Origin of the sequence: Herbaspirillum sp. NPDC101396 (genome assembly GCF_044767365.1) — a bacterium.
GTDB lineage: Bacteria > Pseudomonadota > Gammaproteobacteria > Burkholderiales > Burkholderiaceae_D > Herbaspirillum.
The window spans coordinates 508436-565675 of the sequence record NZ_JBIWNT010000002.1; the positions used below are offsets into that span (position 1 = coordinate 508436).

General features: G+C 62.8%; 51 protein-coding genes (2 of these 51 only partly in view). 21 read left to right on the forward strand and 30 right to left on the reverse strand.

Translation table 11 applies throughout. The features are described 5' to 3' along the window. The 4 genes from ACIROY_RS07380 to ACIROY_RS07395 form a co-directional block, all read left to right on the forward strand. Nucleotides 1-1249, forward strand: the 3' portion of a protein-coding gene (locus ACIROY_RS07380) for a homoserine O-acetyltransferase (RefSeq protein WP_402340903.1). 29 nt of this gene lie to the left of the window's left edge; only the last 1249 of its 1278 coding nucleotides appear in the window; the start codon falls outside the window, past its left edge; it ends in the stop codon at nt 1247-1249. Nucleotides 1250-1380: 131 nt separating this feature from the next. After that, the gene (locus ACIROY_RS07385; RefSeq protein ID WP_402273970.1) at nt 1381-1593 is read left to right on the forward strand and encodes a protamine P1 domain containing protein; all 213 of its coding nucleotides are present in this window, start codon (nt 1381-1383) and stop codon (nt 1591-1593) included. A gap of 120 nt (nt 1594-1713) precedes the next feature. Beyond that, nucleotides 1714-3276: a M20/M25/M40 family metallo-hydrolase gene (locus ACIROY_RS07390; protein WP_402340905.1), complete on the forward strand. Its 1563-nt coding sequence runs from the start codon at nt 1714-1716 to the stop codon at nt 3274-3276. A 104-nt stretch (nt 3277-3380) separates the two neighbouring features. Next, nucleotides 3381-4259, forward strand: a complete 879-nt coding sequence (locus ACIROY_RS07395; protein WP_402273976.1) for a PhzF family phenazine biosynthesis protein — start codon at nt 3381-3383, stop codon at nt 4257-4259. Between the two features lie 8 nt (nt 4260-4267). On the opposite strand, the gene ACIROY_RS07400 is transcribed toward ACIROY_RS07395, so the two are convergent. Continuing rightward, nucleotides 4268-4861: an aldehyde dehydrogenase gene (locus ACIROY_RS07400; protein WP_402273979.1), complete on the reverse strand. Its 594-nt coding sequence runs from the start codon at nt 4859-4861 to the stop codon at nt 4268-4270. Between the two features lie 294 nt (nt 4862-5155). On the opposite strand from ACIROY_RS07400, the gene ACIROY_RS07405 reads away from it, so the two are divergent. After that, a complete protein-coding gene (locus ACIROY_RS07405) occupies nt 5156-6835 on the forward strand; it encodes a methyl-accepting chemotaxis protein (RefSeq protein ID WP_402340908.1) in 1680 nt (559 codons plus the stop codon). 216 nt (nt 6836-7051) lie between these two features. Continuing rightward, on the forward strand, nt 7052-8914 hold the full coding sequence (gene ilvD, locus ACIROY_RS07410; protein ID WP_402340910.1) for a dihydroxy-acid dehydratase: 1863 nt from the start codon (nt 7052-7054) through the stop codon (nt 8912-8914). Between the two features lie 111 nt (nt 8915-9025). Here the strand turns inward: ilvD and ACIROY_RS07415 are convergent, their stop codons facing one another. From ACIROY_RS07415 to ACIROY_RS07455, 9 genes are all read right to left on the reverse strand, one after another. Next, nucleotides 9026-10585 carry a diguanylate cyclase gene (locus ACIROY_RS07415; RefSeq protein WP_402340913.1) on the reverse strand — a complete coding sequence of 520 codons (1560 nt, stop codon included), beginning with the start codon at nt 10583-10585 and terminating at the stop codon, nt 9026-9028. A gap of 76 nt (nt 10586-10661) precedes the next feature. Next, nucleotides 10662-11657 carry a sensor domain-containing diguanylate cyclase gene (locus ACIROY_RS07420; RefSeq protein WP_402273988.1) on the reverse strand — a complete coding sequence of 332 codons (996 nt, stop codon included), beginning with the start codon at nt 11655-11657 and terminating at the stop codon, nt 10662-10664. 214 nt (nt 11658-11871) lie between these two features. After that, nucleotides 11872-12348, reverse strand: a complete 477-nt coding sequence (locus ACIROY_RS07425; protein WP_402340915.1) for a nucleoside deaminase — start codon at nt 12346-12348, stop codon at nt 11872-11874. A 10-nt stretch (nt 12349-12358) separates the two neighbouring features. After that, complete coding sequence (locus ACIROY_RS07430) at nt 12359-12988, reverse strand: flavin reductase family protein (RefSeq protein ID WP_402273992.1); 630 nt, start codon at nt 12986-12988, stop codon at nt 12359-12361. Next, nucleotides 12985-14076: a BMP family ABC transporter substrate-binding protein gene (locus ACIROY_RS07435; RefSeq protein ID WP_402273995.1), complete on the reverse strand. Its 1092-nt coding sequence runs from the start codon at nt 14074-14076 to the stop codon at nt 12985-12987. Before ACIROY_RS07435 ends, ACIROY_RS07430 begins: the two co-directional genes overlap by 4 nt. A gap of 248 nt (nt 14077-14324) precedes the next feature. Next, complete coding sequence (locus ACIROY_RS07440; RefSeq protein WP_402273998.1) at nt 14325-14978, reverse strand: GntR family transcriptional regulator; 654 nt, start codon at nt 14976-14978, stop codon at nt 14325-14327. Between the two features lie 78 nt (nt 14979-15056). Further along, nucleotides 15057-16088, reverse strand: coding sequence for a tetratricopeptide repeat protein (locus tag ACIROY_RS07445; RefSeq protein ID WP_402340918.1), 1032 nt, complete (start codon nt 16086-16088; stop codon nt 15057-15059). Nucleotides 16089-16165: 77 nt separating this feature from the next. Next, complete coding sequence (locus tag ACIROY_RS07450) at nt 16166-16525, reverse strand: nucleotide pyrophosphohydrolase (protein WP_402340921.1); 360 nt, start codon at nt 16523-16525, stop codon at nt 16166-16168. 87 nt (nt 16526-16612) lie between these two features. Beyond that, complete coding sequence (locus ACIROY_RS07455; protein ID WP_402340923.1) at nt 16613-17431, reverse strand: MipA/OmpV family protein; 819 nt, start codon at nt 17429-17431, stop codon at nt 16613-16615. Between the two features lie 179 nt (nt 17432-17610). On the opposite strand from ACIROY_RS07455, the gene ACIROY_RS07460 reads away from it, so the two are divergent. The 6 genes from ACIROY_RS07460 (at nt 17611) to ACIROY_RS07485 (ending at nt 25648) form a co-directional block, all read left to right on the forward strand. Continuing rightward, nucleotides 17611-18309 carry a response regulator gene (locus tag ACIROY_RS07460; RefSeq protein ID WP_402274009.1) on the forward strand — a complete coding sequence of 233 codons (699 nt, stop codon included), beginning with the start codon at nt 17611-17613 and terminating at the stop codon, nt 18307-18309. Then, nucleotides 18310-19608, forward strand: a complete 1299-nt coding sequence (locus tag ACIROY_RS07465; protein WP_402340925.1) for an ATP-binding protein — start codon at nt 18310-18312, stop codon at nt 19606-19608. Nucleotides 19609-19996: 388 nt separating this feature from the next. Then, complete coding sequence (locus tag ACIROY_RS07470) at nt 19997-21322, forward strand: MFS transporter (RefSeq protein WP_402340927.1); 1326 nt, start codon at nt 19997-19999, stop codon at nt 21320-21322. A 71-nt stretch (nt 21323-21393) separates the two neighbouring features. After that, on the forward strand, nt 21394-22236 hold the full coding sequence (locus ACIROY_RS07475; protein WP_402274015.1) for an oxaloacetate decarboxylase: 843 nt from the start codon (nt 21394-21396) through the stop codon (nt 22234-22236). 51 nt (nt 22237-22287) lie between these two features. Further along, nucleotides 22288-23835 (forward strand): class I SAM-dependent methyltransferase, encoded by a 1548-nt coding sequence (locus ACIROY_RS07480; protein WP_402274017.1) that lies wholly within the window; start codon nt 22288-22290, stop codon nt 23833-23835. Nucleotides 23836-23974: 139 nt separating this feature from the next. Beyond that, entirely contained in the window at nt 23975-25648 is a 1674-nt protein-coding gene (locus ACIROY_RS07485; protein WP_402340930.1) for a diguanylate cyclase, read from the forward strand. 13 nt (nt 25649-25661) lie between these two features. On the opposite strand, the gene ACIROY_RS07490 is transcribed toward ACIROY_RS07485, so the two are convergent. After that, nucleotides 25662-26588 (reverse strand): LysR family transcriptional regulator, encoded by a 927-nt coding sequence (locus tag ACIROY_RS07490; protein WP_402340933.1) that lies wholly within the window; start codon nt 26586-26588, stop codon nt 25662-25664. Between the two features lie 857 nt (nt 26589-27445). Here ACIROY_RS07490 and ACIROY_RS07495 point away from each other — a divergent pair. Beyond that, entirely contained in the window at nt 27446-28687 is a 1242-nt protein-coding gene (locus tag ACIROY_RS07495) for a cation:dicarboxylate symporter family transporter (protein ID WP_402340935.1), read from the forward strand. Between the two features lie 96 nt (nt 28688-28783). Here ACIROY_RS07495 and ACIROY_RS07500 read toward each other — a convergent pair whose 3' ends face one another. The 5 genes from ACIROY_RS07500 to ACIROY_RS07520 all read right to left on the reverse strand — a co-directional run bounded on the left by ACIROY_RS07500 (nt 28784) and on the right by ACIROY_RS07520 (nt 39517). After that, nucleotides 28784-30301, reverse strand: a complete 1518-nt coding sequence (locus tag ACIROY_RS07500) for an argininosuccinate lyase (RefSeq protein ID WP_402340938.1) — start codon at nt 30299-30301, stop codon at nt 28784-28786. Beyond that, complete coding sequence (locus tag ACIROY_RS07505) at nt 30291-34082, reverse strand: beta strand repeat-containing protein (protein WP_402340941.1); 3792 nt, start codon at nt 34080-34082, stop codon at nt 30291-30293. The genes ACIROY_RS07500 and ACIROY_RS07505 overlap by 11 nt, the downstream gene beginning before the upstream one ends. Nucleotides 34083-34090: 8 nt before the next feature. Beyond that, complete coding sequence (locus tag ACIROY_RS07510; RefSeq protein WP_402274034.1) at nt 34091-37150, reverse strand: ShlB/FhaC/HecB family hemolysin secretion/activation protein; 3060 nt, start codon at nt 37148-37150, stop codon at nt 34091-34093. A 106-nt stretch (nt 37151-37256) separates the two neighbouring features. Beyond that, nucleotides 37257-38303, reverse strand: coding sequence for a hypothetical protein (locus ACIROY_RS07515; RefSeq protein WP_402340944.1), 1047 nt, complete (start codon nt 38301-38303; stop codon nt 37257-37259). Between the two features lie 275 nt (nt 38304-38578). Continuing rightward, a complete protein-coding gene (locus ACIROY_RS07520) occupies nt 38579-39517 on the reverse strand; it encodes an AraC family transcriptional regulator (RefSeq protein WP_402274038.1) in 939 nt (312 codons plus the stop codon). 205 nt (nt 39518-39722) lie between these two features. Here ACIROY_RS07520 and ACIROY_RS07525 point away from each other — a divergent pair, with 205 nt between their 5' ends. Further along, nucleotides 39723-40259 carry a carboxymuconolactone decarboxylase family protein gene (locus ACIROY_RS07525; RefSeq protein ID WP_402274040.1) on the forward strand — a complete coding sequence of 179 codons (537 nt, stop codon included), beginning with the start codon at nt 39723-39725 and terminating at the stop codon, nt 40257-40259. A gap of 80 nt (nt 40260-40339) precedes the next feature. Here ACIROY_RS07525 and ACIROY_RS07530 read toward each other — a convergent pair whose 3' ends face one another. The 5 genes from ACIROY_RS07530 to ACIROY_RS07550 all read right to left on the reverse strand — a co-directional run bounded on the left by ACIROY_RS07530 (nt 40340) and on the right by ACIROY_RS07550 (nt 43795). Continuing rightward, nucleotides 40340-40834, reverse strand: coding sequence for a hypothetical protein (locus ACIROY_RS07530; RefSeq protein ID WP_402274042.1), 495 nt, complete (start codon nt 40832-40834; stop codon nt 40340-40342). Nucleotides 40835-40972: 138 nt separating this feature from the next. Further along, on the reverse strand, nt 40973-41425 hold the full coding sequence (locus tag ACIROY_RS07535) for a DUF2325 domain-containing protein (protein WP_402274043.1): 453 nt from the start codon (nt 41423-41425) through the stop codon (nt 40973-40975). Nucleotides 41426-41503: 78 nt separating this feature from the next. Continuing rightward, the gene (locus tag ACIROY_RS07540; RefSeq protein WP_402340947.1) at nt 41504-42202 is read right to left on the reverse strand and encodes a helix-turn-helix transcriptional regulator; all 699 of its coding nucleotides are present in this window, start codon (nt 42200-42202) and stop codon (nt 41504-41506) included. Between the two features lie 110 nt (nt 42203-42312). After that, entirely contained in the window at nt 42313-42684 is a 372-nt protein-coding gene (locus ACIROY_RS07545; RefSeq protein WP_402274047.1) for a VOC family protein, read from the reverse strand. A gap of 115 nt (nt 42685-42799) precedes the next feature. Continuing rightward, nucleotides 42800-43795, reverse strand: a complete 996-nt coding sequence (locus ACIROY_RS07550; RefSeq protein WP_402340950.1) for a bile acid:sodium symporter family protein — start codon at nt 43793-43795, stop codon at nt 42800-42802. A 152-nt stretch (nt 43796-43947) separates the two neighbouring features. Here ACIROY_RS07550 and ACIROY_RS07555 point away from each other — a divergent pair, with 152 nt between their 5' ends. Together ACIROY_RS07555 and ACIROY_RS07560 are read left to right on the forward strand one after the other, a co-directional pair. Continuing rightward, nucleotides 43948-44799 carry a LysR family transcriptional regulator gene (locus ACIROY_RS07555; RefSeq protein WP_402340952.1) on the forward strand — a complete coding sequence of 284 codons (852 nt, stop codon included), beginning with the start codon at nt 43948-43950 and terminating at the stop codon, nt 44797-44799. Nucleotides 44800-44844: 45 nt separating this feature from the next. After that, on the forward strand, nt 44845-45288 hold the full coding sequence (locus ACIROY_RS07560; RefSeq protein ID WP_402274055.1) for a PaaI family thioesterase: 444 nt from the start codon (nt 44845-44847) through the stop codon (nt 45286-45288). Nucleotides 45289-45291: 3 nt separating this feature from the next. On the opposite strand, the gene ACIROY_RS07565 is transcribed toward ACIROY_RS07560, so the two are convergent. Together ACIROY_RS07565 and ACIROY_RS07570 are read right to left on the reverse strand one after the other, a co-directional pair. Then, nucleotides 45292-45687, reverse strand: coding sequence for a hypothetical protein (locus tag ACIROY_RS07565; RefSeq protein WP_402274057.1), 396 nt, complete (start codon nt 45685-45687; stop codon nt 45292-45294). A gap of 11 nt (nt 45688-45698) precedes the next feature. Beyond that, nucleotides 45699-47324, reverse strand: a complete 1626-nt coding sequence (locus ACIROY_RS07570) for a DUF342 domain-containing protein (RefSeq protein ID WP_402274060.1) — start codon at nt 47322-47324, stop codon at nt 45699-45701. A 140-nt stretch (nt 47325-47464) separates the two neighbouring features. Here ACIROY_RS07570 and ACIROY_RS07575 point away from each other — a divergent pair, with 140 nt between their 5' ends. From ACIROY_RS07575 to ACIROY_RS07585, 3 genes are read left to right on the forward strand one after another with little or no spacing between them, the layout of a single operon-like run. Further along, nucleotides 47465-48394 (forward strand): cation diffusion facilitator family transporter, encoded by a 930-nt coding sequence (locus ACIROY_RS07575; RefSeq protein ID WP_402340955.1) that lies wholly within the window; start codon nt 47465-47467, stop codon nt 48392-48394. 9 nt (nt 48395-48403) lie between these two features. Continuing rightward, a complete protein-coding gene (locus ACIROY_RS07580) occupies nt 48404-49654 on the forward strand; it encodes a helix-turn-helix domain-containing protein (RefSeq protein WP_402340958.1) in 1251 nt (416 codons plus the stop codon). Nucleotides 49655-49698: 44 nt separating this feature from the next. Next, the gene (locus ACIROY_RS07585) at nt 49699-50379 is read left to right on the forward strand and encodes a hypothetical protein (RefSeq protein WP_402274067.1); all 681 of its coding nucleotides are present in this window, start codon (nt 49699-49701) and stop codon (nt 50377-50379) included. A 32-nt stretch (nt 50380-50411) separates the two neighbouring features. On the opposite strand, the gene ACIROY_RS07590 is transcribed toward ACIROY_RS07585, so the two are convergent. Beyond that, nucleotides 50412-50708, reverse strand: a complete 297-nt coding sequence (locus ACIROY_RS07590) for an ArsR/SmtB family transcription factor (protein ID WP_402274070.1) — start codon at nt 50706-50708, stop codon at nt 50412-50414. A gap of 105 nt (nt 50709-50813) precedes the next feature. Here ACIROY_RS07590 and ACIROY_RS07595 point away from each other — a divergent pair, with 105 nt between their 5' ends. After that, on the forward strand, nt 50814-51902 hold the full coding sequence (locus ACIROY_RS07595) for an NADH:flavin oxidoreductase/NADH oxidase (RefSeq protein ID WP_402340960.1): 1089 nt from the start codon (nt 50814-50816) through the stop codon (nt 51900-51902). A gap of 50 nt (nt 51903-51952) precedes the next feature. On the opposite strand, the gene ACIROY_RS07600 is transcribed toward ACIROY_RS07595, so the two are convergent. The 6 genes from ACIROY_RS07600 to ACIROY_RS07625 all read right to left on the reverse strand — a co-directional run bounded on the left by ACIROY_RS07600 (nt 51953) and on the right by ACIROY_RS07625 (nt 56458). Beyond that, the gene (locus ACIROY_RS07600) at nt 51953-52681 is read right to left on the reverse strand and encodes an SDR family oxidoreductase (RefSeq protein ID WP_402274075.1); all 729 of its coding nucleotides are present in this window, start codon (nt 52679-52681) and stop codon (nt 51953-51955) included. Between the two features lie 69 nt (nt 52682-52750). After that, nucleotides 52751-53329 carry a TetR/AcrR family transcriptional regulator gene (locus ACIROY_RS07605; RefSeq protein ID WP_402340963.1) on the reverse strand — a complete coding sequence of 193 codons (579 nt, stop codon included), beginning with the start codon at nt 53327-53329 and terminating at the stop codon, nt 52751-52753. A 94-nt stretch (nt 53330-53423) separates the two neighbouring features. Then, nucleotides 53424-54134, reverse strand: coding sequence for a GGDEF domain-containing protein (locus ACIROY_RS07610; protein WP_402340966.1), 711 nt, complete (start codon nt 54132-54134; stop codon nt 53424-53426). Further along, nucleotides 54134-54523, reverse strand: coding sequence for a DUF1987 domain-containing protein (locus ACIROY_RS07615; protein WP_402274081.1), 390 nt, complete (start codon nt 54521-54523; stop codon nt 54134-54136). Before ACIROY_RS07615 ends, ACIROY_RS07610 begins: the two co-directional genes overlap by 1 nt. 73 nt (nt 54524-54596) lie before the next feature. Continuing rightward, a complete protein-coding gene (locus tag ACIROY_RS07620; RefSeq protein WP_402274084.1) occupies nt 54597-55169 on the reverse strand; it encodes a SiaB family protein kinase in 573 nt (190 codons plus the stop codon). A 5-nt stretch (nt 55170-55174) separates the two neighbouring features. Beyond that, nucleotides 55175-56458, reverse strand: a complete 1284-nt coding sequence (locus ACIROY_RS07625; RefSeq protein ID WP_402340968.1) for a SpoIIE family protein phosphatase — start codon at nt 56456-56458, stop codon at nt 55175-55177. Between the two features lie 303 nt (nt 56459-56761). Here ACIROY_RS07625 and ACIROY_RS07630 point away from each other — a divergent pair, with 303 nt between their 5' ends. Next, nucleotides 56762-57240: the 5' portion of an ABC transporter substrate-binding protein gene (locus ACIROY_RS07630; RefSeq protein ID WP_402340971.1), read on the forward strand. It continues 538 nt past the right edge of the window; the window shows 479 of its 1017 coding nt (coding positions 1-479); the start codon lies at nt 56762-56764; the stop codon falls past the right edge of the window.

Consider the following 57240-nt stretch of genomic DNA (forward strand, 5'->3'; position numbering starts at 1 on the left):
ATTGACGTTCTTCATTGCACTGTCGGCGTTGTCCGGCGCCGCGTTTTCGACGCAGCAATTGCAGGCACGGCAGCCGCAGCCGCCGCTGTCACAACCATCGCCGTCGCCGCAGCAGGCACAGCCGGCGCAACACAGCGCGGCGCCGTTGCCGCTGGTGACCAAACAGGTCTTCACGCTGGCGTCCTACACCACCGTCGGCGGCCAGGAAATCCGCAACGTGCGCGTCGGCTATGAAACCTACGGCAAGCTCAACGATACCGGCGACAACGCCATCTTTGTCGCGCACTTCTATTCGGGCACCTCGCACGCCGCCGGCAAATACAAGGACAGCGACGCCGCGCCCGGTTACTGGGACAGCCTGATCGGTCCCGGCAAGGCGATCGACACGGACAAGTATTTCGTCATCAGCGCCGACACGCTGGTCAACATCAACACCAAGGATCCGATGGTGACCACCACCGGTCCGGCGTCGATCAACCCCGCCACCGGCAAGCCGTATGGCATGAGCTTCCCGGTGGTGTCGATGCGCGATTCGGTGCGCGTGCACAAGCAACTGCTCGACAAGCTCGGCGTGCGCCAGCTGGTGGCGGCGATGGGCGCGTCGGGCGGCTCGATCCAGGCGATGGAATGGGCTGCGCTGTATCCCGATTTCGTCAAGCGCGTGGTGCACGTCATCGGTCCCGGTTTTGACATCAGTCCTTACGTGATCGGCCTGCTTGACGTATGGTCGTTGCCGGTGCGGCTCGATCCGAAATGGCGGCAGGGCGATTACTACGGCAGCGGCGATCCGGACGACGGCGTGGCCGCTGCACTCAAGGTGGTGACGGTGCAGACGCGCCACTGGGACTGGGCGCAAGCCGCGTTCGGCTACGCTCCGGCCGATGCCGCCAAGCCGCCCGGCGCCGCCATGGGCAACCAGTTCAAGATCGAAGCGACGCTGGAAGCCGGAGCCCGTGCCCGCGCAAAAGTCGCCGATGGCAACAGCATCATCTACATGTCGAAAGCGAATCAGCTGTACCACCTCAGCGACGAGGAGGTCAAAGGCATCAAGGCCAAGATCCTGTTCATCCCGAGTTCCACCGACCTGGTGTTCCCGCTCAAGCTGTCTTCGGAGGCGCTGCAGCGTTTCAAGAAGCTGGGCGGGCGCGGCACGCTGTATTTGCTGCAAGGGCCGGGCGGTCACCTGGAAGGCGTGCTCAACATCGACAAGGCGGCGGGCATGATCGAGCGTTTCATCAACACGCCTTGATCCCGATGGCGCTCAGGTTTACAAATCTTTAAACGGTTTTACCTGGAATGACGTCTGCATGGGTTCCGGTCCGCGCAGCGAATGGCTATGCTGAACGCAGAAGAATTATCAACAACCTGCAGGAGTCAGCCATGAGCATCTCGTCCGTCACCTCGTCCTACAGCAACGCCATTTACGACAACGTCGTTGCTCCCGTCAAGAACGCCGCCGTCAAAGTCGGCAATGAAATCAGCGATACCGTCGACACCGCGGTCGATGCCGTCAAATCCGCCGCACATACCGTGGCAGACGAAGTGTCGGACGGCTTCAAGGCGATTGGCAGCATCATCGATACCTCTGCCTGAACACGTCGGCATGAACCACGGATGCGCAGCGATAGTTGATGCGCATCCGTGAATTATTTTCAATGCGGCGAGAGCGGTGATTTCTGTATGATGTGGCATCCATTGCCAAGAGGAAATCCCGTGAAAAAACTGTCCCGCCGCTCACTGTCCCTTTCACTTTCTGCCGCCTGTATCGCCGCAGCGATGCTGTGCTCCGCGTCGCTGCAAGCCGCTGAAGTCGGCGTCGCACAAACTTCTGCCGCCGCCAAGGGCACGTTCAGGGAATGGGTCGAGGCCATCGCCATTCCCAACGATTCCATCGTCGCCGCCGACATCCAGCGCAACACCGCCTGGTTCGAGCAGGCCTTCAAACGCCGCGGTTTCCGCACGCAGCAATTGGCCAACGACGGCAAGCCGATGCTGTTCGCCGAGCTGCCGGGTAACAAGGCCGGCGCCACCACTGTGCTGTTCTATGCCCACCTCGACGGCCAGGCAGTGACGCCATCCGAGTGGCAACAGGAAAGCCCATGGAAGCCGACGCTCAAGCAACGCAACGCCGCCGGGCAGTGGGAAGCGCTGCCGATCGAGCAGCTCTACGGCGCCAATCCGAATCCGGAATGGCGCTTGTTCGGTCGCGCGGCGGCTGACGACAAGGCGCCGATCCTGATGATGCTGGCTGCCTTTGATGCGTTGAAGGCGAGCGGCGTGACGCCGTCGGTCAACGTCAAGATCATCCTCGATGCGGAAGAAGAAAAAGGCTCGCCGTCGCTGGGCAAGGTGATCGACCAGAACCAGGCATTGCTCAAGGCAGACCTGCTGGTGGTGCTGGACGGCCCGATGCACGCCAGCAATCTGCCGACGCTGGTGTTCGGCAATCGCGGCGTCGCCCAGGCCACGCTGAAGGTGTTCGGGCCGCGTCAGGACAGCCACAGCGGCCACTACGGCAACTACGCCGCCAATCCGGCGCAGACCATGGCGCGCCTGCTGGCGTCAATGAAGGATGACGACGGCCGCGTGACGATCGCCGGCTACTACGATGCCGTCAAGCTCGACGACGAATCGCGTCGCGTCATGCGCGCGGTGCCCGACGATGAAGTCGCGCTGCGCAAGCGCCTCGGCATCGCCCAGTCCGAGAAGGTCGGACAGAACTATCAGGAAGCGATGCAATACCCGACCTTGAACGTGCGCGGCATGCAGGCTGCCGACGTCGGCGCCAAGGCGCGCACCATCGTGCCGGGCGAAGCCATTGCCGAACTCGATCTGCGCACCGTGCCCGAAACCGATCCGCAAGTGTTGCTCGGCCTGGTGAAGGCGCATGTCGAGAAGCAGGGCTTCCACCTCGTGCATGGTCAGCCCACCGACGATGAGCGTGCGCGTTATCCGAAACTGGCCTCATTCGATTACGCCCGCGTGTCGGCGTCCAGCATGGCGGTGCGCACCGATCTCGCCTCGCCGATCGGCAAATGGCTGCGCAGCGCCTTCGTCAAGACCTACGGCAAGGAGCCGGTGCAGATCCGCATGATGGGCGGCACCGTGCCGACCGGCGCCATGGTCGGCGCGCTGAAGATTCCGTTCGTGATCGTGCCGCTGGTGAACGCCGACAACAACCAGCACAGCGCCAACGAAAACATGCGCCTGGGCAACTATATCGATGGCGTCCAAAGCCTGACCGGCATCCTCACCGAACCGTTCCCGGAGAAATAGCACGCGCAGGAACCCATATTTGGCGAAACAAAGCATCGTCGCCATGCAGTATTTTGTGGTTGCGCTAGAATCCCCTGAGGCTCAAATACTTCGGGGGATTCATTTTGCAGGTCGACGCACAGATCGTTAACGCCTTCATCGATGGCGCAGCCGGCGGCAATCCTGCCGGTGTTGTCCTCGACGCCGATGCATTCACTACCGAACAAAAACTCCACATCGCCCGCCAGCTCGGCTTGTCCGAGACCGCTTTCGTGTCGTCCTCGCAGAGCGCCACCGTCAAGCTCGAATTCTTCACACCGACGCGGCAGATCCCGCATTGTGGCCACGCCACCATCGCCACCTTCTCCTTGCTGCGCAAGCTGGGCATCATCGGCGAAGGCAATTTTTCCAAAGAGTCGATCGACGGCAACCTCGATATCCTGATTGCCGGCGAGATGGTGTTCATGGAGCAGCGCGCGCCCCAATACCGCACGTTGGATGCCGGCTCCGGACTGGTTGAGCGTATTGCAACCTCGCTCGGCCTCACGCCAGGACAGTTGCACGCCGATCTCGCGCCCACCGTGGTGAACACCGGCAACGCCTTCCTGATCGTGCCCCTGCCGGATGAACAGACGGTTTCGATTGTGCGTCCGGATTCGCTGCTGATTGAAGCGATCAGCAACGAGCTCGACGTCATCGGTTACTACGTGTACTCGGACATGACCACGGTGAGCGGACGCCATGCCGGCGTGCGCATGTTTTCACCGCGCTTTGGCATCCCGGAAGAGTCGGCCACCGGCACCGCAGCCGGACCACTGGCCTGTTACCTGCATGACCACGGCGGCGTGAAGGATTGCGAAATCATCATCGAGCAGGGCTACCTGATGCAGCCGCCCTCGCCGAGCGTGATCAAGGTCAAGCTGACCGTGGCCGACGGCCGCATCACGCAGCTGATGGCAGGCGGCACCGCCAAATCGACGCGCCTGATCAGGCTGGACGTATAAAAATCTTCTTATTGGCTCTGCTCGATCTCGAACATCAATCCCTGCTTGATGATCTCCGCCGACAATAGGCGCTGGCCGATGGCGATCGTCATGCGCTGACCGGGATTGTTGATGGCGTTGTTGACCAGGCGCTTGATCTGGTCGGGCAGCTTGGCCTTGTCGCCGTCGGTGAGGATGCGCGCCGCCGTTTCTGCACACAGGAAGAATTCATCGCGCGCGCCTTCGGTGCGGCTGGCCAGCAGGACGCCGATGGTCTTGAGGTCGCCATCCTTGGCCAGGCTGCCGATCAGCGAGGTTTGCGCCGGTCCGACCTGGGTCTGGAAAGTGTGCTTCTCGCCGCCCTTGTGCAATTGCGTGACGTCGATCGCATACAGTGGCGCCATGCGCGCGGCGTTGTCGTCCTTGCGGTCCTCCAGCACGTCGCGCACGCTGCGGTTGAATTTGGTGGCGAACAGCGTGGGCGAAATCCCCAGCGATTTTTCGGCGCTTGCCTGCGCGCTCAGCTTCTCGTCAACCGAGCGGTCGCAGGCGCCCAGCAAGGCCAGCGGCAGCAGTAAGGTCAGCAGTATTGTCGTGCTGCGGCGGATGATATTGTTCTTCATGATTTCCCCTCGTCGATTTTTCTTCATCTTTCCTGCCGTCATTATGTCTCCGCTTCGCCACGGCGTCGCTGCGATAAATCAAAGCACCAGCGTGCGCCTGTGATATCGTCATGCCCGCGTGTGCCGCGCCGGCAAAGACTTTTCGCCCGGTAACGTCTCACACGCAGGCTGGATTATTCCGGCTCCAACCCAAGCATACTCAAAAATTCTGGATTTTGTTGCCGGGAATAAACACGTATTCCTGCGCTTCATCCTTGGGACTTCAATTAATCAGATTGTTGATGGGGAATCAGCGTGCGCGCTTTGCATAAACAAAAAATAGGGGTACGCCTCGGCCTGGGATTCGGGCTGCTGGCTTTCATGTTGTCGGCCATGGCAATTTTTTCGCTGTTGCGCCTTGAGGCTATCCTCGACACCGTCCAGTACGGCGACCAGGTTCAGGCCGAGAAATTGCAGCCGCTGTACGTCGCGCGCGAAGCGTTGGCGCAGACCGGGCTGGCGGCGCGCAATGCGTTCATCTTCACCGACAACGGCGACGCGGCCAAGGAACTGGCGATCCTCGACGAGCAAAAAGCGATCTACCTGGCCGCGCTCAAGACAATGACGCCGGCCTTGAAGGGCGATGCCGGTTTCGACAAGGTCAGCAGCGGCCTGCTGAAGATGGCGGAAGAACTGAACCGCCCGCGCAAATACCGCGAGGCCGGCCAGATGCAGGAGTTCGGAGAATTCCTGGTCAAGGAATGCAGCCCCCTGCGTCGCCAGATCGTGCAGGACATGGGCGCCCTCATCAAGACCACCGAGCAAGCCGTGGCCGAGGCCAGCAAGAATTCGGACCGTCTGTTCGATCGTTCCATCGCATGGATTGCGGGCATGACCGTCGCCGCGTTGCTGATCGGCGTCGCGGTGGCGGTGCTGATCACGCGCGGTCTGCTGCGCCAGCTCGGCGGCGAACCTGACTACGCCGCCGAGATCGCCGACCATATCGCCAAGGGCGACCTCGCCATCGAGATCCGCACCAAGGACGGCGACCAGTCCAGCCTGCTGGCGTCGATGAAGGAAATGCGCGATAACCTGGCCCACATCGTAGGTGAAATCCGCGAAGGTGCGCACACCATCGCCGCGGCCTCCGGCCAGATCGCCTCGGGCAACGCCGACCTCTCGGCGCGCACCGAAGAGCAGGCCGGCTCGCTCGAAGAAACCGCTTCCGCCATGGAAGAACTGACCGCCACCGTGCAGCGCAACGCCGACAGCGCGCATCAGGCCAACGAGCTTGGCGCGACCGCCTCGACGGTGGCCGAAAAGGGCGGCAGCGTGGTCGGCCAGGTGGTCGAGACCATGGGTTCCATCAACGCCTCCTCGCGCAAGATTTTCGACATCATCAGCGTGATCGACGGCATCGCTTTCCAGACCAATATCCTGGCGTTGAACGCCGCGGTCGAGGCGGCGCGCGCCGGCGAACAAGGGCGCGGCTTCGCCGTGGTGGCGTCGGAAGTCCGCAGCCTGGCGCAACGCTCGGCCGCCGCCGCCAAGGAAATCAAAGTGCTGATCGACGACTCCGTGCACAAGGTCGAAAGCGGCACCGAACTGGTCGAGCTGGCCGGCAGCACCATGGATGAGGTGGTCGCCAGCGTCAAGCGCGTGACCGGCATCGTCGAGGAAATCAGCGTCGCCAGCCAGGAGCAACGTCACGGCATCGTGCAGGTCAGCGGCGCGATTACGCAGATGGATGAAGTCACGCAGCACAACGCCGCACTGGTCGAGCAGGCCGCCAACGCCGCGCGCTCGCTGCAGGAACAGGCCGAGGCGCTGACGCGTGCAGTCAGCCTGTTCAAGCTGGCGCATGGCGGCGTGGTGGTGGGCGAGATCGACGGCAAGATGCTCAACGCTGTCGATGTGCCGCGTCTGGAAGGTGGCCGCCTGGCCATCGCTCACGAGGGAGTTGTTTCCAGTAAGGTTCGGCGCCTGTCTCGCTGATTGCATCCGCTTCAGCAAAAGCCGCAACCGTCCTCGCGACCGTTGCGGCCTTTTTACGGCGGGCGGGTGCAACGGCGCTCTTTCTTTAATATGCAATACGAATTACAGATCACCAAATCATATATTGGACAACTTGTTGTGCACGCGGCACTCTTGCGCACTTGATTCGTCAATCCGCTTTCTATTTCCACTCTGCATTCTGAGGAGACACCCACCATGCCAGTCTATCGTTCCCGCACCACCACCCAAGGCCGCAACATGGCCGGCGCCCGCGCCTTGTGGCGCGCCACCGGCATGAAGGACGGCGACTTCGACAAGCCGATCGTCGCGGTGGTCAACTCGTTCACCCAGTTCGTGCCGGGCCACGTGCATCTGAAGGACCTGGGCCAACTGGTGGCGCGCGAGATCGAAGCATCCGGCGGCGTCGCCAAGGAATTCAACACCATCGCCGTCGATGACGGCATCGCCATGGGCCACGGCGGCATGCTGTACTCGCTGCCGTCGCGCGACCTGATCGCCGACTCCGTCGAATACATGGTCAATGCGCACTGCGCCGACGCCATGGTGTGCATCTCCAACTGCGACAAGATCACGCCCGGCATGCTGATGGCGGCGATGCGGCTGAACATTCCGGTGGTGTTCGTCTCCGGCGGTCCGATGGAAGCCGGCAAGGTGGTCAAGGTCGTCAACAACGACCGCAAGGTCATCAAGCTGGACCTGATCGACGCCATGATCAAGGCCGGCGACAGCACCGTGTCGGACGCTGACGTCGCCGAAATCGAACGCTCCGCCTGTCCTACCTGCGGATCGTGCTCGGGCATGTTCACCGCCAATTCGATGAACTGCCTGGCCGAAGCGCTGGGTCTGGCGCTGCCGGGCAACGGCACCATCGTCGCCACCCACGCCGACCGCAAGGAACTGTTCCTGGGCGCCGGACGCCTGATCGTCGAACTGGCCAAGCGCCATTACGAACAGGACGACTACTCGGTCCTGCCGCGCAGCATCGCCAACAAGGCGGCGTTTGAAAACGCCATGGCGCTGGACGTCTCGATGGGCGGCTCCACCAACACCGTGCTGCACTTGCTGGCCGCCGCGCATGAAGCGCAGGTCGAGTTCACCATGGCCGACATCGACCGCATCTCGCGCAAGGTGCCATGCCTGTGCAAGGTCGCGCCGATGACCGACAAGTTCCACATCGAAGACGTGCATCGCGCCGGCGGCATCATCGCGATCCTGGGCGAACTGGCGCGCGCCGGTCTGCTCGACACCTCGCTGCCGACCGTGCACAGCAAGACCATGGGCGAAGCAATCGAAAAATACGACATCCGCATCAGCAGCGATGCGGCCGTCCACAAGCTGTTCCGCGCAGCGCCGGGCGGCGTGCCGTCGCAGACCGCGTTCTCGCAGGCCGAGCGTTACGAGCACGGCGACCTCGACCGCAGCGCAGGTTGCATTCGTGATATCGAGCACGCCTATTCGAAGGACGGCGGCCTGGCGGTCCTGTACGGCAACATCGCCGAAAAGGGTTGCATCGTGAAGACCGCCGGCGTGGATGAAAGCATCCTCAAGTTCTCCGGCAAGGCGCGCGTGTTCGAGAGCCAGGACGCCGCAGTCGAAGCCATCCTCGGCGACACCGTGCATGCCGGCGACGTCGTCATCATTCGTTATGAAGGTCCCAAGGGCGGCCCGGGCATGCAGGAAATGCTGTACCCGACGTCGTACATCAAATCCAAGGGCCTCGGCAAGGCGTGCGCGCTGTTTACCGACGGTCGTTTCTCGGGTGGTTCGTCCGGCCTGGTGATCGGCCACGCTTCACCGGAAGCGGCCGAAGGCGGCGCCATCGGCCTGGTGGAAGAAGGCGACATGATCGACATCGATATCCCGGCGCGCACCATCAACCTGCGCGTGACTGCCGAAGACCTGGCGCAACGCCGCGCCAAGATGGAAGCGCTCGGTCGTGACGCATGGCAGCCGCTGGGCCGCGAACGCGTCGTGTCGCAGGCGCTGCAGGCTTACGCCGCGTTGACCACCTCCGCCGATCGCGGCGCAGTGCGCGACCTGTCGCAGCTCAAGCGCTAAGCCGTCCGGCAACGCGGTAGCAGTTGAACGGTACCGGGTAACTGACCCGCATCCAGCTGCGTTATTTCACGGCGCGGATGCGGGCAGTGCAGTCAATCCCGATTCTTATTTTCAGGCAGGCTCGGTCGCAACGCAGACGCGGTTGCGACCCAGGTTCTTGGCCTGGTACAAGGCCAGGTCGGCTTGCCGGATCAACGTCTCCGGCAGGTCGCCTGCGCGTGCCGGCGTGAGCGCATCGATGCCGGCGCTGACGGTGACGTTGCCGATCGGATTGCCTGCGTGCGTGATATTGAGCGCGGCGATCTTGCCGCGCAGCTCCTCGGCGATCTGCAATGCCGTGGCGACGTCGGCGCCGGGCAGCAGCACCGCCAGTTCTTCACCGCCGTAGCGCGCGGCCAGATCGCCGGTGCGGCGCGGCACCGCCTTCACCGCCCGGCCGATCTGGCGCAGGCATTCATCGCCGGCCGCATGGCCGTACAAATCGTTGTACTGCTTGAAGCGATCGACGTCGATCAGGATCAGCGCCAGCGAACTGGCGTTGCGCGTGGCGCGGCTTAATTCTTCCTGCAGCGCCAGGTCGAAATGGCGGCGATTGGCCAGGCCGGTCAGGCCGTCTTCGAGCGCCAGACGCTGCAAGGTGGCGTTGAGCTCGTTGAGTGAATCGCGCGCTTCGCGCAGCGAGATTTCAGTCTTCGCACGCAGCCTGATCTGGCGCACCAGCCGCCAGCCGAGAAAGGCCAGCGTCAGCACCAGGATGCCGATGCCGCAGGCGTGCATGATGGTGTCGCTGACCCAACCGGCCAGCACCTCATCGCGCGACAGCGCCGCGAAAATGAACAACGGATAATGTTGCAGATGTTCGTAGGCGGTCAGGCGCACTTCGCCGTCCACCGCCGATTTCATGGTCAGCAGGCCGGAAGCGTTCCGGGCGATATGGTCGCGGTAGATCGGCAGGTCGACCATGCTGCGGCCGACGTATTTTTCGTACAGCGGCCGTCGCACCAGCGTCGTGCCCGGGTTGGTGCCGAGGAAGATCACGCCCTTCTTGCCGATGTCAAAGGTGTCGTAGAACATGCGGAAATATTCCAGGTCCAGCGCCGCCATGATGACGCCCGCGAAGCTGCCGTCGGCGTGGTTGACGCGACGCGAGACAGTGATGATCCAGGTGTTGGTGGTGCTGCTCTTGATGAGCGCGCCGACATACGCATCGCGTGTGGGGTGGTCGCGATGATAACGAAAATAGTCGCGCTCGGAGACGTCCAGCTCTGCATACAGCGGGGTCGAATCGATCACCAGGCGGCCGCGTTCGTCGCAAGCGAAATAGGCATGGACCTGGCCCAGCGTGGTGGCGCTCTGGCCCATCAGCGAGGCCAGCTGTTCGCGGCCCGCGGGGGTATAGCCCTGATTCTCCACCAGCTTCACCATGCTGATCAGCGACACGTCCGCTGATTTGAAGGTGTCGTCGGCGTGGCGCCGTATGGCGCGCGCCACGTTGGTCAGCGCAACGCTGCTGTCGGCCAGCTGTTCGCGGCGTGCGACGCCGAGCTGGACCAGGTCGACGATGATGAACAAGGCGCACACCAGCAGAATGAAAGCGATCGCGAGGTTGGCGACGGCGGCGGGTTTGCGCGCGCCAGGTTCCGGCAGTGGCTCAGTGACGCCCAGATTCATGCAGCTCTCCCCGGTAGTGAAGATGGCACATGATACAAGAAGGCGAGCCCGTGTCGAAAAGCCGGGAAGGCGCCGCTCAGTGGCGGTATTTGCGCTGCAGCGGCAGCAGCATGTCGAGCAGCGCGGCGAAGGCGCCGCTGCCGCTGCGATGATGGCCATGCTGCTTCTTGTCTTCGTACATGCGCGCATCGGCGCGTTGCATCAATTCAGTGATCGAGGTGGTGGCGTCGCTGTCGATGTGGCCGACGCTGTAGCACAACTTGTAGGCGCGTTTGGCGCTGCGGTTGTGCAGCTTCACCGCTTTATCCAGGAAACGCAGCGCGACTTCGGCTTGCTGCTTGCCGGTGTTCGGCAGCAACACCGCGAATTCATCGCCGCCCAGCCGTCCGACGATGTCGGACTGGCGGAAGCTGCGCGACAGGATCGCGCTGAAATCCTGCAGCGCGCGATCACCTTCGGCGTGGCCGAAACGATCGTTGATCTGCTTGAACAGGTCGAGGTCGAAGTAGAACAGCGAGACCGGCTTGTCGAGTCGTTTGCACAGACTCAAGGCTTGCTCCGACATGGCTTCGAAGCCGCGCCGGTTGGGAATGCGGGTAAGTTCATCAATGGTCGCGAGTTCCATGGCGAACAATTCCTGCTCGGCCATCTTGGCGAGATCGCGCAGCAGCGCCTGGTCGTCGTCGTCGAAGGCGCGCGGCTGGTCGTCGATCAGGCACAGCGTGCCGAGCTGGTCGCCGTTGCCGACGCGGATCGGGCAGCCGGCGTAAAAGCGTACGCGGGACTCGCCCATGCGCAAAGGATTGCCCTGGAAGCGCTGGTCCAGCACGGTGTCCTGCACCACCAGCAGATCGGCGGCGGCGAAAGCATGCCGGCCGTCGTCGTGTTTCTGCAGCGGCCACGGACGATGCGCCTCCACCAGGCTGACGAACGCCACCGGCACGTTGAACAGCCGCTTGGCCAAACGCGTCAGGCGTTCGAAGCGGATCTCCGCCGACGAAGCGAGCAGGCCGAATGCATGCGATGCGTTCACTTGATAAAAATCATGCGGCGACATATCAGGCATCTTCATGGGCTGTACTCGATTCATGGCAACGGGCTAATCAAACTGGTCTTCTGCACAGCACGTTTGGCAACATTCTGAGCAGAAGGTATTCCCGGTAACGACAGGCTTGCCGTTTTCTGAAGCGAGGCGGATGAAATTTACACTTGTAGCGACGACATGTTTTACGGAAATATTTTTAAAAGGAAATTATTTGCCGCCGTGAAATGATGCGTTGATGCCATCAATCCGGCACAAAACGCTGCAGCACCGCAAACGCTTCATCACCCATCAACGGCCCGTCCACGATCATTGCCGGTGTGGCGTCCGCCAGCACCTCGGCGCTGCGCAGCGGCAGTAGCGGACCGCCCAGGGTTTCGGCGATCTGTGCCGTTGATGCTGCGTACACCACGCGCCGCACGCCGCCCCAGAACATCGCACCGCAACACATGGCGCAGGGTTCGCCGCTGGCGTAGACGGTGCTGCCGCGCAGGGCGCCGAGGCCGAGTTGCTTTTGTGCGGTGCGCACCAGCACCATCTCGGCGTGGCCGGTGCAATCGGCGGCGCTGTTCTGGTTGTTGGCGGAGATCAGCAGGATCTCGCCCTGGGCCGACACCAGCGTCGCGCCAAACGGCATGTCGCCGTCGGCCAGTGCTTCCCTTGATGCTTCGATGGCCAGTCGCATGGCCTTGTTGTCGCTCTCGTTGAATGTCATGTTCATTTTATTGTTCTCACATTTCGTCGATGGGAGTCGAGCTGGCCTGCGCCTTCTCCAGCGAAAACCGCTCGCCGGTCTTGACGTAAAAACTGGCGCCGAAACGGCCGACCGGGTGGTAGTCCTGCAAACGCACGCGCCACAGTTCGGTGTCCACCAGGCCGTCGCGCGCCGCCAGCCATTTTACCCGGCCGATGAAAATGTAGCGGCTGGCGGTCTCCAGCTTCTCGTGCAGCACGCATTCGAAGGCCACCGGCGCTTCGGCGATGCGCGGCGGCGCCACGCTTTGTGACGGCACCGCATGCAGTCCCGCATGCGCCAGTTCGCTCACGCTCGACGGCAGCGCGTCGCCGCAGGCATGCATCTGTTCGCACATCGCTTCATCGGTCAGGTGCACCACGAATTCGCCGCTGCGCAGGATGTTGGCGGCGGTGTCCTTGAGGCCGCCGTCGTGCAGGCGGTTGATGCTCACCATCACGATCGGAGGATCTTCGCCGAGCATGTTGAACATGCTGAACGGCGCGGCGTTGATGGTGCCGTCTTCGCCCAGCGTGGTGATCAGCGCGATCGGCCGCGGCACGATCAGGCTGGCCATCAGTTTGTAGCGCTGGTAGACCCCCAGCGCCGAGAAATCGATTTCCGTCATGGTTGTTTTCCCTGTATGCCTTCCACGTACCACTTCATGGTCCACAGCTCGGACTCGGGCACGGCTTTGCCGGCCGCTACCTGCACCTGGCCGGCCTGGTTGTTGATCGGTCCGGCGAACGGCTGCAGCGCGCCGGCGATGATGGCCTTGCGGCGCTGTTCGACCAGCGCGACGACGTCCTTGGGCAGGGCCGGATTGAGCGGCGCCAGCTGCACGATTCCTTCCTTCATGCCCCATTTCGTGTCCTCTGATTTCCACTTGCCTTCCAGCACCTGGCGCACCTTGTGGACGTAGTACACGCCCCAGTTCAGCACGTTGCCGGTGAGGTGTGCATCGGGGCCGAAGCGCGTCATGTCCGAGTCCTGGCCGAAGGCGTACAGCTTGCGGCTTTGCGCCACCTGCACCGGCGCCGGCGAGTCGGTGTTCTGGTACAGCGTGTCGACGCCCTGCGCTACCAGCGTCTGCGCGGCGTCGCGTTCCAGGCCGGGGTCGTACCAGGAATTGATCCACACCACCTTGGCCGTGACTTTAGGATTGACGCTGCGCGCACCCAGTACGAAGGCGTCGAGGTTGCGAATCACTTCCGGAATCGGGATCGGCGCGACGTAGCCGAGCGTATTGGTTTTGGTCATGCGCCCGGCGATGGTGCCGAGCAGGTAGGCGCCTTCGTAGAAGCGCGTCTGGTAAATGCCGACATTGCGCGCGCTCTTGTAGCCGGAACAGTGTTCGAAGATGACGTCGGGATATTCCGCCGCCACTTTGATCACCGGATTCATGAAGCCGAACGAGGTGGCGAAGATCATCTTGCAGCCGTCGTCGATCAGCTGGCGCATCACGCGTTCGGCTTCGGGGCTTTCCGGCACGCGTTCGACAAACACGGTTTCAATACGCGCACCGAATTCGCGCTCGAGCATGCGGCGACCGAGATCGTGCTGGAACGACCAGCCGATGTCGGCTACCGGACCAGGATAGATAAAGCCGATCTTGAGGCGCGGTGCGCTGGTGGCGGCGATGACCGGTGCGGACAGCGTTGATAGTGCAGACAGCGCGGTTGCGCCCGAGGCGAGCAGAAATTGACGGCGTTTCATGGCGGAAAGCTCCTTGCATGGATGGACAATGGTCGGGGCGGGGTTGCCCTTGAATTGTATACATGCAAATTAAGTGCCAGCCATTATAGTTACTTAACTATTTGATTTATATATAATTATCTGTATATATTAAATTGTATACATTTGTTGATTTTGGTGCGAAAGACGTGTTTGCACCAAGCGCGGGCGCACAAAAAGGGGCAAAGGGAGCGAGTGGGAAGCGAGGGAATGACGGAGGACGAAAAGAATCAGGCCGGCAATCGCAGCCGCGCTTCCAGCGCCAGCAGATGGCGCTCCATTTCATCAGCGGCGGCGTTGCCGTCGCGCAGCGACAGCAGTTCCACCAGGCGCGCATGCTCGTCGTGTTCGCAACTGGCTTCTCCGGGCGCTTCGTACAGGGCGACGATCAGCGAGCAGCGCGTCATCAGTTCGGTCAGCATGCGCTGCAGCACCGCGTTGCCCGACAGTTCCGCCAGCGCCAGATGAAAGCCGCCGGCCAACGCCACCCAGCGCGGATGGTCCTGATCGTGCAGGGCATCGTGTTCGGCGCGCAGGCGCTGCTTGAGGCGCTCGATGTCGCCGTGTTCGATACGGCGCGCTGCTTCGCGCACGATGGCGCCTTCGATGGCGCGGCGCGCGGCGAAGACGTCGCGGGTTTCCTTGGGGCTGGGTGTAGCGACGGCAGCGCCCTTGTTGGCGACGATGTCGACGATCTGCACTTCCGACAAGCGGCGCAGCGCCTGGCGCACTACCGTGCGGCTGACGCCGAACTGCTCGCACAGGGTGGCTTCCTGCAGGCGCGTGCCGGGCTTCAGACGGCCGTGCATGACGCCGTTGAAGATGGCTTCGTAGACGCCCTGGTCGAGCGTTTCAGACGGTTCGGCGGGGCGCGATGCTTTCATGGAAGCCGAGTAAGGTGCAGGTGCGTGGTTGAGTGGTCGCCATCATAGCCTGAATCATCGTGCAAGATTGGCTCCGGCTCAGGACTTGGCCTCGTAAAACGCGCCACCCATGCCGTCGACGTTGAACTGCATGCGCAAGACGCGTTCGGCGCCGCAGAAGTACACGTGCCAGTTTTCAGTCCAGCTACCCTGGACCGGATAGGTGCCGGCTACCAGCGGTTGCTTCAGGGGCAGCCAGATGGCGTCGCCCACGGCGCTCACGTCCTTGATCGACATCAGGCGGAAATCCTTGCACTGCGTCGAGTTGGGCGTACCGCTGCGTTCCGCCGCCAGCCCGGCTGCGGTCATGACGGTGGGGATGGCGTCGGCGATCAGCTTGGGCGCCGCGCGCGATGGTCCGAGGGTGTCCACCTGCTGGGCCAGCGCCAGGTATTTCTGGTAGTTGGGCGAGAGGTCCGGAATGCCGTCGAGCAGCGTGCGAATCTGTTTGGTGGTGCCGGCGCCGCTTTGCTCCAGCAGCACGTTCGCCAGCATCAGTCGCGCCGGCAGGTAGCCGGCGGCAGCGGCGCCGGCCAGGCCGTCGATGGCTTCGATCTGATCGCCGCGTTCAGCGATGGTGCGGCGGGCGATGGCGTTGTACTTGCGGTCGTCGCCCTTGCCGTTGACCATGAACTGGTTGGCCGGATCGAGCGTATAGGCCTGCCACAGGCCGAAGCCGGCGCGCTGGTCGCCGCCGGCGATGGCCTTGCGCGTCCATGCGCGCGCTTCGGGGAAGTTGACCGGCAAGCCCTTGCCCGGCAGGTTGAGGTCGCCGTAGATCGCGGCGCAGGTCGGCTCGCCGCCTTCGGCGCACTCGCGCGCCAGCTTCGCGCCTTGCTTGACGTCGCGCGCGGTACCGAGGCCGCGCAAGGTCATCAGCGCAAGGAAGGACTTGGCGCGGTTGTCGCCCTGTGTGGCCAGTTGCGAAAACTCGCGGTAGGCGGCGTCATACTTTTGTTCGCCGTAGGCGTTGATGGCGCTGTTGATGTCGGCATGCGCCGGCAACGCGGCGACGGACAGCAAGCCGCCCAACAAGCAAGGCAAGGCGGCGCGGAGGAGGGACTGCTTCATGATGATTTCCGGAGGTGCGAAGCCGTCTATTCTAATCCGGCTCAACGCTTGTGCTCAGGGTGCGCTGCGGTTGGGTTTCAATACTGATCATACTTGCGCGATTGTCCCCTGACCTTGTCGGCCGGATATTTCTCGCGGTTGAGCTGCATTTTCTCGATTACGGCGTCGTAGAGATCGACGTCGAGACGGTCGGCGAGGCGGATCAGGTAGACCAGCGAATCGGCCAGCTCGTGGCGCACGCCGGTGCGACGCGCCTCGTCGAGCTCCTCCTGTTCACCGGTCTTGAGCCACTGGAAATGCTCAACCAGCTCGGCCACTTCGACCGACAAGGCCATGGCCAGATTCTTTGGGGTGTGGAATTGCTGCCAGTCGCGTTCTTCGGCGAACTGGCGGACGATGCCGCGCAGGGCGACAAGGTCGGAGGAGGGCGTGGTCATGGTCGGTCCGGGTGAAAGGTTAACAGGACCAGACTATAGCGCCGATTGCATGCCCGGTGCTGCCGGCAGCGGACATGCAATTATTGCTTAAAACGTGTAGTTCACGGCGGCCATCGTGCCGTAGCTGGTGCGCGCCTTCACAATCGGGCTGTCGCCGGCCTTTGTCATGTAGCGAGTCGCTTCAGTAGCGGCCAGCAGCGACCAGTTGTCGTCGAAACGATGGGTCCAGGTGATGGCTGCCTTGACCGCGTACAGCCCGGAGCCCGGCGTATATTTCCTGAAGCCGCTGGTTGCGCTCTGGTTGGCGGTGACCCCAAAATAACTCTGGTTGTAATCGTCGCTGCCGAAGTGCGCGCTGCCGGCCACGGCGAGTTTGTCCCTGGGCATGGTCATCACCGTGGCGTCGACTTTTGCGTAGTAATTACGGCCGCGATCGCGGTTGCTGAGCGGCTGCGAGGCACCGGCGCTGAGCGTCAGGTTCTGCGTGAGGCGATAGCCGAGGCTGAGGTTGAGCAGCGCCGCACCCTTGACTTCGCCCATGCCCTTCAATTTGTCGGAACCGGGTTTGAGGCTCTGGTTGGAATCCTTGCGGCCGGCGTCGTAGCCGAGCGCCGCCGAGGCGATGAACTTGTCGCCGAAAGTGTGGCGATAGCCGATGCCTTCGCCGGCGTCGATGAAGCCGCCCCAGGGTGTGACTACGCTGATGACGGGCAGCGCGGCGGCCTTGTATTCGTCACTGCCGGCATAACGCGGCATGTAGGCCGCGCCCAGGCCCAGCGTGATTTTGGTGTCGCTGTTTGCGGCGGCGGTTTGTTGCGCCGATGCCGGAATGGCAACAGCCGCAGTGAGGGTGGCTGCTGCGGCAGCAGCGGCTACCTTGCCAATGCGGCGATGTGGATGCGTCATGGTTTCTCCTGTGATGAATGAGCGCCATTGTCGGCATCCGCGGCGCCGCAGTCTGTGGGAGTTTGGTAAGGAAAATGTGCGGCCATGTGTCAACATGTGTTTGTTTGTAATGCGCCGGCCCACGGCCTTGTGAGGCGGCTATCATGCGCACGGGAAGCGACCAGGAAAAACTGTCAGGGATGAAAAAAATACTGTTGATCGAAGACGACGTGCGTCTTGCCGAATTGATATCGGAATATCTGTGCCGCTATGATTTTGAAGTGGCGGTGGTGCTGCGCGGCGACCAGGCATTGGCCGCCGTCGCACGCGAAAAACCGGACGTGGTGATCCTCGACCTGATGCTGCCGGGCATGGACGGCATGGACATCTGCCGCCAGCTGCGCAGGGATTCTTCGCTGCCGGTGATGATGCTGACTGCGCGCGCCGATATTTTCGATCAGGTCGCCGGCCTCGAAATCGGCGCCGACGACTACATGCTCAAACCGGTCCAGCCGCGCCTGCTGCTGGCGCATCTGCGCGCCATCCTGCGCCGCCATGAAGGCCAGTCCGACGTCGCCGAAGTGCGCCAGCTGCAATTCGGCGAACTGCAGATCGACCTCGCCGCGCGCCAGGTGTGCTGGAAGGGCGAAGAGATTGATCTCAAGACTTCCGACTACAACCTGTTCGTGATCCTGGTGCAGGCGGCCGGCAAGGTGCTCAGTCGCGATGAATTGCTGCGGCGCTGGCGCGGCATCGACTTCGACGGCATGGATCGCACCGTCGACGTTAGCATTTCGCGCCTGCGCAAACGCTTCAACGACGATGCGCAGGAGCCGCGCAAGATCAAGACGGTGTGGGGCCGGGGTTATCTGTTCAGTCCGATTGCGTGGGAGGATTGAATGCTGCGCAATCTGGTGCGCCTGTACCTTGTCATTGCGGCGCTGGTGGTCGCCTCCATCCTCGTGGTCAACTACGGTTTCCCGCACTTGTTCGCCGGCCAGTTCGCCAAGGCTGTCCGCTCCGGCTTCAACGGCGAGAGCTTCATGCTCAATCGCCTGCTCTCCGGCCGCAGCCAAGCCGAGCAGGACGCCTTGCTGGCGCAGTTGCGCGCTGCCGCGCCCGAACGTTACAGCCGGCCCGTGCAGACGCTGGAGCAACTGCCGCCTTCCGTGCGCGAGCAACTGGTCCAGCATCGCGTCGGCTGGGAAATCACCGGCAGCAAATGTTGCGTGGTCTACGTCAGGCTCGACGACGGCGGGCTGGTGCGGGTGCAGTCGCTGGAGGAATTGCCGATGGTGGAGGTGGTGGCCTACGCGCTGGTCTTCGCCACCATCCTTGCTGCTGTCTGCATCTGGCTGATTCCGCACTGGCGCGACCTGGAAAAGCTGCGCCTGGCAGCCGCGCGTTTCGGCGGCGGCAGGCTCGATGCCCGCGTCGGCTTGTCGGGGCGCTCATCGATCCGCCAGCTGAGCAGCCACTTCGACCGCATGGCTGATCGCATCGGCAAGCTGATCCATGCGCAGCGCGACATGGTCAACGCGGTCTCGCATGAGTTGCGCACGCCGCTGTCGCGACTTGAATTCGGCCTCGACATCCTGCAGCACCATGCGCAGGATACTGCCACCGAAAACCGCATCCTCGGCCTGCGCAAGGACGTCGAAGAGCTCGAGGCGCTAGTCGCCGAATTGCTCACCCTCGGTATGCTGGAACACGACCGCCAGGGCGTCTTCACCGAGACCGTGTCCTTGCCGGAATTCCTGCGCGATGCCTGCGGCGTCACCGCGGAAGCGCTGGCGCTGGGCAAACTTGAACTGCGCTGCAGCGTCGACGCGCAACTCACGACAGTGGTCACCGAAGCACGCACCCTGGCGCGCGCCTATTCCAACCTGGTGCGCAACGCGGCCCAGCACGCGAGTTCAGTCATCCGCGTGCGCGCCGAGATGGCGGCGCCGGATGCGTGGACGCTGGTGGTGGAAGATGACGGCGCCGGCATTCCAGAAGCCGAGCGCGAGCGCGTGTTCGAATCCTTCTACCGGCTCGACCAGAGCCGCGACCGCGCCACCGGCGGCTACGGCCTGGGTTTGTCGATCGTGAAAAAAATCGTCGCGCGCCACGGCGGCAGCATCCGCGTCGACGGCAGCGAACTGGGCGGAGCCATGTTCGTCATGCGGTTTCCGTTGCGACAATTGCCGCCCTGAACGGGCCTGCGCAGAATCAGAAGCCGAATTCCGGACGGAGGTAGGCGGCCAGCCAGATCAGCATGGCAATCGTGGCGGCAAGCAGAATCTTGTTGCTCGGCATGGCGGGCGTTTTCTTGTTGTGGGTGCCCGGCATTCTAGGCCGGTAAAGGCTGCGCAGGTATATCTATCTGTGGGCTAACTGTTTAAATCTGTACATGCGCGCCTCGTTCGCGCCACCAATCGACCAATCTTCCTTGAAATTGGTCTGACCTTTTTACCTTCCAATTGGTATCTCGTATAATTTGGCTTCCCCGCCAGCAAGCAAAAGTACAAGCGCAAGCAATGCCCGGGGCAGGCGGCGTCTCGACATGCCGTTCTGATAACAAACCTCACACAAGGAGACAACATGGCTCACGCCAACGTAGCATCGGCCGGCGCGCTGGACGCCGGAACCGAGATCGGCAAGCGCGTCATCGGCAAGCTGCATCGCAAGATCGTCTGGTACTGCTTCTTCCTGTTCATGATCAACTACCTCGATCGCGTCAACGTCGGTTTCGCCGCGTTGACGATGAACGCCGACCTCGGCCTGAGCGCCAAGGTCTACGGTCTCGGCGCGGGCATTTTCTTCCTCGGCTACATCGCGTTTGAAATCCCGAGCAACATGATCCTGCACAAGGTCGGTCCGCGCATCTGGATCGCTCGCATCATGGTCACCTGGGGCATTGTCGGCTGCGCTATGGCGTCGATCCAGGGTGAGTGGAGCTTCTATGCGCTGCGCTTCCTGCTGGGTCTGGCCGAAGCCGGCTTCGCACCGGGCGTGCTGCTGTATTTGACCTACTGGTTCCCCAAGAAAGAGCGCGGCAAAGCCGTTGCCGGTTTCATGCTGGCGACCGTGCTGTCGTCGGTGGTCGGCGCACCGCTGTCAGGCTACCTGCTCAGCTCGACCCACGGCTGGTTCGGTCTCGCGGGCTGGCAATGGATGTTCATCCTGGAAGGCGTGCCGGCCATCATCATGGGCGTGGTCACCTTCTTCTACCTGGTCGACCGTCCCGAACAAGGCAACTGGCTGAACCAGGAAGAACGCCGCTGGCTGACCACCACGCTGGCCACCGAGCAGGAAAAGAACGCCGTGCATGCGCAGCATGAATTCCGCGAAATCTTCCGCGACAAGCGCATGTGGATCCTGACGCTGATCTACATGTTCAACGCCGTGGCGATTTACGGCGTGGTGCTGTGGCTGCCGCAGATCGTCAAGAGCCTGGGCGGCCTCAACAACTTCCAGACCGGTATCGTCTCGGCGATTCCGTTCATCTGCGCCGCCGTCGGCCTGGTGCTGGTGGCGCGCAGTTCCGACCGCACCGGCGAGCGCAAGATGCACACCGCCTGCGCCGGCCTGTTCGGCGGCGTCTTCCTGGCAGCCAGTGCGCTGGTGCCGTCGCCGGTGCTGGGCCTGGTGCTGATTTGCATCGCCGCGATGGGTTTGTGGGCCACGCTAGGTGTGTTCTGGACATTGCCAACGCAATTCCTGAGCGGCGCCGCAGCGGCCGGCGGCATCGCCATGATCAACGGCTTCGCGCAGATCGGCGGCTTCATCGGCCCATATCTGGTAGGCTGGATCCGCGAAACCACGCATAGTTTTTCGATGGCTTTGCTGGTGCTGGCGGTCAGCCCGATGATCGGTTTCGTGCTGTGCTCGATGCTCAAGATCAGGAACGACCGCGCGCCTGAATAAGGCCATGCAAGTCTGATTACATGAACACCGCGCCGCCGTCACTGGCGGCGCAATTTTTTGCAGGAAACGACATGACACAGAAAGTGACGATCACACTGGCTCAGCGCCTGCGCCAACCCGGCATCGTGGTGGCGCCCGGCTGCCACGATGCGCTCGGTGCGCGCATCTATGAACAGGCCGGTTTCGAGGCCGTCTACATGACCGGCAACGGCCTCTCCGCCAGTTTGCTGGGCGCGCCTGACATCGGCCTGCTCGGCATGAGCGAAATGATCGAGCGCGGCCGCGCCTTCGCCAACGCGGTGCAGGTGCCGGTGATCGCCGACGCCGACACCGGCTACGGCAACCTCAACAACGTCGTGCGCACGGTGCGCGACTACGAAGCCGCCGGCGTCCAGGCGATCCACCTGGAAGACCAGGTCACGCCCAAGAAATGCGGCGCCATGAAAGGCCTCGCACTGATTTCAAAGGAAGAGCACGCCGACAAGATCCGCGCCGCCGTCGCTACGCGCAAGAGCCGCGACTTTCTGATCATCGGCCGCTCCGACGCGCGTATCCCGCTCGGCCTCGACGAAGCGATTGCGCGCGGCCAGGCCTACGCCGCCGCCGGCGCCGATTTGGTGCTGCTGGAAATGCTGCAGTCGGAAGAAGAGATGCGCCAGGCCATCGCCGCCATCGATGCGCCGCTGATGTTCAACGCCGTCGACGGCAAGACGCCGCCGCTGACCGCGACGCAGTTCGAGGCGCTGGGTTTTCGCGTGTTGAGTTTCCCGATCTCGGCGACGCTGGCGTATGCGCACATGATGCGCAACTTTGCACAGCATATCCGCAGCACCGGCAGTGCATTCGGCGCACCGTCGGGAGCGGTCACGATCGCCGAATACGAAACGGTGCTCGGCATTGCCAACTACCGGTAAAACAGAGATTCTGCGACACTGCGGGTTCCGCCCATCAGAAAATCAGACCACATGAACGGCAACTGGACCGACGGCTACGTCACCGACATCGGCTACACCCACGGCTACTATCCGCAACTCAATCCGGCGCGGTTGCAACTGGCGTTCGCCGCCGCCGGCCTCGACAGCCCGCTGGTGCGCACCGCCTGCGAACTGGGCTTCGGCCAGGGCCTGAGCATCAACATCCACGCTGCCGCATCGCCGGTGAACTGGTACGGCAACGACTTCAACGCCGCCCAGGCCGCGCATGCGCAGACGCTGGCGCAGAAGTCCCGCAACGGCGCACAACTGGAGCAGGCCAGCTTCGCCGAATTTTGCACGCGTGAGGATCTGCCGCAATTCGATTTCATCGCCATGCACGGCATCTGGAGCTGGGTCTCGGCCGACAACCGCGCGCTCATCCGCGACTTCGTCGCGCGTCGCCTCAAGCACGGCGGCGTGCTCTACGTCAGCTACAACACCCAGCCCGGCTGGGCCGCGTTCATGCCGCTGCGCGACCTGCTGCTGCGCCATTTCGACATGCCGTCCAACACTGGCAAGGGCAGCGCCGAACGCATCGACGCCGCGCTCGATTTCGCCGAGCGCATGTTCGCTGCCGACCCGGTCTATGCGCGCGCCAATCCGTTCATGCAGGAGCGCATCGGCATCCTCAAAAAACAGAGCCGGCATTACCTCGCGCATGAGTATTTCAACCGCGACTGGCACGTCGAGTCGTTCGCCGACATGGCGTCAATCTGGTCCGACGCGGGTCTGGAATTCGCCTGCTCGGCGGATTTTCGCGACCATCTCGACATGGCCAACCTGACGCCGCCGCAGCGCGAATTCTGCGACGCCGTCGACGACCGCCACCTGCGCCAGAGCGTGCGCGACTTCATGGTGAACCAGCAATTCCGGCGCGACTACTGGGTGCGCGGCGCGCAGGCGCTGGACGCCGCCAGCCATCACGCCTTGCTGGCGCAACAGCGAGTGGTCCTGCTGACCGCACCGGACAACATCCCGATGACGCTCAAAACGGTGTCGTCCGAGATCACGCTCAACCAGCACATTTATGGTCCGGTCATCGCCGTGCTGGCGGATGGCCTGCCGCATTCACTGGGCGAGATCGCCGGCATCGTCGGCAGCCGCAACCTCGGTCTGCAGCAGGTGCTGGATACCCTGATGATGCTGATCGGCAACGGCCACGCCGCGCCGGTGCAGGCCGATTCCGACATCCTGCACGGCCGCGACGGCAGCGCCGCACTGAACCGCCACCTGCTCTCGCAGGCGGTGCACGGCACTGCCGACGGCGATATCGAACACCTGGCCAGCCCGGTCACCGGCGGCGGCGTGCCGGCCGATCGCATCCAGCAACTGTTCATGCTGGCGGTGCTGGAAGGGCAGGAGACGCCGGACGCCATCGTCGGCTTCGTATGGCGGCACATCTCCGCCGGCGGCAAGAAAATCGTGCGCGACGGCGTGCGCCTTGAGGACGAACAAGACAACCTGGACGAACTGAGCCTGCAGGCGCAGCGTTTCTTCGTCGAGCGGCTGCCTTTGCTACAGGCTTTGCAGGTGATTTGAAATAGTTTGTTTCCTCGCGGAAATCCATAAAGTCATGAATTTTTTGCAAGGTCTTCCGGGGATTGCCGTGTGCAAACTCGGGTACCATTGAGCCGGTTTCTGGACAGAATCCATCGGTATTTTCGAGAAGAAAAACATTTTGAACAACCTGTTGCGAGTCAAATGGACGCTCAAGGCCAAGGTCATCATGGTGGTGGTCGCTGCCGTCCTCGTGACGACCGCGGTGATCGTGGCGGTCTCGCTGACTGTCATGAAGCGCGACATCAAGGCGCTGATCGGCGTGCAGCAGTACACCACGATCAAGATGGTTGCCACCGCCCTCGACGAGAGCTTCCACACGCGCCGTGTCACCCTGCGCGCCTTGTTGCAGGGCCTGCCGCCGGAAGCGCGGCGTGACCCGCACCAGCTGCAGGTCTACCTCGCCAGCCACACCAGCCTGACCGAGGTGTTTTTCAATTTCTCGGTGTTCGGCGCCGACGGCCAGTTGCTCGCCAACTTCAACGACACCAGTGCCATCGGCCGCTTCAACGTCGCCGACCGCGAGTACATGCAACGCACGCTGGCGCAAAAGCACGGCGTGATTTCCGAGCCGTTGCGCAGCCAGATTTCCAAGCGCGCCATCGTGCTGATGACCGAGCCGTTGTTCGACGACAGCGGCAACATCGAGATGGTGTTCGTTGCCGCCATCGACCTGCAGCAAGCCAATTTTCTCGGCCAGTTCACCGGCACCAAGGTCGGCAAGACCGGCTTCATCTACATCATCACCGCCAAGGGCGTCATCGTCGACCACATCGACAAGGCGCGCATCCTGCAGCACGCCGACAGCGCCGGCGGCAAGAGCGGCGGCACGGAGCAGGCGCTGGCCGGCTTTGAGGGCAGCATGGAAGGCGCCAGCCGAAGCGGCCAGCCGGCGATGTTTTCGTTCAAGCGCATGAAGACGGCGGACTGGATCATCGGTTCGATCTATCTGCAGGAGGATGCTTTCCAGCCGGTTCGCGACATGCAGGAAAAGGCCTTGCTGGTGTCGCTGTCGCTGGCGGCGCTGGCCGGCTGGCTGGCCTGGCTGATCATGTCGGCCCTGATCGATCCTTTGCACCGGCTGCATGGCCACATCCAGAAAATCCGCGCCTCCAAGACGTATGACGAGGTGCCGCTGTCGTATCGCGAAGATGAAATCGGCGACCTCGGCAGCGCCTTCAATTCGCTCATGCGCGAACGCAAGGACACGGAAATGGAGCTGGACCAGGCTCGCGTCAATCTGGAGAGCATGAACAAGGCGCTGGAACGGCTGGCGCTGGAAGACGATCTCACCGGCCTGGCCAATCGTCGCCAGTTCGATCTCAGCCTGCAGGAAGAATTCAGCCGCGCCATGCGCACCGGCAATTCGCTGGCGCTGGTGATGATCGACGTCGATCACTTCAAGCAATACAACGACATCTACGGCCACCTCGCCGGTGATCAGTGCCTGCGCAAGGTCGGTCGCGTGATCAAGGCGCAGCAGGCGCGTCCGGGCGATCTGATGGCGCGTTACGGCGGCGAAGAAGTGGGCATCCTGCTGCCTGGCGCCGACGAAGCCGGTGCGATGGCGGTGGCCGAGCGGATCCGCATGGCGGTGCGCCAGCTGGGCCTTCTGCATGAAGGCAACGAGGCGGGCATCGTCACCATTAGCGCCGGCGTCAGTGCGTTCGTACCGATCCGTGATGTCGACGCGGCCGACAAGCTTATGCGTGCCGCCGACAAGGCGCTCTACCTTGCCAAGGCGCAAGGCCGCGACTGCATCCGCAGCAGCAGTGATTTGCCGGCGTCGTCCTGAACTTCAATCTCTTTTAATTTTTCTTGTGCTGGCGCGTGATTTTTTTCGCCAGGTCGAGGAAATTCTTTTCCGCCGGCGAGATGCTGGCGGTGCGGCTGACCAGTGTGATCGGCGCCACCAGCGCAGGCTTGGCGTCGCGGATGCGGCAATACACCACGCTGTCGCGATGGAAATCCTTCATCGACGCCGGTACCACCGAGATGCCGCCGCCCGCCGCGACCAGGCTGATGTTGGTCAGCATGCGTTCGACTTCAGAGGCGATGTGCGGCGTGAATCCGGCGTTTTCACAGGCCTCGATCAGGTTTGAATACATGCCCGGGGCACCGTGTCGCCGCACCAGGATGAATTGTTCGTCGGCCAGCGCGCGCAGCGACACGGTCGGCATGTCGCCTTTCTGTTGCTTCTCCAGCAGTGCATGCCCCATGGGCAGGATCAGCAGCATTTCTTCGTCGAGCAATTGCACGAAGCCGATGCCGCGTGGCTGGCTGACCGGTGCGCGCAGGAAGCCGAGATTGACCTTGCCTTCTTCGATTTCCTCGGTGAGTTCTGCGGCGTTGCCTTCGCGCAGGTCGAGGTGCACGCCGGGGTAGGCGTCGCGATAGGCGCGGATGATGCCGGGGATCAGCGGATGTGCGGCGGCCGAGCTGGTGAATCCGATCACGATGGTGCCTTCGAAGCCTTGCGCCGCGCGTGCGGCCTTGGCTGCCGCCAACTCGACGCTGCGCAGGATGGCTTTGGCCTCCTGCAGGAATGCCGCGCCGCCGGCGGTCAGTTCGGCGCCTTTGGGGTGGCGGCGGAACAGGTCGAAGCCGAGCTCTTTTTCCAGCATCCTGATCTGGTGGCTCAGCGGCGGCTGCTGCATCTCCAATCGTTCCGCGGCGCGGGTGAAGTGCTGTTCTTCGGCGACGACGAGGAAGTAGCGGAGGTGGCGGAGTTCCATTGTTGTTATCTCTTTTGGGTTTGGAAGTCTTCAGGTGGATACATTTTACATCTGGGATTTTGATTCGACTTCGGTTCGTCGGTAGCTTAGATTTTTCTTTCTTCGATCAACCTAGCCGGGGGTAGCCCGGCAGCTACTCACTTTCTTTGCTTCGCCAAAGAAAGTAAGCAAAGAAAGGCGACCGCAAGTTCGCAGCCCCTTCGGGGTCCCCGGCGTCGTCAGGCGCAAATCGGGAGGGGAAACAAACTCGCTACGCTCAGACAAGTTTCCCCTCTTTATCCGATTTGCACCTGCCGCCACCGGCTGCTCGCAAGCGGGAATTCGAGACTGGCTCGCTGCGCCTCGCCAGGGGAGGGAGGTGGAGTGATGGTCTGCGTTCTTCGCTACCTTCGCAGACATGACAATTGCGACGCCGAAGGCGAGCGACCCCAGGCGATGCGCAGCGAGCCAGTTTGGCCGGTCCGCTTATGAGTCGCCGTTGGTGACGCGCACAAATCGGAAAAAGAAGGGAAACTTGTCTGAGCGAAGCGAGTTTGTTTCCCTTCCCGATTTGTGCGTGGCATCAACGGGAACCCCGCGCAGCGGGGCGGCGAATCGCGGTCGCCTTCTTTGGCTTACTTTTCTTGGCGAGACAAGAAAAGTGAGTAGCTGCCGGGCTACCCCCGGCGAAGGGTTGATCGAAGAAAGAACAGCATTAATCAACGCACGATAAGAAAGTCGGGACAAAACAGGAATCACAATAGCGGATAACCCTCATGCCCAAGCCTCCCCGAACTTCCCCCCAAACGTATAAAATTTCACCCAACCAATAAATTACAACCCGGAGACCGCCTGCTGCACAACCAGCCAGGCAGCCAATGACGCAGCCCCTCTACAAAAACGCCTTCCTGCACATGGTCGTCGCCATCGCCATCGGCATCGCGCTCGGCCACGCCGATCCGCAGCTGGCGGTGCAGATGAAGCCGCTCAGCGATGGCTTCGTGCGCCTGATCGGCATGCTGATCGGCGTGGTCATGTTCGCGCTGGTGGTGTCGGGTATCGCCGGCATGCAGGACAAGAGGCACGCCGCCAAGGTCGGCGGCAAGGCCATCGTCTATTTTGAAATCATGACCTTCGTCTCGCTCGGCTTCGGCATGCTCGCCGCCGACCTGCTGCAACCGGGCGTCGGCTCCCATCTCGACCTGTCGCACGTCACCGACAGCACGCACTATGCGGCGCGGCTGTCGACCTCGGGCGCGACGGACTTCCTGCTCAACATCATTCCCAACAGCTTCTTCGAAGCGTTCACGCGCAACAGCAGCCTGCAGATCCTGTTGTTGGCGGTGCTGTTCGGCGTCGCGCTGTCGCGCATGGGCGAGCGCGGCCGCAGCCTCCTCAATTTCATCGAAGCCAATCTGCGCATCCTGTTCGGGATGATCAACATCATCCTCAAGGTCGCGCCGCTGGCAGCTTTCGGCGCCATGGCCTACACCATCGGCCGCTACGGCCTGGCGTCGGTGCTGCCGCTGCTGCATTTCGTCGGCGCGATCTATCTCGCCAGCATCGCCTTCATCTGCGTGGTGATGGGACTGATCGCACGCGTGGCGGGCGTCAACATCTTCCGCCTGATCGCTTTCATCAAGGAAGAACTGCTGCTGGTGTTCTTCACCACCTCATCCATGGCGGCGCTGCCGGGACTGACCGAAAAGATGGAGCGCCTCGGCTGTTCGCGCGCGGTGGTGCGGCTGGTGCTGCCGACCGGCTATACCTTCAACCTCAACGGCACCAACATCTATCTCACCATGGCGGCGCTGTTCCTGGCGCAAGCCGGCGGCATCGAGGTGAGCCTGTGGCAGCAACTGTCGTTGCTGGCGATCTGCATGCTGACGTCCAAGGGCGCCACCAGCGTGACCGGTTCCGGCTTCATTGCGCTGGCGGCGACGCTGAGCACGCTGCAGATCGTGCCGGTGGGCGGCATCGTGCTGCTGCTCGGTGTGGAACGACTGATGAAATGCCGTTCGCTGAGCAACGTGATCGGCAATTGCCTGGCCTGCGTGGTGGTCTGCGCGTGGGACAAGGCGCTCGATCGGGAAAGCATGGCGCGCGCCTTGCGCGCATAAAAAAAGTCCCGGACTGGCCGGGACTGAAAACCTACTCCACTACTTTTCTTTCTTGCGAAAGTCTTTACTACTCTACGCGCCGGCTTGCTTTCTGATTTACTTGCCCAGCTTGTAGAAGGTCTGATCCAGTTTGGCCGATGCCGCCGCCAGCTTCTGGCGCTGCTGCGAGAGCCACGCCTCATCCTTGGCCAGCTTGTTCTTTTCCACGCCGAGCATGCGCTCGACTTCGGCGCGTTGCGGACCGCCCAGGCCCTTGCTGGAGTCCAGCATGTTCTGCGCCGTCAGCGACTTCCTGTACTGCTCCTGCGTCAGCGGGAACTGCGTGCGTTCGAAGTCAAATTTCTTCACGGCTTCGGTATAGATCTGTTGCACGACGTCAAACGGAATATCCGCAGGCTTCATCTTGTTGGTGCGGCCGTAGGTCACCAGGTCGGAGGCGAAGTGATGGCCGACGCGGAACGGCACATCGGAGTCGCGTTGCAGGATGTCGGCCAGCTCGGTGGTGGTCGAATAATCGGCGTCGACTTCCTGCAATGCGCGCGCCTTGTCGATCACCAGGTTGTCGAGCAGGTCGGCCAGCTTGACGAAGGCGTTGGAGGTCAGCTCCAGCGTCTTCTCCACCTGGTCGCGCTTGTAGTCGGGCATGCCGGGCGAGACGTTGTGCGCTTCCAGCTGAAAGGTCATGGCGCCGCCGACGATGTCGCTGGCCTGCAGGCGCAGCACGTTCAGGCCGTAGGGATTGCGCTTCTGCGGCATGATGCTGCTGGTGCCGGTGAGGCGGCCTTCCTGAATCATGATCCACGGATACGGCTGGTGATATTGGGTGTGGAAGTCCTGCATCAGGATGCCGATGGTCAGTGCGGCGTTGCTGCACAGGCTCACCAGTTCCATACCCTGGTCGAGCGCGCCGAGTTGTGCGGCGTCGTAGGAATTTTCAATCGGGCCGTCAAAGCCGAGCAGTTCCGCCAGCCGCTTGCGGTCGACCGGGAAGCTGGAAGTGCCCAGCGCGCCGGCGCCGAGCGGGCTCAGGTTCAGGCGCGCGTAGGATTCCTGCAGGCGTGCGCTGTCGCGGCCGAAGGCCGAGGAGAACGCCAGCAGATAGTGGGCAAATGTGGTCGGCTGCGCTTGCACGCCGTTGGTGTAGGCCGGCACGATGGTGTCGAGGTTTTTCTCGGCCAGTTCCAGCACTTCCGCCTTCGATTTGTTCATCGCTTCCATCAGATCCAGCGTGCGCTCGCGCTGCATCAGGCGGCGGTTGGTCGACAGGATGTCCTGGCGGCTGCGGCCGGAGTGCATGCGTGAACCGTCGGGGCCGGCGATGGCCAGGATCAGCGGCTCGTATTGCAGATAGTCGGACGGACGCTTGGCGCCGGGCTGGTCGCCGTTCTTGATGACCTGATCCACCGCCGAGACGATCTTCTTGCCGAGCTCGGGCGGTACGATCTTGTTCTCGATCACCATCACCGTCGACGCCTTGTTCATCTCGCCGAGGAAGTAGAAGTAATCGTGGTACGGCGACTTCTTGCCGGCCGGCGCGGCATAGGCCGCATTGGCCATCGTCATGGCCGCCAGCGCCAGTGTGGCGATGCGAAGGGAAAGAGGTTTATTGAGCATTGTCGTTACCTTGAGTGCTGGAGTTGGATGAGGATGAATTGCCTGCCGGTTCACCTGCCTGAGCGGCGGTGGCGACGTCGATGGTCAGACGGCGCGCGCTTTCGTTGAACGGCGAGAACACGTTGCTGTTGCCGCTCGGCCGGTTCCAGGCGTTGGCGGTCTGGTCGGTTTGCAGCGCGGCGGTGGTCGGCGCCGTCGCGGCGTTGGTCAGCAGGTTGCTGATGCCGCGGCCGAAGTTGTAGATCACCACGCCGCTGCCGCTGGCGGCAAAGGTGGTGGCGTCGCCGCTTTGCACGATCGGCGAGCCGTTGGGCGCATTGACGTTGACCAGCAGGACGCCGTCGACCACCTTCAGGGAATTGGTGCCGCCGCTGAAGCGTATCCCGGCGACACCGTTGCTGCTGACGTTGAGCGTCATGCCGGCGCTGCCGCCGGTGCTGATGGTATTGAAACCGTTGGTGCTGCTGCCGACGAAGGCGATGCCGTCGCCGCTGCCCTTGGCGGTGCCGTTGAGTGCGATGGCGCCGCTGTTCGACGAGATATTCACACCGGCCGCTGCGCCCGAACTTGGACTGCGGATCGTGATGCCGGCGCTGCTTGATGCGCTGCCGCTGGTGCCGTCCAATGTCAGCTTGCCGGTATTGGTCGAGATAGTCGCGCTGCTGGCATTGGTCGACGGATAGATCGTGATGCCGCCTGCGTTGGTCGACGTGCCGGTTACGGTGACCGAGCCGCTGCCGGTGGCGCGCAATGCATTGGTGCCGGTCAGGATGCTGACGCCATCGCCGTAGACGCTGGAGCCGGTCACGCTCAGCGCGCCATTCTCCACGCTCACCAGCGCGTTGCCGCTGCTGTAGAAGCTGACGCCATCGCCCTGGTCGGCGGCATTGCCGATCAGCGTGACGTTGCCGGAGCCGGTGGTCTGGATCTTGTTGGTCACGCCGAGGATGGCGATGCCGTGATCCAGCTCGGGTACGTTGGGCGAATGGAAGTTGCCGTTGAGCGTGATGTTGCCGCCCTGGGACGAGATGTTGTTGACCGAGGCAGTGCCGTTGCCGCCCAGCGCGATCGCATCCGAGGTGCCGACCGAGTCGCCGCGCAGCGTGATGTCGCCGTTGACGGTGGTGACGTTGACGCCGGTGGAACTCCCGCTCGAATTGAAGAAGATGCCGTAGCCGCCGAAGCTGTTGGTGCTGTTGCCGTTGATCGCGATGTTGCCGCTGGTGGCGCCGATGTTGACGACGGCGTTCAGCGCGGACGGCGCGATATCGACGCCGCGGCCCGAGGCGCTGGTGCCGTTGAGGCTGATGTTGCCGGTAGTGGTCTTGACGTTGACGGCGGCATATTGGCCGCCGACATCGATCGACAGCGCCTTGAACGAGCCGCTCGAATTGTTGATCACGGTGTTGTTGCCGGTCATCGTGATGTTGCCGGCGGTGCTGGTGACATTGACCTGTGAACCCGCAGCCGAGCTGGTGCCGTTGCCCGAGCTGATCAGCGCCAGTGCCGGCGTGGTGCCGCCGGAGGTATTGCCTGTGATGTTGATGTCGCCGGTGGTCGCTATGCTGATCACCGAGCTGGCGCCGGTGGAGTTGAGCACGGTGCCGTAGCTGCCGGTGCTGCTGCCGTTGACGTTGATGGCGCCGCCCGCAGTGGCGTTGAGCGTGACCGAACCGGTGCCGCTGGCAGCCAGGTAGACGCCGCGGCTGGCGCCTGCGAAGCCGCCGCTGTTGGCCTTGACCGTGAGGTTGCCGCTGCCGACGGTGAGCGTCTGCGACGACGTCGCTGCAGTCGAGCAGACCAGAACGCCGAAGCCCGAGCTGGCGTTGCCGCTGACGGTCAGGTTGCCGGTGCCGGTAGCGGCGATGGTGTTGTTGGTGCTGAAGATGCGCGTGCCGTTGCCGCTGCCCAGCGTGGTGCCGTCAACCACGATCGAGCCGCTGCCGTTGGTGACGATGCGGCTGCCGCCGGTCACGATGAACGCGTCGGTGGCGACGGAGACGTTGGCCTGGTTGGCGACCATGTTGATGTTGCCGCCGCCGGCGTCGATGGTCGATCCGGAAACGTTGATTGTGTTGCTGCTGGCGGTGAGGTTGCCGCCGTTGGTGGAGATGGTGCTGCCGGACAGCGCGATCGAACCGTTGCCGGTATTGCCGAAGTTGGCGATCAGGGAAACGTTGAGCGACTTGCCGGTGGCGTTGCTGATCACATGATTGGTCATGTTGATGCTGCGATGCGCCTGCAAGGTCAGCGACGAATTGCCGACCGCCTTGACGTCGTCGAGCACGTTGATGTCGCCGCCGTTCGTGGGGCTGCCGGCAGCGGTGAGGACGACCACGTTGGCGCCTTCCGACAAGGAGGCGTTGAGCGTCGCCGAGCTCAGGGTGGAGTTGGCCGCGCCGCTCGAAGTAAAGGGCGAGGATGCCGTCATGTTGACGCTGGCGGCGCTGGTGATGTTGAGGTTGTACGGATCGATGAGCCAATCGCCGCCCTGTCCGGACGCTGCGCCAACGTGGACAAGGCCACTGGCCTGGAGATCGTGGCCCGAGGTTTCCACCTTGCCGCCGCGTCCTGTGGCGCCGCTCGCTTGCGCGCTGATGTCGCCATAGAAACGCGTGCTGCCGGTCGACCACAACACCACCGTGCCGCCGTCGCCGCCATGGACGGCGTCGGCCTTGATGGTGGCGTCGCCGCCCATGAAGACGGCGTCGGACTGATGCTCCGTACCGCTGCCTTGATAATTGCCGCCGACCAGCACGGTACCTCCGCCGGCGTCGCCGGAGGCGTCGATGCGGGTGCCGTCGTACAGGCCGACGTATTGGCCGAGGACTTTGGCGCTGCCGCCGGTGTCGCCGCTGCTAAGGCCCGACACATTCAGCGTGCCGCTGTTGGCGACCACGCCGGAGTCGCCGCCGTCGAGCAGGATGCTGCCGTTGCGGTTCTGCAGGCTGCGTGCTTCGATCACGCCGTTGTTGTTGACCACGTTGGACAGCATCGCATCGGTGGCGCGCGCGGTCATGATCACGGCGCCGCCGTCGGCCTGCAGCAAGCCGCTGTTGAGCACGTTGGCGTTGAGCGTGGCGTTGTTGACTTCGACGTTGATGAGGCCGTCGCCGTTGAAGTCGAGCGTCATTTTTTCGCCGGCCGCCAGCACCACGCTGCCGAGGCGCGCGATGATGTTGCCTTCGTTGCGCACCTGTGCGCCGAGCAAGGCGACGTAGCCGCCGTCGGCTGCAGTGATGTTGCCTTGATTGATCACGGAACCCGTCGCGCCTTCGAGGGCGAAGACATTCTTGCCGGCCATGAAGTTGGCGTCGGAGATGTTCAGCGTCGACGCCACCAGGCCGCCGACGTTGACCGACGAGCCGGCGCCGAACAGGATGCCGGACGGGTTGATCAGATAGACCCGGCCGTTGGCGTTGAGATGACCGAGGATTTGTGAGGGATCACTGCTGGTGACGCGATTCAGCGCTACCGACGACGAAGTCGGCTGGACGAAATTCACAGTTGCATTGACACCGATGTTGAAGGTATTCCAGGTGGCGGCCATGCGGTCGCTGGTCTGCGTGACCGTCATGGTGTTGCCGCTCTGGCCGATGCTGCCGCTGCCGGCGGTGATCTGGCCGTTGGTAGGCAACGCGCCGGCGTCGAGCGCGTGCACCGGCAACACGGTCAGGCCACACCAGGCGGTCAGCACGGCGACGCAGGCCGGCTTCAGCGCCGGATGGATTTTCTTGTTGCCGTTGCGGGTACTGCTGCTATTGCGGGAAACGTTTGTCATCGCGCACCTCAGAACGTGTAGTTGAAGCCCACGCCGAGGGCGCGGATGGTGGTGCCTACGCCGGCCGACAGGCCGGTGGCGCCGAGCACGCCGGAGACGGCGTAGTTGTAGTTCGCCAGCGCTTCATTGCGCAGGATCACGTACTGGCCGAAGAAGCGCGTCTGCTTGCTGTACTTGTACGAGAAGCCAACCGCCTGCGAGGTCGCACCCATGCCGTCGGTCGAACATTTGACGTTGTTGCCCGAAATCATGCTGCAGTCGCCGGCCAGCGCCTTGGCCGCGCTGGCGCGTAATTCGAGCGCGCCGATCTGATGTGAAACGCCGATCATGTACGCACGGCGGCGGTAGTTGGACATGTCGGTCGAAGTGGTGCTGGTGTTGACCACGCCGGATTCCGAATATGACAGGTCGTCGGCGATCAGCGAGATCTTGGTCTTGCCGAAATCGTAGGCGACGCCGTAACGGAAACTGAAGTCGCTCGACGAGGTGCCGGCGGTCACGTGCGTGCTGCTGCCGACGCCGCGCGCATCACGGCCGAGGCTGGCGATGCCGAAGTAATTGATGTGCTGCTCGGCCGCGACCACCGCGGAGAAGCCGCCGCTCTCGTACGACAGGCTGCCGCCGTAGAGATAGCCGGTGGCGACGTCCGAGGCTGCTTTCATGCTGTTGTTGGAATACGCCAGCTTGAGCTGGAAGCCGTACAGTTTCGGCGACCAGTAGCCGATCAGGCCGTCCTGGCGGCGGTTGAAGGCGGCGTCGTCGTTGTTGGAATTGATGGCGTCGCCGGCCGGGCCGGAGTTCTTGGTGATGCTGGTGACGAAGCCGGGCGAACCGATGATGTTGTAATGCGCGGCGCTGGTCAGGCCCTGGAACGGATCGAAGGAGGTGGTGCTCTCCTTCATCGGCGTATCCCAGCGTCCATACATCAGCGTACCGGCGGAGGGATGATTGAATGCCACGCCGGTGTTGCGCAGGTCCTGCGAGTGGGTCCAGTCGGGCACGGCTTCGGCGCTGCGGTTGGTGTAGTTCAGCGACAGGCCCATTTCGAGCTGCCACAGGAACTTCCACTGGTCATACAGCTGGATGCCGCTATGCGCACCGATGTAGGAGACGTTGTCGCGTACGCGCCAGAAGCCCGGCATGTTGCGGCCGTTGGGCGTGGCCAGCTTGCTCTGGTCGGCGGTTGCCGCCGGCGTGGCGCCGTCGCGGCGCACGTATTCGGGCACCAGGCCGAGCGAACCGTAGATGACGAAGGCGGTTTCCGGTTCTTCGAAATCCTCGCCCTTGCCGGTGGTGTCGGAACCGAACGCCGAGAACGCTTGCGGCGAACCCGAGACCGAGATCCACAGGCGGCGCGCATTGCGCTGCTCGGTGGTCGGATTGACGCCGGGCGAATATGCCGCGGCGGCGTTGAAGACCAGGTCCTTGTTGTAGACGTTGACGCCGATGCCGTAGCCCGAGCGCGACTGGTGGTTTTCGCTGGCGTCCCAGGGAGTCTTGTTGACGGTGACGCGACCGGCGTCGGCGAACAAGGCAGCTTCGACCACGGAGTTGCCGTACACGCCGATCAGCTTGCGCAGCTCGATGCGACCCAGCACGCCTTCGTCGCCGGCAGCTTCGCCGACCGGATAGGCGCGCACGCCGTTGGGGCCGCCCAGGCTCATTTTTTCGGAAGCGTCGAGGTTCTTGTTGGCGAACTGTGCATTGACTGCAGCCAGCAGCGAGTAGCCGCCGCCCAGTTGCTGCAGGCGGCTGAACGAGACATTGCTCTTGCTGTAATTGCCGCCTGCCTTCGACGTGATGGCGTCGAGCGCGGCGTCGTTGGCGGTTTCCTTGTCGAGCTGGCCGCGGCCGTAGCGCAGGCTCCATTGGTTGTTGCCTTGCGCGCCGAGCAGGTTGTCGCGCCAGTCGCCGTACAGCGTGGCGCTCCAGAAGCGCGCGGACTTGTCGACCACGGTGGCCGAGGTGATGTCCTGGAAGTGACGGAACTCGGCCGCCAGCGACAGATTGACGTTGGCCTTGCGGCTACGGTACAGCGCGTCGTTGATGAAGAAGCTGGAGACCTTGGCCGAGCCGCTGGCCTGCGCGTCCTTGAGGTTCTTGCCGACGTTGTATTGCAGTTCGGCGACGCTGGCGCCGATCGATACGCCGCTGGCCCCGACCGGCATGGCGAAGCTGAGGCCGGCGATGCGCAGGCCTTCGAACGAGTTCTGGGTATTGATGCCGAAGCTCTCGCCCAGGCCCAGCGCATCGTTGAGATTGATGTTGGCCGACAGGCGATTGGCGCCGGTGTAATAGTTGCCGTAGTTGTCGATGGAAACGCGCGAGGTGATCGCGGTCATCTCGCTGACGCGGATCACGATGTCGGTGGCGCCGGCTTGCGCCGACGGCCGCAACACTGCGCGCACCGAGACGCCGGCCAGATCGGACAATCGCAGCAGGGTACCTTCCAGTTCGCTTTCGCGGATCACGGTGCCTGGCTGGAGTTCATCCAGGTAGCGCTGCAGCACCGCCTTGTTCAGGCGCACGTTGTTGTCGGTGTCGGCGCTGACCTGGCCGATCACGCCTTCACGCACCGCGATGGCGATCTTGCCGTCGCGGATTTCCTGCGCCGGCAAATAGGCGCGCGCGACGATGTAGCCGCGTTCGCGATACAGGTTGGTGACTTTCGAGGCGGCCCGGCGCAAGCCGTTGAAATCCAGATCGCGGCCGATGAATTCCTGCAGCTCGGCTTGCAGGCGAGCGTCGTCGATGGCGGTGTTGCCGCTGAGCGTGAAGCCGCTCACCTTGATGTTGACGGCGGCCTGTTGTGCGGGTGTCGATGCAGGCGTGGAGGCGTCATCGGCGTCCTGGGTTTCCTTCTCGATCTGCACGCGGCCGCGCGGTTGCTCCTGCGTTTGCAGGCGCTCGCGGTCGGTCGGCGTGAGTTGCTGGCGATTGGCGTCGAAGATGCTGCCGGAACTCGGCGGTGTCTGTGCATGCGCCAGTAATGGCGCAGCGGCCAGCATGGTCATGACCTGCAGCGCCAGCATTTGCCGACGGTGCGCGGCAAAACGTGGTTTGTTCATTTTTCCCTGTCTCCTGATTTTTATCTTTGTGGCGGTTTTCTGAACCGGCTTTATTGTTGTTGTGCCGTGTTCACCGCTTCATGTGTGCTGCGTTTTTCTTGATGCGTTACTTCGCCGGGAAGATTTTTTCCACGGTGATATCCGCGCCGAACAATCCCGCCGCTTCGTGGCCGACGCCCGGCACTTCGAAGTCGGGGTGGTGCACCGGCGTCTTCCACTTCTGCGCCAGGAATTGCTCGTAGCGCAGGTAGTTGTCGTGCCGCTCGACGCGTGTGGCGCCTTGCAGGCGTGCGCCGCAGGCCTTGTCGAGGAAGCGGTGGTTGGGGTTGTTGTCCTTGCTGCCGACCATGTAGGTGACGTCGCGCGCGGCGTAGCGTTTGAACAGCTGTTCGCCGCTGATCTTGCCGTCGGCGCCGAGGCCGTAGGGAATCATTTCTCCCAGGCCGTAGCGATAATTGTCGTAGCCGGGGCAGAGGATGCCGCCGGCCGGCGCGAAGCCGTTGTCGCCGGGACGGTTGTTGTCGAAGTAGAGATAGGACGAGGGGCTGGAGATCACATAGCGGACCTTGATGCCGGCCTGTTTCAGTTTTTCGTCGCTGTTGTTGAGCACGGCATAGCGTTGCATCAGCTGGCCGCCGGCCGAGTGGCCGATGAAGACGATTTCCTTCAGCGCAGGAAAACGTCCCGAACTCAGGTAAGTGGCGATGTCGTCGAAGACGCGGAACGAGCTGATGCCGGTTTTGCCGTGCGTGGAATCCTGTCCCTGCATCCAGTTGTCGCCGCGCCACAATGCCATCTTGTTGTCGGACAGGGCGTCGCCTTCGGTCAGGAAGTTGGGTGTGAGCAGCAGCGTCTGTGCCGGGTCGAGCCTGGCCTTGCGCAGGAACGCGAGGCCGGTTTCAAAGTAGTGATCGCCATCGCGCTTGACGCCGTGTTCGAGAATGACGGCGCGCGTGATGGAGCTGTTGTCCTGCGCCAGCGCATTGTTGGCGTAGATGGCAAAAGCGTATTGCTGCGCGCCGGCGCCGAGCGTGACCACTTGCGGCGGAGCGGCTTCGTCCGAGGCTTTTTTTGCATGCGCCGCAGGCGACAACGCCGACGACATGGCGGCTGCCAGCAATGCGGTATTCCAGATTTTTGCGCCAACGGCCATGATCGACTTCCCTTGCATCTGTACGGAGTGGAACGACAGGGACTGTGGCGGGCGCAGATCTTAAGTTGCGGCGCGGGCGGGAGGCTGGCGGGGCGCACGGCTCGATGCTGCGCGGTGACGGTCTCCTGCTCATGCCGCCGTTGATCGGCGCTTTATCCATCCCTGAGCATGCTTGTTCTTCTTGTGGGCCGATTATAGAAGTCGTATTTGGCTATGTAAAATATCTTGATTTATATATATCGATACTAAATAAGTATGGAGATGGCAATCCGGATTTATTCCGGACGCGCCTGTCGCCTGTGCTGGCCGGGGCCGATGCCAAAATGGCGCTTGAAGATGCGGTTGAACGAGGCTTCGGATTGGTAGCCGACCGCTTCGGCGACGACGGCCACGGTTTGCTGGCGATCGGCCAGCAATTGCGCCGCCTGCGCCATGCGGGTGCGCGTGAGGATTTCACCGGGGGTGGCGCCCGCCGCCGCGCGGAACAGCCGGGCGAAGGTGGTGCGCGACAGATGGCAGGCCGCGGCCAACTCGTCCAGCGACCAGGAGCGGCCCGGTTCGGCCAGCATGCAGTGCAGCGCACGTTGCAGGCGCGGTGAGCCCAGCAGTGTGAACAGCCCGGGCGTTGCTGCCGCGTCCTGTTGTTCCAGCCAGGCGCGCATGAGCAGCGCAAACAGCGCCGACGACAACTGCGTGACCACCGCATGGGCGCCGGGGCGAGCGGTGTCTGTCTCGACCTGCAGCATCCTCATCAACGCCTGCAACCCGGCGAAATCGGTGCGTCCGGCGGTGCGGACCAGTAGCGTCGCCGGCAGCGACGGCAGCAGCGCCGCCGAAGCGGCGGGATCGAAATGGAACTGGCCGCACAGGATATCGGTGGCCGCGCCGGCGCCGCCGTTTTCCACGCGTATCAGCAAATCGTCTCCGCCGGTGGCGACCTGCGACGGCATCGCCTTGCCGCGGCCGGCATGCAGCGTGTGTGCACTGCCGCGCGGAAACACCACGATGTCCCCGGCCTGCAACACCACGCCGCGTTCGCCATTGGCTTCCATCAGCGCGTCGCCGGACACGATCATGTGATAGCGCACCGTGCCGGGCGCCGACGTCGGTTCCGGCAGTTGCCACGGCGCGCCGAAATGGCAGCGGATGTCGAGCGTGGTGCGCACGGGGTAGAGCTGGAGCAGACGGCTCAGGGTATCGGTGGCGTCGTTCATGGCGAAAAGGCCTGGAAAGTGTGATTGGTACGATTGGTCAATTTATTGGCGTATTTTGCCATTAAAAATTCCATTTCGACTCCCTATACTTCATTCCATACCGCGCTTGATTGCAACGGCAACTGAAACGGCAACGGCGGCGGTTGTGAACCAACTCTTAGTTAATCTTATTTGCTCTTATTTTCCCTCACTGAAAGGAAGCATCATGCCCCGTCTCCATACTCAAGACATCTCCACCGTCACCGGCCAGGCCGCGCAATTGTTCACTGCCATCAAGGGTGCGGTCGGCAAAGTCCCGAACGCCTTCGCCGACATCGGCGTCAACAGCCCGGTCGCGCTGGAAGCTGCGCTCAATCTCGACGCCGCGCTGCGCAAGAGCTCGCTCAAAGGCAAGCAGGTCGAAGCCATCAAGCTGGCGGTCAGTGAAGCGGCCGAGTGCGACTACTGTCTCGCTGCCCATTCGCTGATGGCCAAGAAGCTGGGCCTGTCCGCCGAAGCCGTGATCGGCCTGCGCCGCGCCGAAGCCTCCGGCGACGCGCAACTGGATGCGCTGACCGTGTTTGTGCGGGAACTGGTGACCACCCGCGGCACCGTGCCTGCGGCGTCGGTCGCGGCGGTCAAGGCGGCCGGCTACAGCGACGCTCAGATCGTCGACACTTTGCTGGCGGTGACGGCGATCACCTTCACCAATCTGTTCAACCGCGTCAACGACACGGTGGTGGATTTCCCGGCAGCAGATTGATCGGATGGCTCAGTACTGCAGAAAAGAAAACGGCCTCGCATGAAAGCGAGGCCGTTTTTTGCATGTTGCTTGCGCCGGCGTTATTGCTTGCCCGGCACCAGGTATTTGGATTTGGCGCAGTAGATCTTGGCCTTGGTGTCGGCGTAGGCGATCACGCTGCCGGCCTGCGACTGGCGCAGCGAATACTTGGTGGCGTCATCCAGCGTGAAGCGGATGCCGACGCTCTTTGTGATGGCGTCGCCCAGCGCCTGCGGCGTGCCGTTGATATTGGCGCCGATGAAGTCAGCCGGGCTGCTGCTGTCGTTGACCAGGATGTCGGTGACTTCCATGCCCCACAGATTGCTGCCGGCGGCCTTGAACCAGTAGGCGCCGCCTTCGTTCTTGTACGGCTTGCCGAAGGCTTCGAAGAGGTAATCGTAGAAATATTTGCTGTTGAGCTGGTTGAGGCACAACAGCGCGTTGCCGACTTCAATGCCGAAGGTCGCGGCGGGCGCGGCGTTGGCGACGCCGTTCATGCCTGCAAGGCCCGGCGCCAGCAGCGCGCAGGCAAGCGCGATGCGATGGATGGTTTTCAAACAGACTCCCTGGTGCGCGTGGCGTCGCTAGATGATGCACCGACGCCATCGAATGATCGAAACGGTAATGATGCGTTGCGCAGATTGTAGGGGGCTTTTGGTTTTTTTGCTAACCGGGTTGGCGGGACCGGAGATGGCTCAGGCGTGGCGGCCCGACTTGAGCACCGTCTCGCCGCGTTGCGAAGACGACAACTTGCCGCTCAGGCTGCCGAGCCCGTCGATGAAGGAGGCAATGCCGGTACCCTTGACCATGACGCAGGGCTTGCCCATTTTCTTGCACAGCTGTTTGACCAGGTGATAGGCGTTGTGGCTGATGTTACCCGATGCGCACAGCACCATGTCGGCGCCGTTGAGCATCGGTTGCAGGCGATGGAGGCTGTCTTCCCGGCCGCCGTCGTGGTGAATGAATTTCCCTTGGCGTTCCTCGATGGCGTGGCGGTAATGATTGCGCGCGCCGGTCAGTCCGCCGACGCACAAGACACAGCGGTCGGCCAGGCTGAAGCTGGTTGCGGCTGCAATAGCAGAAGAAGCGGAGGCAAAAGCGGGAGTAGAAGCAGAAGCAGAGTTGTTCTTGTTCGTCGCGCGGTGCATGGAGACCTCGGCCTGGTTGTCGTGACTTGCAGACTAAACCGAAGCCGCGCCGATGCGAACGAAGAAATCAGCATCTGGTTATGCGGAATCCTGATACTGAGATTTGCGCACCGCGCGCACGAAGTCGGCCAGGCGCTTGCCGCTCTCATCCGGGTAGGTGTGCGCCGGCGTCATGGCGCGCACGCGGTCGAGCCGGAACGAGCGGAAGTCGCCGCGCGTTTCGCACCACGCGGCGATCGACCAGCCGCCGCCCCAGAAGTACAGCGCCAGCGGCCACACGATGCGTTGCGTGGCCTGTCCACGGGCGTCAACGTAATCGAGTTGCAGGGTGCTGCGCCTGCCGATGGCCTGGCGGATTTCTTCCAGCCGCTCGCCGTGGGCCTGGTCGATGTGGAAGCTGGGTGCGAACAAGGCGGTGTTCTCGACGAAGTCGCGCTTGTCCTTGGGCAGCGCCAGCACGATCTTGGCCAGCGACGCCGCGGCTGACGCCGCCAGTTGCGGTCCGCCCCAGGCCTGCACCATGCGCATGCCGATGACCAGCGCGTCGATTTCGTCAGGCGAAAACATGAGCGGCGGCAGGTCGAAACCGGTCTTGTTGATGCGATAGCCGACTCCCGCTTCGCCCTGCACCGGTACGCCCGACAGCGACAGGTCGCGGATGTCGCGGTACACGGTGCGCTCGGACACCGACAGCCAGTCGGCCAGCTGGCGCGCCGTGGTGAGCCGGCGCCCGCGCAGGTACTGGGTGATCTGGAACAGGCGGTCGGCTCGGCGCATCGGTTCTGGCAGGAAGTGGAATGGCTGCCATTCTGGCATGAGTCGCAGGCGCCGCCCACCACGATCTTTGGCGAGTGGCGGGCATCTGCTTCTTTCGCTAGTTGCTTCTTTTATTGCATCGCGTGCAAAGCGATGCGGTTGCCTTCGGTGTCGATGAAGTGGGCGATGTAGCCGAGCTGCTTCGGCAGTTCCAGCTTGTCGAGCACGACCTTGCCGCCGGCGGGTGCGACGCGGTCGATCGCTTGCTGGATCGATGCGCCGGCGTCGAGGTAGACCAGTACGCCGTCGGTACTGGCTTTGAAGGCCTGGGTCTGGGTCAGGCAGCCGCAGCTTTCTTTGGCGGCGTTGTAGAAGATCGCCATCGGCGCGGAGTCGAAATCAGTTTCGACGTGCAGCTTGGCGTTGAACACGGCTTCGTAGAACTTGGTCGCACGCGACAGGTTGGTGACGGGGATTTCGAACCAGTTGATTTGCGTTGTCATGATGTCTTCCTTTTTCTTGGTTGAGAGATATGCCGGAGGGCATGGAAGACATCATGATCCAGGGCTACTGACACCATCCTGTCAGTAGGCTTTCAGGGCGGTCTTTGGTGGGCAATCAGGCGGTTTGCGCCTTGCCGTCGGCGGCGGCCAAGTCAGCATCCTGACGTTCCGCATAGCGCCGCGCCAGTATCGCGCACAGCATCAGCTGCATCTGGTGGAACACCATGATCGGCAGCAGGACGATGCCCACGCCACTGCTGCTGAACAGCACCGAGGCCATCGGGATGCCCGAGGCCAGCGATTTTTTCGAGCCGCAGAACACCAGCACGATTTCATCGGCGCGTGCAAAGCCCAGTGCGCGGCTGCCGAAGGTGGTCAGCGTCAGCACGCCGCCCAGCAGGATGGCGTTGACCAGCACCAGCAGCGCCAGTTGTTGCGGCGGGAACAGATGCCATACGCCTTGCGCCACCGCGACGCTGAACGCCGCATACACCGCCAGCAGGATGCCGCCGCGGTCGACCACTGCCAGCAGGCTTTTCTTGCGCAGCACCCAGTCGCCGATCCAGGGACGCAGCACGTTGCCCAGCACAAATGGCAGCAGCAGTTGCAGCAGGATGCCGCCGACTTGTTGCAGGCCGCCGCCGTCCTGGTGGCGATGCAGCAGCAGCGTCACCAGGATAGGCGTGAAGACGATCCCCAGCAGGTTCGAGGCGGTGGCGCCGCAGATCGCCGCCGGCACGTTGCCGCGTGCAATCGAGGTAAAGGCGATCGACGATTGCACGGTCGACGACAGGGTGCAGACGAACAGCACGCCCAGCCACAGCTCCGGCGTCAGCAGGCCGGGAAACAGCGCATGCAGCGCCAGCCCCAGCAACGGAAACAGCACGAAGGTACAGGCCAGCGTCAGCAGGTGCAGGCGCGGCTGCTTGAAGCCGGACAGCGCCGCTTCGCGCGACAGCCGCGCGCCGTGCAGGAAGAACAGCAGCGCGATGGCGGCGTTGCTGGCCAGGTGCATGAAGTCCTCGAAGCGGCCCGTGGCCGGGAGCAGCGTGGCGAGCAGGACGGTGCCGAGCAGCATCCAGGTGAAGGTGTCGGGCAGGTAGCGTTTCATGATGGCAAGGAAGAGGGGCAACGAAGAGGGGCAAGGCGAGACAGCCTTTGCCACATGATAGAAAAAAGACCTATCATCGGGAACCCCTTTAATCATGTGAACTGTGATCGGATATGCCGATAAGCAAGTTTGCAGCTTCGTCAGGAGCACCCATGTTCAATCCCGTCTGGCTCAAGACCTTCACCACGGTGGCCGCTTCCAGCAGTTTCAGCGAGGCCGGGCGCCGGCTCGGGCTGACGCAGTCGAGCGTGAGCGACCACATCCGCCGCCTCGAGGAAGGCAGCGGCCGGCGGCTGTTCGTGCGCGATACGCATTCGCTGGCGCTGACTGCAGACGGCGAAAGCCTGCTGGTGCATGCGCGCCTGATCCTCGAAGCGCACGCCCGCGCCGAGGCCCAGTTCACCGCGCCGAGGTTGCGTGGACGTGTCCGCTTCGGCGCTCCGGATGATCTGGCGATGGGCCCCTTGCCGGACATGCTGGCGGCGTTCCGCAACAAGCATCCCGAGGTCGAGCTGGAAATCACCATGGGTCTCACCGGCGAGCTGTACCAGCGCCTCGACAACGGCGACCTTGATCTGATCGTCGGCAAGCGCCGTCCCGGCGAACAACGCGGGCAGGCCATGTTCCGCGTGCCGCTGGTATGGCTGGCGCGGCCGGAAACCGTGGTCGACCTGGCGCAACCCTTGCCGCTGATCCTGCTGCCCGAACCGAGCGTGACGCGCGCGGCGATCCTGGCTACGTTGGGGGCGGCAGGCCGTCACTGGCGCATCGTCTGCACCAGTGGCAGCCACGCCGGTTGCATGGCGGCGGCGCGCGGCGGCCTCGGGCTGACCGTGCTGCCGCAGCACCTGGCGTCACGCGAACTGAACCTGCCGGTCAACCACGCCAGCTTGCCGGTGTTTCCCGATGTCGAGTACGTGGCGCTGACCGCCAAACGCCTGAGCCGGCCGGCCGATACGCTGTACCAGATATTGATGGCGAGCGAACTGCATGCGCCGAAGTGAAAAAATGCGTTAGCATCGACGAACAAAAAAATACAGGAGACAACGATGACAGGAACGCTTACGCAAGTAGTGGATGCGGACATGGTCCGCCGCGTCGAGGAGAGTTTTTCACGGCAGGGCGCCCTGCGCACCATCGGTGCACGGCTGCATAGCGTGGCGCCCGGGCTGGTTGAGATCCGTCTCGATTTTCGCCCCGAACTGGGCCAGCAGAACGGTTTCCTGCACGCCGGCATGAGCACGACGATTGCCGACACTGCCGGAGGCTATGCGGCAATGAGCCTGTTCGATGCCGGCGAAGAAGTGCTGACCACGGAACTCAAGCTGAATCTGCTGGCGCCGGCGCAGGGGGAATATTTCATCGGCCGCGGCAGGGTGGTCAAGAGCGGCAGGACGCTGACCATCTGCCAGATCGAAGTGGGCGCGGTGCGCAACGGCAAAGAAACGCTGTGCGCCTACGGCATCATCACTGCGATGCGCATGAAAGCCTAGGGCCTAGGCAGCGTCAACCACCAGCTCCGGCCGGTTAAGCGCACGAATGCGGCGGTCGACAAAATAACCGCCGGCTTCGGTATAGCGCAGGAAGCAGCGGCCGCAGACCTTGCACGCGGCGACATTGCAGCGGTTGTAGGGGAAGTGGCGCGGCGCCACCGGCGCGTCGGCCGATTCATAACGGGTGCCGTCGGGGTGGTATTCGGTGAAGCCGGGTTCGTCGTAGGGATCGGGCAGCAGGGTGCCGATGTCCTGCAGCTGCGTTTCGGGAAAGGACAGCGGCGTGCTGGTCCATGCTGCGAGGGACGCTTCGTTGCAGGCGCAGGCGGCCGTCACGGCCGCGCTGCGTTCGGCCAGGACGCGCAAGCCGGCGCCGTCCAGCAAGGGTAAATCGGCCATGCTTCGTTTCCTTATTTGCCGCCGAAGGAAATCTTGCCGCCCTGCAGCTGCGCGGTGCCGCCGCCGAGGTCGCTGAGTACTTGCCAGACCTGCTTGGCGATGCGCATTTCCACGCCTTCGTAGACGGTCTTGACGGCGACGATGCGCGCCGATTCCGCCGCGACCAGGTCTTCCTTCATCTCGTTCTGTTCGGCCACCAGGTCCTTGACCTCCTGCGCCAGCAATTTGCGATTGAGTTCGGCCTCTTCGCCGGCGCCGTTGCGCGCCTTTTCGGGATTCTGCTTGTAGTGGGCGAGCTGCTTGATGACGCGGTTGAGGTCGTCGAGCTTCTTCTGGAATTCCTGTTCCTTGGCGCGCAGCTTTTCTTCCAGATAGGGATCGAGGCCGACCTGGATCTTGGTGGTGGCGGCGCTCGATGAGCCGAACGCGACCGCCTTGATCAGCATGGTGGCCTGGGCGCGACCGCCGATGATCTGGCCCAGCTTGGGATTGGTCTTGCCGACCAGGATCTCGTTGCCGGCCAGCATTTCACATTGGCGCGCATTGCCGGCCAGCATGATGCTGTCGCCCGCTTCGATGTGCGCGCTTTCGGCGAACAATGCCTGCACGCAACCCTCGGCCTTGACCTTGGCGACGATGGAGGCCATGCCGGGTTGGGTTTCAGCGTGGCCGATGATGCCGCCCTTGACAGTGATGTTGCCGCCGGCAATGATCTCGGCCGCTTCCACCGTGCCGCCGACGAAGACGTCGCCCGACACGCGCAAGCGCATGCCGGTCTTGACGTCGCCCTTGATCTTGACCGTGCCCGAAAACTCGACGTTGCCGGTGCTCAGGTCGACATCTTCGATCTCGACGATGGGATTGATCTTGACGCCGTTGGTGATCAGTTGCGGCTGGCCGGCGATGGCGGCGACCAGCAGGTCGGGATCGTCCTTGGAGGGTTCGGCGCCGACGCAGTCCTTGTTGAAACCGAGGTCGGGAACCGGCAGCGCCGGCACTACCTGGCCCTTGATGTTGACGCCGTTGACGCCCGGCACCGGCGGCGTGCGCCGCATCAGTGGATCGCCGACGTTGATCAGCAGCAAGTGGCCGAGGTCGGCGTAATGCACCACGGCGTCGTCGTCGATTTCGGCGAGTTCTTCTTCCTTCTTGTCGAGCAGGGCCTCGAAGCGGGCGTGTTCGCCCTGCACCGGATCCTCGCCCCGCGCGATCAGCAGCTTGGAACAGTGGCCGGTGGCGAGCGCGCCGCGCAGCTTTTCGTGCAGGATGCCCTGGGTGATGCCCTGGGCGCGGATTTCATTGACGACTTCGACGGCGCGCGCGCGTCCGCCTTGCGGCGGCACCAGCGTCAGATAGGCTTCCATGAAATCGTCCGAGACTTCCACCAGGAACTCGCCGTCGCGCCGCTCGCCGATCTTTTGCGAATGGGCTTCCTTGCCGTCGGCGATCTTGGCGGCGAAATCGCCGAGCGCCGCTTCATCGATGTACAGCTTGGTGAAGCCGCCATCGGTGAGGATTTGTTTCAGCATCACGAGATTCGGGACTTGAACACCCGCAACCGGGGTGAATGCAGCGAGCAGTTCTCCGCTGACTCTGTCGAAGTTGAGCGACAGCGATTGCGGGCTTGATTGTTCCATGTTATTTCTCGGAAGTCCTTGTGCAGAGCTCATCGGCAGGATTTCCGGTTCCTTTAGGTGAATTGTTATGTGGCAAGATGATCCTGTAAATCGCCGTTAAGTACAAGGGTTGTTTAGGCTCAAAAGTGTGAATTGTCAATATGCTAATTATCCAAAAAAACGACACTGGGAGCGCCGACCAGCGTTATCTCGCAGGGCGTCAGAGCACCATGGTCAGTATTGTCGTCAACATCGTACTGACCACGTTGCAGATCATCACGGGACTGTTTTCGGGGTCGCAGGCGCTGGTCGCCGACGGCGTGCATTCGCTGTCGGATCTGGTGGCCGACTTCGTCGTGTTGTTCGCGGCGCGCCAAAGCCGCAATCCCGCCGACGCCGATCATCAATACGGCCATCAACGCTTCGAGACGGCTGCTTCTCTGGCGCTCGGCGGTGCGCTGTTGGCGGTCGGCATCGGCATGCTGATCTCCGCCTTCTTCAAGCTGCAGGCGCCGACCGTGCCGCAGGTCCATCTGGCAGCGTTGTGGGTGGCGCTGGCGACGCTGGTCAGCAAGGAAATACTGTTCCGCTACATGTTGGGCGTCGCCGAGCGCGTGCGTTCCAGCATGCTGGTGGCCAACGCCTGGCATGCGCGCTCGGACGCGGTGTCGTCGCTGGTGGTGGCGCTGGGCATCGCCGGCAACCTGCTCGGCTTCCCCTTGCTCGATCCGATCGCGGCGTTGATCGTCGGCCTCATGATCGTGCGTACCGGCGCGGTGTTTTTCTGGCGCGCGCTGAACGACCTGATGGACAAGGCGGTGTCGGAAGAGGAATCGCAGGCGATCCGCCGCACGCTGTTGGACACACCCGGCGTGTTCGGCGTGCACGATCTGCGCACGCGCAAGATGGGCGACCTCACCATCGTCGACGTGCACCTCGAACTGGATGGCCGGCAGACCGTGACCGAGGGACATGCCATCGCCACGCTGGCGCGCCGGCGCGTCATGGAGCAGCATCACGTGCTGGACGTCATGACCCACGTTGATCCGGTGGAGCCGGACGCTGCAGCGGAGTCCGCTGATGTCTGCTGACGACAACACATGGATTCGATAATCGCCGCTTCCGCACGGGCGCTTGCCGCCGGCGACGCGCTTGGCGCGCTCAAGCGCGTCGCCTTGCGCGACGATCCTCCTGCGCTGGCCTTGCGCGGCATCGCCATGGCTCAGCTCGGCGAACATCCGCGCGCACGGGAACTGTTGCGCCGCGCCGCGCGTGGTTTTGGCACGCACGAAGAACTGGCGCGCGCCCGTTGTGTCGTCGCCGAAGCGGAAGTGGCGCTGGCCGTGCGCGACATCGGCAGTTCGCCGCGCGCATTGGCTGCCGCCACGGTCACGCTGGATGCGCATGGGGATCGCGCCAATGCCTTGCAGGCGCGATTGATTGCGGTACGCAGGCTGGTGTTGCTTGGCCGTCTTGAGCAGGCCGAAGCAGCGTTGGTGCGGCTCGATGCGCGCGGCCTGCCGCCTGCATTGGCGACGGTGACGGCGCTGATAGCGGCGGAGTTGGCATTGCGATCGTTGCAGATGACCGTCGCCCAGGCGGCGCTGGCGCGTGCACACGACGCGGCGACGCGTGCCGGCGTGCCGGCGTTGCTGGCCGAGGTGGCCGAAGCACAGTCCGTGCTTGGTCGACCGGCAGCCAGGCGCGTCTCCGCAGGCCGTGAACAAACCTTGCGGCTGGATGAAGTCGCTGCGTTGATGGTCTCGGACGCGTTGGTAATTGACGCTTGCCGACGAGGTATTGGGGCAGGATCGGGACCGGGACCGGCGTGGAAGCCATTGGCGCGCCGTCCGCTGCTGTTCACGCTGGCGCGCGTTCTGGCCGAAGCCTGGCCTGGCGATGTGGATCGCGAAACCCTGATTGCCCGGGTCTTCAATACGCGCCGCCCGGACGAGTCGCACCGCGCACGTTTGCGTGTCGAGGTCGGCCGCCTGCGGGCGCTGGTCGCGACGCTGGCGCAGATCGAGGCCACCCCGCGCGGATTCGCATTCAAGCCGCTGGGCGAGCGCGAAGTCGTCATCCTCGAGCCGCCCATCGCCGGCGACCAGGCGGCATTGCTGGCGCTGCTTGCCGACGGCGCGGCATGGTCGACCTCGGCGCTGGCGTTGGCGCTCGGGGCCAGCCAGCGTACCGTGCAACGCGCGCTGGCAGGACTGGAAGCCGCTGGCCACGCAAACGCCATCGGCCAGGCGCGTACGCGTCGTTGGCTGTCGACGCCTTTGGCGGGTGGCGTCGGGGTCACGGCAATCACGACAATCTTGTTACTCCCCGCTGCACTGGCGATGGACTAAAGTTGTCTTGCGCGCCGATCACGGCGCATCAACAGGAGACCTCCATGACCAGCAACAGCAATGTGAAAACCAAACCTGAACCAGCCGTGCATGCAGCAGAAATCGTGCGCGAGTATGGCCCCTTTCCCGGCGCCGAGCGCGTGCACGGCGTCACCTGGGACGGCCACAATGTGTGGGCCGCCACCGGCGCCAGCCTGATTGCCTTCGATCCCGCCAGCGGCGATGCGGCGCGCACGCTGGAGCGCGCCTGCGACGCCGGCACCGCTTTCGATGGCACCTATCTGTATCAGATCGCCGAGCAGCGCATCGACAAGATCGACCCGGCCAGCGGCAAGGTGCTGGCGTCGATCCCGGCGCCCGGCCAAGGCTTTGATTCCGGCCTGACCTGGGCCGAAGGCAGCCTGTGGGTGGGGCAGTACCGCGACCGCAAAATCCACCAGATTGATCCGGCCACCGGCAAGCTGATCCGCAGCATCGATTCCAACCGCTTCGTCACGGGCGTGACCTGGGTCGACGGCGAGCTGTGGCACGGCACCTGGGAAGGAGAAGAAAGTGAAATTCGTCGCATCGATCCGGCCAGCGGCGCCGTCATCGAACGATTGGCGATGCCGCGCGACACCGGTGTCAGCGGACTGGAATCCAACGGCGCCGATCTGTTCTTTTGCGGCGGGGGCGCCAGCGGAAAAGTGCGCGCCGTGCGGCGTCCGAAAGGCGTGGCCGCCTGAGGTACTGAGGAAAGGAGAACGGCGGAGGGCGGTTACTGCGCTAGGATCGCCGTCAGCAATCCCGGAAAGCGGCTGTCGATGTCGGCGCGGCGCAGTGTGTTCATGTGGCTGGTGCCGGTGGTTTCGGTCAGCACCAGGCCGGCTTCGCGCAATACCTTGAAGTGATGCGACACGGTCGACTTCGGTCGACCGCCGTCCAGTTCGCCGCAGGTTGCGGCTTCCACGCGCGCCAGATGCCGCACGATGTCCAGACGAATGGAGTCGCTCAGGGCGTAGAGCACGCGCTCAAGGGCAAGCTCGTCGGCGGCAGGGTGTTTGTAGGGACGCATGCGGACATGATACACCTTGGGTTATAATTGTTCCATTGTTCGTATATATTCGAAATAACGAACCAAATCGACCGATGTCACCCTCGCTATCTATAAAGGTTTCTCATGTCTGCATTGTTCCAGCCCTTCACGCTCAAAGACGTCACCCTGCGCAACCGCATCGCGGTGCCGCCGATGTGCCAATACTCCGCCATCGACGGCAAGGTCAACGACTGGCACCTGTCGCATTACGCCGCCATGGCGCGCGGCGGCGCCGGCCTGGTGGTGGTCGAGGCAACTGCGGTAGCGCCCGAAGGCCGCATCACGCCGGGCTGTACCGGCATCTGGTCGGATGAGTTGGCGCAAGCCTTCGCGCCGATTGTGCGCGAAATCAAGGCTGCCGGTTCAGTACCAGGCATCCAGATCGCCCACGCAGGTCGCAAGGCCAGCGCCAACCGTCCTTGGGAGGGCGACGACCACATGACGGACAACGATCCGCGCAGCTGGGAAACCATCGCACCGTCGGCGATCGCCTACGGCAAGGGTTTGCCGAAGGTGCCGCGCGCCATGACGCTGGACGACATCGCCCGCGTGCGCCAGAACTTCGTCGATGCCGCCGTGCGTGCGCGCGAGGTCGGTTTCGAATGGCTGGAACTGCATTTCGCGCACGGCTACCTGGCGCAAAGCTTCTTCTCGGCGCACTCGAACCAGCGCGACGACATCTACGGCGGCAGCGTCGAAAACCGCAGCCGTTTCCTGCTCGAAACCCTGCGCGCCGTGCGTGAAGTGTGGCCGGAAAACCTGCCGCTGACCGTGCGTTTCGGCGTGCTCGAGTACGACGGCCGCGACGAACAGACATTGGTGGAATCGATCGGCCTGGTGCGCGAATTCAAGGCATCCGGCATGGACATGATCAGCGTCACGATGGGCTTCACCATTCCTGAGACGTCGATTCCCTGGGGACCGGCTTTCCTCGCACCGATCGTTGAACGCGTGCGCCGCGAAGCGGATGTGCCGGTGTCGTCGGCCTGGGGTTTCGGTACGCCGGAGATCGCCGAGCGCGTGGTCAAGGAGCAGCAGCTCGACCTCGTCATGGTCGGCCGCGCGCATCTGGCCAATCCGCACTGGGGCTATTTCGCAGCGAAGGAACTGGGTGTGGAACGGGCGTCGTGGACCTTGCCGGCGCCGTATGCGCATTGGCTCGAGCGCTACTGATCGGAACTGCAGCCGGGCAAGCTGCGCCGGCTGCAATCATGAGGCCTCGATCAGGCCGCGAAACCGCCGTCGGCGGTAATCGACGCGCCGGTCATGAACGCAGCGTCTTCCGAACACAGCCACGCCACCAGGCTGGCGATTTCGCTATCGCGCCCCATGCGGCCGACCGGCATCATTGGTTGCAGCGCAGTACGCACTTCCGCGCTGACGATTTCGGTGTCGGTTGGTCCCGGCTGCACGTTGTTGGCGGTGATCCCGAGCGGACCAAGATCATGCGCCAGACCGCGGGTAAACGAAGCGATCGCACCTTTGGTGAGCGCATAGATCGAACCGTTGGGAAACCTCACCACGTCGGCCACCATGCTGCCAATGTTCACGATGCGCCCGCCGCGTCTCATATGCGGCAGCGCCGCCTTGATCGCGACGAAAGATGCGCGCACGTTGACGTCGAGCATGCGGTCGAAGTCCTCCTGGGCGTAATCGGCGACGTTGCCCCGGATCAGGATGCCGGCGTTGTTGACCAGAATATCCAATCCACCCAGCATGACAGCCGCCTTGGCAACGGCCTCCCGTAATTGCGGGGCGTCGCCGCTGTCCGCGCGCAACGCGATCGCGCGTCCGTCCAGTTCCGCTTCCAGGGCCTGGGCACGCTCCGGCGATGCAACATAGGTGAACACCACGCGCGCGCCGTCGGCCACAAGGCGGCGAACAATACCGGCGCCGATGCCGCGCGAGCCGCCCGTGACGAAGGCGCGACGGCCGGAAAGTTGTTGAGCCATGTACTTCTCCTTAATTGACTGATTAGTCCAAAATAAAGCAAAAAAAACGAGACGCGTCCAGGCGCCTCATTAACGAAAACTGCGCAGCGCCATGTCTGCGATGCCGGCCAGCATAGCCTCTGATGCGCCTGCGCGTGCTGCGACTTTGATGCCGGTCAGGGTCGCCAACACGAACTGGCTTGCGTTTGCGACATCGAGATCGGCGGCAAAGTCGCCGGCGTCAATGGCTTCGCGCACGCGGCGTTCAACTGCGCGCGTCAGCAGCCGGCCCATGGTGTCGGTCAGGCCGACAACCTCTGGTGAACTGCGGCCGAATTCGCAAATGGCCGAAATCCCCAGGCACGAAGGCTGGCTGTCTTCCAGCGCGCGCGCCACGGCATGCGTCAGTAAGGCCGTCATTCCGGCCTTGCCGTCGGCTGCGCTTTCGAGCGCCACAAGCTGTGCCCCGATGCTGTCCGAGGCGTACCGCTCCAATGCTTCGAGATAGAGTTTCCACTTGTCGCCGAACGTGTCGTACAGGCTCTGACGACGGATATCCATCGCAACGAGCAATGCTTCCGTCGAGGTTCCTTCGAAACCGTGCTGGGAAAAAACAGCGATCGCACGCGCCAGCGCAACGTCGCGATCGAATTCTTTGGATCGGGCCATGAGAGGAGCTTAAATGTTCTGGAACGATCTGTCAATAATTGACGGCAACGTTGGTTTGAATATGAAAGCTTGCAGCCATGGAAATACCTGCGAATTAACTATCGCGCTCAACCCGATTGCGGCCGCCGTGCTTGGCCTGGTACAGCGCCGCATCGGCGCGCGCATAGGCGTCTTCAAAGTCGCTGCCGGCCTTGCTCCAGGATACGCCGAAGCTGGCTGTCACCGGACGCGACGGCAGGCAGGAAAACAATTCTCCCGCAATCGCCAGCCGGACTTTCTCCGCCAGCTGCACTGCGTCGTCCAGCGAAGCGTCACGCAGCAGCACCGTAAATTCCTCACCGCCGACCCGGCCGATTTCACCCTTGCCGTCCAGCGGCTTGCGCAGGCGGTTGACCAGCTCGCGGATCACGGCGTCGCCGGCAGGATGGCCGAACTCATCGTTGATGCGCTTGAAGAAATCGATGTCGAGCACGATCAGCGACAGCGACGAATCTTCCAGGAAGCGATGCGCCAGGTCGAACACCGCGCCGCGATTGAGCGCGCCGGTCAGGTTGTCATGCCTGGCCTTGTAGTCGAGCTCGTCGCTGAGTTGCTTGAGGCGTGAGTTGAGCAGGTTGAGTTCGCGCTCGGTGCGGTCGCTGCGCGCTATCAGGCGCCGGCTTTCGCGCATCAGCTGGCCATAACCTTGCACCAGTTCCTTGAGCGCGACGCGATACTCATTGGCGCTGACGACCTCGCTGGCCAGCACATCGTTGGCGTTGGCCAGCACGGCCGTTTCGGCTTCAAACAGGTCGATGTCGCTCATCAGCTTTTCACCGCGTGATCGTTGAACACCAGGTCAGGGAAGTCTTCCATCAATTCCTGGCCGAACTCGAAGATGGTGTCGTCGTCTTCGTCGTGGTACCAGTTCAGCACGATCTCGGTGCCGGCTTTCGCCTTGTCGTTGAGCGCGCCGAACAGCGAGAACAGCATCTTGGTGCTGGAGCTGTTGAAGTAGGCCAGCGCGACGTTGACCGTGACCGCCGTTGCGTCGGTATCCGCGGTCAGGAAGCTGCGCAGCGCGGCAATGATGTCGCCCCAGAATTGCGCCGCGTTCTCCGGATAGGATTCGCCCTTCAGCGATAGTCGCCGCTCGTCGAAACGAAAATCGACTTCGGGGGAACTCGGGCTTGCCGCTATAAATAAATTGTCCATATGCTCATTCTTGATAGGCAGACAGGCGGTGGCGCCCGTCGTTGTTTTTTGTTTTCTGATGTGTTGCGGGTCCTCAGATGGTCGCCCGCAAATAAAACATCGAGGTGCCGTGGTCTTTGCCCTGGCCGCTCGCCGGTGACAATTCAAACTCCAGCGGCGCGCTGGCATCGCGCGCCATCGTCAGAAATCCCAGTCCCGCGCCCTTGCTGTCGGCAGGCGTTTCGGCGCGCAGCGTTTCCTTGTACTCGAGCTTGATCTCGTCGATGGTCAGCGAGCGCAGATGTTCCAGCTTTTCGCGCAGTTTCTCCGCCACGTCCGCATTGACCGGATTGGCGCAGTGCAGGTAATAGCGTTCGTCGGTCAGCGAAATGAATACTGCGCCATGGCGCATGGAGGCCTCGCTGTTGCCTTCCTTCTCATACGAATCCGCCGAGTAATGCACGATGTTCTGCGCCATCTCGATAAAGGAGGAAAACAGTTTGCGGCGCGTCTGCGCCACCGCGCCGGCATGCTCGACGCGCAGCTTAACCGCATCGGCCATGGCCGCAATGATGGTCTGCGAAAAATAGCCGACGTAATAGAAAATGACGTCGCGTCGCTCGACGTAACTGTGGAAATCATCCCACTGCTTTTGAATATTGTTCATGCCGCTCATGCTGTTCTGCTGCCTGGTGGATGGTTGATAACGGAGTCGCCCACGCGGAAGCCGAAAAAGGTCAGATCGTCGCGACGGCGTTGCTGGCCTTGGTAGAGGCGCTGTTCTTCCATGATCTTTTTTCCGACTTCCGGCATCGGAAGGTCGCGATGCTCCAGCAAGGCCTTGCGCAGTCGCTGTTTTCCGTAGGCAATGTTCTTCGGTCCGCCGATCTGGTCGATGATGCCGTCGGTGGCGATCATGACGATGGCGCCGTCGCTTAGCTGCACCTCGCGATTGCTCCATTGCATGTCGTCGGGCGTGTCGACGTAACCGAGTCCGGTGCGCTCGCCGTCGAAGGTCTGCAGCATCTCTGCACCGGGCTGCAGCGTCAGCAGCGACATTTTGGCGTTGGCGCAGGTCAGCCGCTGCGAGCCTGCATCGAACCAGAAGAAACAGGCATCCATGCCGTCATCGGATTCGGACAACTGCGTTGCAGCCGCGTGCTGCCCCAGCACCTGCTTCATGCTGCGGTTGACTTCGCCCATCACCAGCGCGGGGTCGCGCGGACCGTGCTGCTCCAGCGCCTGCTTGATGGATGACGAGGCGATCAGGGTCAGGAAGGCGCCCGGCACACCATGCCCGGTGCAGTCCGCGACTGCGGCAAACCAGCCGTCGGGGAAACATTCCAGATGATAGAAATCGCCGCCGACCACGTCGCGCGGTTCCCACACCAGGCAGGCGTCGCCGATGGCCTGCGCCATTGCGGCGCGCGAGGCGCTCAGCATGGCGCGCTGGATGACGCTGGCGTAGTCGATGCTTTGCATCACCTGGCGATTCTTTTCGGCTTGCAGCTCGACCAGCATGCGCATCAGTTCAAGGCCCGAGCCGAGCCCTGCGAACTTGCCGCCGTCGACGATCAGGAAGCCGTCGGCCAATGTCTTGTCACCCGAGGCAACCGCCAGCGCGCCAAGCGTCTCGATGGGCGTGTCGACTTCGACGATCAGCGGATCCTTGTCCATGAACGCGATGCAGCTCTTCTTTTCGTAGAGCTCGCGGTGATACGGCTTGGACATCTGCGACATGAAAATATTGCGACTGATCAGCCCGATCGGATGTTCGTTCTCGAGCACCGGCAGGCTCACCAGTTCGCGATGGCGGCTGAAGACTTCCAGCACCGTGGCGTTGTTTTCCTCGAACGTGATCACCGGCACGTTCACCGCCAGGGCGTCGGCCGTCGGCTGCTGCAGGTGACGGCCCATCATCGGCGTGAGGCTGAAATCGGTGTGAGGCTGGTTCATATCCCGGATAAGCAAAACATGTTGTTTAACATGCAATTTTAATCAGCTTGTATGACAACGATATGACCTTCGCAAGCGTCGCGCGCGCAGCAGGCCGCGGACGTCAGGGAAGCGAAAGGGGAAGAAATATGGTGCCGGTATGTTTCCCGACCGCCGGCTCCGGTAGGTGCAATGCAAATTGCGCTTGACCGGGATTTTAGGGAGCGATTTTTACCGGAGTATGACCGCAAAGACATGCAGACGGATTCCTCTATAATCACCGGCTGCGTCGATTGCGCTTACTTCTTATCGGGAAAGAAAAAAATGAAGCGATTGTTCATCCGGGTCGTGCTGCCGCTGATGTTTGCACTGGCCGGCACCCAGTCTGCCGTGTCCGCACCGATCGAAGTCGGCTACATGCCGATCATTCCCGATGCGCAATTGTTCATTGCACTGGAGCAAGGCACTTTCCCGAAAGACGGTGGCGCGCCCAAGCTGGTCCAGTTCCAGAGCGGCCCCGCCATGGTGCAGGCGCTGCTGGCCGGCCAGCTTGACGTTGCGTACGTGGGCATCGGCCCGGCGCTGGTGGCGCGCGCCAAGGGCGCCGACATCAAGGTGGTGGCGTCCAATATCGTTGAACAGGTAAGCTTCGTCGCACTCGGCGAACTGGCGCCTTACTTCGCTTCGGGCGATCCGGCTGCGGCGGCTTCGGCGTTCACGCGCTTTGCCAAGGACAAGGGACGCCAGGCCATCGTCGCCAGCTATCCGAAGGGCGCCGTACCGGAAGCCGCGTTGCAATACTG

Coding starts and splice junctions, on each gene's coding strand:
- ACIROY_RS07545 (WP_402274047.1), bottom strand. CDS start 42,684: ATGACAACGCAAATCAACTGGTTCGAAATCCCCGTCACCAACCTGTCG.
- ACIROY_RS07625 (WP_402340968.1), bottom strand. CDS start 56,458: ATGAACCAGCCTCACACCGATTTCAGCCTCACGCCGATGATGGGCCGT.
- ACIROY_RS07535 (WP_402274043.1), bottom strand. CDS start 41,425: ATGCACCGCGCGACGAACAAGAACAACTCTGCTTCTGCTTCTACTCCC.
- ACIROY_RS07500 (WP_402340938.1), bottom strand. CDS start 30,301: ATGCTCAATAAACCTCTTTCCCTTCGCATCGCCACACTGGCGCTGGCG.
- ACIROY_RS07495 (WP_402340935.1), top strand. CDS start 27,446: ATGACGCAGCCCCTCTACAAAAACGCCTTCCTGCACATGGTCGTCGCC.
- ACIROY_RS07520 (WP_402274038.1), bottom strand. CDS start 39,517: ATGAACGACGCCACCGATACCCTGAGCCGTCTGCTCCAGCTCTACCCC.
- ACIROY_RS07610 (WP_402340966.1), bottom strand. CDS start 54,134: ATGAGCGACATCGACCTGTTTGAAGCCGAAACGGCCGTGCTGGCCAAC.
- ACIROY_RS07425 (WP_402340915.1), bottom strand. CDS start 12,348: ATGAACATGACATTCAACGAGAGCGACAACAAGGCCATGCGACTGGCC.
- ACIROY_RS07525 (WP_402274040.1), top strand. CDS start 39,723: ATGCCCCGTCTCCATACTCAAGACATCTCCACCGTCACCGGCCAGGCC.
- ACIROY_RS07505 (WP_402340941.1), bottom strand. CDS start 34,082: ATGACAAACGTTTCCCGCAATAGCAGCAGTACCCGCAACGGCAACAAG.
- ACIROY_RS07510 (WP_402274034.1), bottom strand. CDS start 37,150: ATGAACAAACCACGTTTTGCCGCGCACCGTCGGCAAATGCTGGCGCTG.
- ACIROY_RS07490 (WP_402340933.1), bottom strand. CDS start 26,588: ATGGAACTCCGCCACCTCCGCTACTTCCTCGTCGTCGCCGAAGAACAG.
- ACIROY_RS07460 (WP_402274009.1), top strand. CDS start 17,611: ATGAAAAAAATACTGTTGATCGAAGACGACGTGCGTCTTGCCGAATTG.
- ACIROY_RS07575 (WP_402340955.1), top strand. CDS start 47,465: ATGCTAATTATCCAAAAAAACGACACTGGGAGCGCCGACCAGCGTTAT.
- ACIROY_RS07600 (WP_402274075.1), bottom strand. CDS start 52,681: ATGGCTCAACAACTTTCCGGCCGTCGCGCCTTCGTCACGGGCGGCTCG.
- ACIROY_RS07415 (WP_402340913.1), bottom strand. CDS start 10,585: ATGAATCTGGGCGTCACTGAGCCACTGCCGGAACCTGGCGCGCGCAAA.
- ACIROY_RS07440 (WP_402273998.1), bottom strand. CDS start 14,978: ATGAAAGCATCGCGCCCCGCCGAACCGTCTGAAACGCTCGACCAGGGC.
- ACIROY_RS07595 (WP_402340960.1), top strand. CDS start 50,814: ATGTCTGCATTGTTCCAGCCCTTCACGCTCAAAGACGTCACCCTGCGC.
- ACIROY_RS07445 (WP_402340918.1), bottom strand. CDS start 16,088: ATGAAGCAGTCCCTCCTCCGCGCCGCCTTGCCTTGCTTGTTGGGCGGC.
- ACIROY_RS07560 (WP_402274055.1), top strand. CDS start 44,845: ATGACAGGAACGCTTACGCAAGTAGTGGATGCGGACATGGTCCGCCGC.
- ilvD (WP_402340910.1), top strand. CDS start 7,052: ATGCCAGTCTATCGTTCCCGCACCACCACCCAAGGCCGCAACATGGCC.
- ACIROY_RS07435 (WP_402273995.1), bottom strand. CDS start 14,076: ATGAAACGCCGTCAATTTCTGCTCGCCTCGGGCGCAACCGCGCTGTCT.
- ACIROY_RS07555 (WP_402340952.1), top strand. CDS start 43,948: ATGTTCAATCCCGTCTGGCTCAAGACCTTCACCACGGTGGCCGCTTCC.
- ACIROY_RS07430 (WP_402273992.1), bottom strand. CDS start 12,988: ATGACGGAAATCGATTTCTCGGCGCTGGGGGTCTACCAGCGCTACAAA.
- ACIROY_RS07550 (WP_402340950.1), bottom strand. CDS start 43,795: ATGAAACGCTACCTGCCCGACACCTTCACCTGGATGCTGCTCGGCACC.
- ACIROY_RS07515 (WP_402340944.1), bottom strand. CDS start 38,303: ATGGCCGTTGGCGCAAAAATCTGGAATACCGCATTGCTGGCAGCCGCC.
- ACIROY_RS07480 (WP_402274017.1), top strand. CDS start 22,288: ATGAACGGCAACTGGACCGACGGCTACGTCACCGACATCGGCTACACC.
- ACIROY_RS07585 (WP_402274067.1), top strand. CDS start 49,699: ATGACCAGCAACAGCAATGTGAAAACCAAACCTGAACCAGCCGTGCAT.
- ACIROY_RS07420 (WP_402273988.1), bottom strand. CDS start 11,657: ATGAAGATGCCTGATATGTCGCCGCATGATTTTTATCAAGTGAACGCA.
- ACIROY_RS07450 (WP_402340921.1), bottom strand. CDS start 16,525: ATGACCACGCCCTCCTCCGACCTTGTCGCCCTGCGCGGCATCGTCCGC.
- ACIROY_RS07590 (WP_402274070.1), bottom strand. CDS start 50,708: ATGCGTCCCTACAAACACCCTGCCGCCGACGAGCTTGCCCTTGAGCGC.
- ACIROY_RS07620 (WP_402274084.1), bottom strand. CDS start 55,169: ATGAACAATATTCAAAAGCAGTGGGATGATTTCCACAGTTACGTCGAG.
- ACIROY_RS07580 (WP_402340958.1), top strand. CDS start 48,404: ATGGATTCGATAATCGCCGCTTCCGCACGGGCGCTTGCCGCCGGCGAC.
- ACIROY_RS07400 (WP_402273979.1), bottom strand. CDS start 4,861: ATGAAGAACAATATCATCCGCCGCAGCACGACAATACTGCTGACCTTA.
- ACIROY_RS07605 (WP_402340963.1), bottom strand. CDS start 53,329: ATGGCCCGATCCAAAGAATTCGATCGCGACGTTGCGCTGGCGCGTGCG.
- ACIROY_RS07455 (WP_402340923.1), bottom strand. CDS start 17,431: ATGACGCATCCACATCGCCGCATTGGCAAGGTAGCCGCTGCTGCCGCA.
- ACIROY_RS07540 (WP_402340947.1), bottom strand. CDS start 42,202: ATGCGCCGAGCCGACCGCCTGTTCCAGATCACCCAGTACCTGCGCGGG.
- ACIROY_RS07475 (WP_402274015.1), top strand. CDS start 21,394: ATGACACAGAAAGTGACGATCACACTGGCTCAGCGCCTGCGCCAACCC.
- ACIROY_RS07385 (WP_402273970.1), top strand. CDS start 1,381: ATGAGCATCTCGTCCGTCACCTCGTCCTACAGCAACGCCATTTACGAC.
- ACIROY_RS07470 (WP_402340927.1), top strand. CDS start 19,997: ATGGCTCACGCCAACGTAGCATCGGCCGGCGCGCTGGACGCCGGAACC.
- ACIROY_RS07565 (WP_402274057.1), bottom strand. CDS start 45,687: ATGGCCGATTTACCCTTGCTGGACGGCGCCGGCTTGCGCGTCCTGGCC.
- ACIROY_RS07570 (WP_402274060.1), bottom strand. CDS start 47,324: ATGGAACAATCAAGCCCGCAATCGCTGTCGCTCAACTTCGACAGAGTC.
- ACIROY_RS07465 (WP_402340925.1), top strand. CDS start 18,310: ATGCTGCGCAATCTGGTGCGCCTGTACCTTGTCATTGCGGCGCTGGTG.
- ACIROY_RS07615 (WP_402274081.1), bottom strand. CDS start 54,523: ATGGACAATTTATTTATAGCGGCAAGCCCGAGTTCCCCCGAAGTCGAT.